Annotated in this window: 47 protein-coding genes, 1 tRNA gene and 2 pseudogenes (1 of these 50 cut by a window edge); 31 read left to right on the top strand and 19 right to left on the bottom strand. The window is 41.0% G+C overall.

The features are described 5' to 3' along the window. The 3 genes in view from M2R47_RS01940 to M2R47_RS01950 are tightly spaced (at most 16 nt apart) and all read left to right on the top strand, a layout consistent with a single transcriptional unit that may run on beyond the window. A protein-coding gene (locus M2R47_RS01940; RefSeq protein WP_249098086.1) for an ABC transporter permease crosses the window boundary here: on the top strand, positions 1 to 851 show its 3' portion. 79 nt of this gene lie to the left of the window's left edge; only the last 851 of its 930 coding nucleotides appear in the window; the start codon falls outside the window, past its left edge; its stop codon occupies positions 849 to 851. 16 nt (positions 852 to 867) lie between these two features. Beyond that, positions 868 to 1,662: an ABC transporter ATP-binding protein gene (locus M2R47_RS01945; protein WP_249098088.1), complete on the top strand. Its 795-nt coding sequence runs from the start codon at positions 868 to 870 to the stop codon at positions 1,660 to 1,662. Between the two features lie 10 nt (positions 1,663 to 1,672). Further along, the gene (locus M2R47_RS01950) at positions 1,673 to 1,951 is read left to right on the top strand and encodes a hypothetical protein (RefSeq protein WP_249098090.1); all 279 of its coding nucleotides are present in this window, start codon (positions 1,673 to 1,675) and stop codon (positions 1,949 to 1,951) included. A 50-nt stretch (positions 1,952 to 2,001) separates the two neighbouring features. Here M2R47_RS01950 and ubiM read toward each other — a convergent pair whose 3' ends face one another. The 7 genes from ubiM to M2R47_RS01985 all read right to left on the bottom strand — a co-directional run bounded on the left by ubiM (position 2,002) and on the right by M2R47_RS01985 (position 7,893). Beyond that, positions 2,002 to 3,195, bottom strand: coding sequence for a 5-demethoxyubiquinol-8 5-hydroxylase UbiM (gene ubiM, locus M2R47_RS01955; protein ID WP_249098091.1), 1,194 nt, complete (start codon positions 3,193 to 3,195; stop codon positions 2,002 to 2,004). 9 nt (positions 3,196 to 3,204) lie between these two features. After that, positions 3,205 to 3,672 carry a hypothetical protein gene (locus tag M2R47_RS01960; protein ID WP_249098093.1) on the bottom strand — a complete coding sequence of 156 codons (468 nt, stop codon included), beginning with the start codon at positions 3,670 to 3,672 and terminating at the stop codon, positions 3,205 to 3,207. 74 nt (positions 3,673 to 3,746) lie between these two features. Then, entirely contained in the window at positions 3,747 to 4,787 is a 1,041-nt protein-coding gene (locus M2R47_RS01965) for an FAD:protein FMN transferase (RefSeq protein ID WP_249098095.1), read from the bottom strand. 92 nt (positions 4,788 to 4,879) lie between these two features. Beyond that, a complete protein-coding gene (locus M2R47_RS01970; RefSeq protein ID WP_249098097.1) occupies positions 4,880 to 5,407 on the bottom strand; it encodes a dihydrofolate reductase in 528 nt (175 codons plus the stop codon). A 59-nt stretch (positions 5,408 to 5,466) separates the two neighbouring features. Beyond that, complete coding sequence (locus tag M2R47_RS01975) at positions 5,467 to 6,309, bottom strand: thymidylate synthase (protein WP_249098099.1); 843 nt, start codon at positions 6,307 to 6,309, stop codon at positions 5,467 to 5,469. Between the two features lie 72 nt (positions 6,310 to 6,381). After that, positions 6,382 to 7,251 (bottom strand): prolipoprotein diacylglyceryl transferase, encoded by an 870-nt coding sequence (gene lgt / locus M2R47_RS01980; RefSeq protein WP_249098102.1) that lies wholly within the window; start codon positions 7,249 to 7,251, stop codon positions 6,382 to 6,384. 138 nt (positions 7,252 to 7,389) lie between these two features. Then, positions 7,390 to 7,893 carry an RNA pyrophosphohydrolase gene (locus M2R47_RS01985; RefSeq protein WP_249098105.1) on the bottom strand — a complete coding sequence of 168 codons (504 nt, stop codon included), beginning with the start codon at positions 7,891 to 7,893 and terminating at the stop codon, positions 7,390 to 7,392. A gap of 265 nt (positions 7,894 to 8,158) precedes the next feature. On the opposite strand from M2R47_RS01985, the gene M2R47_RS01990 reads away from it, so the two are divergent. The 5 genes and pseudogenes from M2R47_RS01990 to tcuA all read left to right on the top strand — a co-directional run bounded on the left by M2R47_RS01990 (position 8,159) and on the right by tcuA (position 15,225). Beyond that, a complete protein-coding gene (locus tag M2R47_RS01990) occupies positions 8,159 to 11,083 on the top strand; it encodes a phosphatase PAP2 family protein (protein ID WP_249098108.1) in 2,925 nt (974 codons plus the stop codon). 259 nt (positions 11,084 to 11,342) lie between these two features. Continuing rightward, positions 11,343 to 11,780, top strand: coding sequence for an OsmC family protein (locus M2R47_RS01995; RefSeq protein ID WP_249098110.1), 438 nt, complete (start codon positions 11,343 to 11,345; stop codon positions 11,778 to 11,780). Beyond that, entirely contained in the window at positions 11,777 to 12,211 is a 435-nt protein-coding gene (locus M2R47_RS02000) for an MAPEG family protein (protein ID WP_407068590.1), read from the top strand. Before M2R47_RS01995 ends, M2R47_RS02000 begins: the two co-directional genes overlap by 4 nt. A 373-nt stretch (positions 12,212 to 12,584) precedes the next feature. Beyond that, entirely contained in the window at positions 12,585 to 13,778 is a 1,194-nt protein-coding gene (locus M2R47_RS02005; RefSeq protein ID WP_249098112.1) for an MFS transporter, read from the top strand. Continuing rightward, positions 13,756 to 15,225: pseudogene (gene tcuA, locus M2R47_RS02010) on the top strand (FAD-dependent tricarballylate dehydrogenase TcuA). Before M2R47_RS02005 ends, tcuA begins: the two are co-directional and overlap by 23 nt. Before the next feature lie 171 nt (positions 15,226 to 15,396). Here the strand turns inward: tcuA and M2R47_RS02015 are convergent. Next, complete coding sequence (locus M2R47_RS02015; protein WP_249098114.1) at positions 15,397 to 16,122, bottom strand: type III pantothenate kinase; 726 nt, start codon at positions 16,120 to 16,122, stop codon at positions 15,397 to 15,399. Positions 16,123 to 16,178: 56 nt separating this feature from the next. Further along, entirely contained in the window at positions 16,179 to 17,021 is an 843-nt protein-coding gene (locus M2R47_RS02020) for a biotin--[acetyl-CoA-carboxylase] ligase (RefSeq protein WP_249098116.1), read from the bottom strand. A 66-nt stretch (positions 17,022 to 17,087) separates the two neighbouring features. Here M2R47_RS02020 and M2R47_RS02025 point away from each other — a divergent pair, with 66 nt between their 5' ends. Further along, the gene (locus M2R47_RS02025; RefSeq protein ID WP_249098118.1) at positions 17,088 to 17,897 is read left to right on the top strand and encodes a sulfite exporter TauE/SafE family protein; all 810 of its coding nucleotides are present in this window, start codon (positions 17,088 to 17,090) and stop codon (positions 17,895 to 17,897) included. A gap of 202 nt (positions 17,898 to 18,099) precedes the next feature. Here the strand turns inward: M2R47_RS02025 and M2R47_RS02030 are convergent, their stop codons facing one another. Further along, positions 18,100 to 18,363, bottom strand: coding sequence for a hypothetical protein (locus M2R47_RS02030; RefSeq protein WP_249098120.1), 264 nt, complete (start codon positions 18,361 to 18,363; stop codon positions 18,100 to 18,102). A gap of 37 nt (positions 18,364 to 18,400) precedes the next feature. Here M2R47_RS02030 and M2R47_RS02035 point away from each other — a divergent pair, with 37 nt between their 5' ends. From M2R47_RS02035 to smc, 12 genes are all read left to right on the top strand, one after another. Beyond that, on the top strand, positions 18,401 to 18,661 hold the full coding sequence (locus M2R47_RS02035) for a hypothetical protein (RefSeq protein ID WP_249098123.1): 261 nt from the start codon (positions 18,401 to 18,403) through the stop codon (positions 18,659 to 18,661). Positions 18,662 to 18,915: 254 nt separating this feature from the next. Beyond that, positions 18,916 to 19,140, top strand: coding sequence for a hypothetical protein (locus M2R47_RS02040; protein ID WP_249098127.1), 225 nt, complete (start codon positions 18,916 to 18,918; stop codon positions 19,138 to 19,140). 82 nt (positions 19,141 to 19,222) lie between these two features. Beyond that, entirely contained in the window at positions 19,223 to 19,459 is a 237-nt protein-coding gene (locus tag M2R47_RS02045; protein ID WP_249098130.1) for a hypothetical protein, read from the top strand. Position 19,460: 1 nt separating this feature from the next. Further along, positions 19,461 to 19,910 (top strand): hypothetical protein, encoded by a 450-nt coding sequence (locus tag M2R47_RS02050; RefSeq protein ID WP_249098133.1) that lies wholly within the window; start codon positions 19,461 to 19,463, stop codon positions 19,908 to 19,910. A 15-nt stretch (positions 19,911 to 19,925) separates the two neighbouring features. Then, positions 19,926 to 20,345 (top strand): hypothetical protein, encoded by a 420-nt coding sequence (locus M2R47_RS02055; protein WP_249098135.1) that lies wholly within the window; start codon positions 19,926 to 19,928, stop codon positions 20,343 to 20,345. Positions 20,346 to 20,591: 246 nt separating this feature from the next. Continuing rightward, entirely contained in the window at positions 20,592 to 21,062 is a 471-nt protein-coding gene (locus tag M2R47_RS02060; protein ID WP_249098138.1) for a hypothetical protein, read from the top strand. A gap of 590 nt (positions 21,063 to 21,652) precedes the next feature. Continuing rightward, positions 21,653 to 22,156 carry a hypothetical protein gene (locus M2R47_RS02065; RefSeq protein ID WP_249098142.1) on the top strand — a complete coding sequence of 168 codons (504 nt, stop codon included), beginning with the start codon at positions 21,653 to 21,655 and terminating at the stop codon, positions 22,154 to 22,156. A 42-nt stretch (positions 22,157 to 22,198) separates the two neighbouring features. Continuing rightward, a complete protein-coding gene (locus tag M2R47_RS02070; RefSeq protein ID WP_249098144.1) occupies positions 22,199 to 22,561 on the top strand; it encodes a hypothetical protein in 363 nt (120 codons plus the stop codon). Between the two features lie 139 nt (positions 22,562 to 22,700). Then, positions 22,701 to 22,982, top strand: coding sequence for a hypothetical protein (locus M2R47_RS02075; protein ID WP_249098145.1), 282 nt, complete (start codon positions 22,701 to 22,703; stop codon positions 22,980 to 22,982). A gap of 9 nt (positions 22,983 to 22,991) precedes the next feature. Beyond that, positions 22,992 to 23,930 carry a transporter family protein gene (locus M2R47_RS02080; protein ID WP_249098147.1) on the top strand — a complete coding sequence of 313 codons (939 nt, stop codon included), beginning with the start codon at positions 22,992 to 22,994 and terminating at the stop codon, positions 23,928 to 23,930. 28 nt (positions 23,931 to 23,958) lie between these two features. After that, complete coding sequence (locus tag M2R47_RS02085) at positions 23,959 to 24,588, top strand: C39 family peptidase (RefSeq protein WP_249098150.1); 630 nt, start codon at positions 23,959 to 23,961, stop codon at positions 24,586 to 24,588. Positions 24,589 to 24,755: 167 nt separating this feature from the next. Beyond that, entirely contained in the window at positions 24,756 to 28,322 is a 3,567-nt protein-coding gene (gene smc / locus M2R47_RS02090; protein ID WP_418001175.1) for a chromosome segregation protein SMC, read from the top strand. A gap of 16 nt (positions 28,323 to 28,338) precedes the next feature. Here smc and msrA read toward each other — a convergent pair whose 3' ends face one another. Continuing rightward, positions 28,339 to 28,860 carry a peptide-methionine (S)-S-oxide reductase MsrA gene (gene msrA / locus M2R47_RS02095; RefSeq protein WP_249098158.1) on the bottom strand — a complete coding sequence of 174 codons (522 nt, stop codon included), beginning with the start codon at positions 28,858 to 28,860 and terminating at the stop codon, positions 28,339 to 28,341. A 75-nt stretch (positions 28,861 to 28,935) separates the two neighbouring features. Here msrA and cmoA point away from each other — a divergent pair, with 75 nt between their 5' ends. Beyond that, positions 28,936 to 29,682: a carboxy-S-adenosyl-L-methionine synthase CmoA gene (gene cmoA / locus M2R47_RS02100; RefSeq protein ID WP_249098181.1), complete on the top strand. Its 747-nt coding sequence runs from the start codon at positions 28,936 to 28,938 to the stop codon at positions 29,680 to 29,682. A gap of 90 nt (positions 29,683 to 29,772) precedes the next feature. After that, positions 29,773 to 30,783 (top strand): tRNA 5-methoxyuridine(34)/uridine 5-oxyacetic acid(34) synthase CmoB, encoded by a 1,011-nt coding sequence (gene cmoB / locus M2R47_RS02105; protein WP_249098184.1) that lies wholly within the window; start codon positions 29,773 to 29,775, stop codon positions 30,781 to 30,783. 157 nt (positions 30,784 to 30,940) lie between these two features. On the opposite strand, the gene M2R47_RS02110 is transcribed toward cmoB, so the two are convergent. Continuing rightward, entirely contained in the window at positions 30,941 to 31,162 is a 222-nt protein-coding gene (locus M2R47_RS02110) for a DUF2788 domain-containing protein (protein ID WP_249098189.1), read from the bottom strand. A gap of 185 nt (positions 31,163 to 31,347) precedes the next feature. On the opposite strand from M2R47_RS02110, the gene M2R47_RS02115 reads away from it, so the two are divergent. Further along, entirely contained in the window at positions 31,348 to 32,025 is a 678-nt protein-coding gene (locus M2R47_RS02115) for an SPOR domain-containing protein (RefSeq protein ID WP_249098192.1), read from the top strand. An 83-nt stretch (positions 32,026 to 32,108) separates the two neighbouring features. Here the strand turns inward: M2R47_RS02115 and efp are convergent, their stop codons facing one another. Further along, complete coding sequence (gene efp / locus M2R47_RS02120) at positions 32,109 to 32,678, bottom strand: elongation factor P (protein ID WP_249098195.1); 570 nt, start codon at positions 32,676 to 32,678, stop codon at positions 32,109 to 32,111. A gap of 120 nt (positions 32,679 to 32,798) precedes the next feature. Here efp and epmB point away from each other — a divergent pair, with 120 nt between their 5' ends. The 3 genes from epmB (at position 32,799) to lpxC (ending at position 35,056) form a co-directional block, all read left to right on the top strand. Then, positions 32,799 to 33,824 (top strand): EF-P beta-lysylation protein EpmB, encoded by a 1,026-nt coding sequence (gene epmB, locus M2R47_RS02125; protein ID WP_249098199.1) that lies wholly within the window; start codon positions 32,799 to 32,801, stop codon positions 33,822 to 33,824. A gap of 69 nt (positions 33,825 to 33,893) precedes the next feature. Next, positions 33,894 to 33,970, top strand: a tRNA-Val gene (locus M2R47_RS02130). Between the two features lie 180 nt (positions 33,971 to 34,150). After that, on the top strand, positions 34,151 to 35,056 hold the full coding sequence (gene lpxC / locus M2R47_RS02135) for a UDP-3-O-acyl-N-acetylglucosamine deacetylase (RefSeq protein ID WP_249098203.1): 906 nt from the start codon (positions 34,151 to 34,153) through the stop codon (positions 35,054 to 35,056). A gap of 360 nt (positions 35,057 to 35,416) precedes the next feature. Here the strand turns inward: lpxC and M2R47_RS02140 are convergent, their stop codons facing one another. Further along, entirely contained in the window at positions 35,417 to 35,935 is a 519-nt protein-coding gene (locus tag M2R47_RS02140) for a DciA family protein (protein ID WP_249098207.1), read from the bottom strand. A gap of 265 nt (positions 35,936 to 36,200) precedes the next feature. Here M2R47_RS02140 and M2R47_RS02145 point away from each other — a divergent pair, with 265 nt between their 5' ends. After that, complete coding sequence (locus M2R47_RS02145) at positions 36,201 to 36,893, top strand: CHAP domain-containing protein (RefSeq protein ID WP_249098211.1); 693 nt, start codon at positions 36,201 to 36,203, stop codon at positions 36,891 to 36,893. Between the two features lie 320 nt (positions 36,894 to 37,213). On the opposite strand, the gene M2R47_RS02150 is transcribed toward M2R47_RS02145, so the two are convergent. Together M2R47_RS02150 and M2R47_RS02155 are read right to left on the bottom strand one after the other, a co-directional pair. Continuing rightward, a complete protein-coding gene (locus M2R47_RS02150) occupies positions 37,214 to 37,798 on the bottom strand; it encodes a DOMON domain-containing protein (RefSeq protein ID WP_249098214.1) in 585 nt (194 codons plus the stop codon). Positions 37,799 to 37,804: 6 nt separating this feature from the next. Further along, positions 37,805 to 38,125 carry a YhbY family RNA-binding protein gene (locus tag M2R47_RS02155; protein ID WP_249098218.1) on the bottom strand — a complete coding sequence of 107 codons (321 nt, stop codon included), beginning with the start codon at positions 38,123 to 38,125 and terminating at the stop codon, positions 37,805 to 37,807. A 134-nt stretch (positions 38,126 to 38,259) separates the two neighbouring features. On the opposite strand from M2R47_RS02155, the gene M2R47_RS02160 reads away from it, so the two are divergent. From M2R47_RS02160 to M2R47_RS02170, 3 genes are all read left to right on the top strand, one after another. Then, the gene (locus tag M2R47_RS02160) at positions 38,260 to 38,892 is read left to right on the top strand and encodes an RlmE family RNA methyltransferase (RefSeq protein WP_249098221.1); all 633 of its coding nucleotides are present in this window, start codon (positions 38,260 to 38,262) and stop codon (positions 38,890 to 38,892) included. 120 nt (positions 38,893 to 39,012) lie between these two features. Further along, positions 39,013 to 40,902 carry an ATP-dependent zinc metalloprotease FtsH gene (gene ftsH / locus M2R47_RS02165; RefSeq protein ID WP_249098225.1) on the top strand — a complete coding sequence of 630 codons (1,890 nt, stop codon included), beginning with the start codon at positions 39,013 to 39,015 and terminating at the stop codon, positions 40,900 to 40,902. Positions 40,903 to 41,025: 123 nt separating this feature from the next. Next, positions 41,026 to 41,379 (top strand): hypothetical protein, encoded by a 354-nt coding sequence (locus M2R47_RS02170; RefSeq protein ID WP_249098227.1) that lies wholly within the window; start codon positions 41,026 to 41,028, stop codon positions 41,377 to 41,379. 790 nt (positions 41,380 to 42,169) lie between these two features. On the opposite strand, the gene M2R47_RS09460 is transcribed toward M2R47_RS02170, so the two are convergent. The 3 genes and pseudogenes from M2R47_RS09460 to M2R47_RS02180 all read right to left on the bottom strand — a co-directional run. After that, complete coding sequence (locus M2R47_RS09460) at positions 42,170 to 42,646, bottom strand: ShlB/FhaC/HecB family hemolysin secretion/activation protein (protein ID WP_335341974.1); 477 nt, start codon at positions 42,644 to 42,646, stop codon at positions 42,170 to 42,172. Between the two features lie 28 nt (positions 42,647 to 42,674). Continuing rightward, the gene (locus M2R47_RS09465) at positions 42,675 to 43,565 is read right to left on the bottom strand and encodes a ShlB/FhaC/HecB family hemolysin secretion/activation protein (protein ID WP_283162886.1); all 891 of its coding nucleotides are present in this window, start codon (positions 43,563 to 43,565) and stop codon (positions 42,675 to 42,677) included. A gap of 588 nt (positions 43,566 to 44,153) precedes the next feature. Next, positions 44,154 to 44,270: pseudogene (locus M2R47_RS02180) on the bottom strand (IS1595 family transposase); the annotation flags it as partial.

The following is a 44,270-nucleotide window of genomic DNA, read 5'->3' on the forward strand; positions in this document are numbered from 1 at the left end:
TTCGTATTTTGGATTTTCCAGATCTGACAGCAGATGGTAGTTTTCCGCTTGGTGGTGCGGTGGCAGCATTGGCGATTGTTTCAGGATTTGATCCTTGGTTGGCTTGTGTTTTTGGCATGATGGCAGGCATGATGGCAGGCATGGCAACGGCCTTGCTTAATGTTAAGCTGGGCATCTTGCATTTGTTGTCAGGCATTATTGTGATGACGGCACTTTCCTCCATCAATCTACGCATCATGGGGGCTCCTAATTTATCACTACTGGGTGAATCTACCGTATTTACTGCTTTTATTGAGGGTAATAACGGTGCATGGGTTCGTGTGGTGGTGGCGTGTGTCATGGTGATTGGGGTTAAGGTTTGTTTGGATTGGTTCTTTGCAACTCAGATGGGTCTTGCGATGCGTGCTACAGGTTCAAATTTAAAAATGGCACAAGCTCAAGGCATCAACACTTCTGCCATGATTGTGCTTGGCATGGCTATCAGTAATGGCTTGATTGCACTTGCTGGAGCGATTTTTGTACAGACTCAAGGTGGTGCAGATGTTTCGATTGGTATTGGTACGATTGTGATTGGCTTGGCAGCAGTCATCATTGGTGAGACGATATTGACCACCAAGCGTATTTTTTGGATGACGCTGTCGGTGGTTGTTGGTGCGGTGCTGTATAAGTTATTCATACAAATCGCCTTATCCAGCCAAAGCTTGCGTAACATTGGTTTTGGACCTCAAGATTTGAATTTGGTAACGGCACTGTTAGTCGTTGCCGTACTCATGCTGCCAAAATATCGCACTAAAATCTTATCTGCCCTTAAAGCTGATAAAAACAGCTTGCAGATGACCATTAAAAAGTAGGTCAAAGGAGGTGTGTATGATGACCATAAGCGATTTACGCTTGACTTTCAATAAAGGCACTCCGATGCAAAACCCTGCACTACAAGGCATTGATCTGACCGTTGCCAAAGGTGATTTTGTGACGGTGATAGGCACGAATGGTGCAGGTAAATCAACTTTTTTAAATGCCATTAGTGGGGCATTACGCCCTGATTCTGGCTCTGTGGTGATTGATGGTGTTGATGTAACGGCACTACCCACTCACAAACGCAGTCATTTGGTGGCAAGAGTATTCCAAGACCCCATGATTGGTACTTGCGAAGCATTGACCATTGAAGAGAACATGGCATTGGCATTAAGGCGTGGCAGGGCTCGTGGGTTATCATCAGCAGTCAATGCCGACAGCCGTGAGATATTTCGTGAAAAGCTGTCTGAGTTAAAACTGGGTCTGGAAAATCGATTGACTGATCGCATGGGAATGCTGTCTGGTGGTCAGCGTCAAGCGGTGAGTTTGTTGATGGCAAGTTTACAACCATCAAAGATTTTGTTGCTTGATGAACATACTGCCGCCTTAGACCCAAAAACAGCAACATTCGTACTGAACCTGACTGATAAAATTGTTCAGGAAAATGGGCTGACTGCCATGATGGTAACTCATTCTATGCCGCAAGCACTCGCACATGGCAATCGCACCATCATGCTGCACCAAGGTAGGGTGGTATTGGATGTTTTGGGGGAGGAGCGATATGGTATGACTGTCAATGACTTGCTTGAAATGTTTCAAAAAAATCATGGTGAAGCGGTTGTAGATGACTCACTGCTATTGGGCTGATGGGTTTGATATGAATAAAAAAGTTGCCAGCATGGTGTCTTTGTCTTTATTTTTTGTGGGTGTGATGGTGCTGGCGGTTACCATTGTTCAAAACAATGGTCATGCGTATCATGCGTTTGCTTTGTGTGCTATTTTATCGGTATTGGCGGATTTTTTAAGCATGAAAACTGGTAATAAAATGCCAACCGCCACACTGGGTCAAAAACAGTTTGTGCTGTTGTTTCAGAGCGTGGCATGGGCGATTGGCTTGGTCTTAATTCATCACTTTAAGCTGTTTCATGTCAGTTGATTTCACATTGACAACTTGATGCACAAAATGCACAGAGTCGTCTTGATGCTTCATGACTTTCCTGTTAGTTGGCTTGTGATCCAGCGTTTAACTGGTGGCAGGTTATTACTGATGCGTAAAGTGGCATCTCTTAGGATACGCATGGGGCGTGTTTGAGTGGTAAATAGTGATACCATCATGTTCGTACCGTGATAAAGTGGTCGTGTGTGAGCTTGGTGTTGCAAGTTGTATTTATGGAGCAGGGCGTCACTTGCAATGTCGAGGTCATCATGATAAGCCTTAATGATGAGCTGGCCCAGCGTATCAACACTCATCAGACCCAAGTTGTATCCATGTGCTGTAACAGGGTGCATTCCAACCGCTGCATCACCGATGAGTGCGGCACGCTTAGCGATGAAGGTATTTGCGTGTACACCCATCAGGGGATAATGATGCACTGTACCTGCAATCGTACAAGCACCGAGTTTATCGCCCATCATACGCTGAGCTTCTTTGGCAAGCTCATTGGGCGACTTGGAGAGGAGTTCCTTGGCTTGATGATTGTCCAAGGTAATGACGCAATTGGTCAAATCATCTTGCAATGGCAATAAGGCAAGAGTTCGCCCATCAAAAAAACATTCTTGGGCAGTGGCTTGATTTGACTGAGTGTGCCGAACACGAAACACAACCACAGTACGCCCAAAATCATTCATGTGTGCACCAATGCCAAGCGTGCGACGCACATATGACATTCTAGAATCAGCACCGATGATCAATTTTGTGGTCAATATGGTGCCATCATTGAGCGTTATTTTTGCCATTGTATCGTCAATGTGTATGCTGTTAACGCTGACGGCTGTCAATAGCTGAACATTCGGTAACTCTTTGACCTCATCATAGAGTGCTTTTTTTATGTTGTGATTGGAAATGAGATTGCCCAATCGGTCGATGGAGCTTAGTCGTTGTAAATCTTTTGGTACTGTAAAGTGTAAATCGTAGTCAAATCCGCCATTATAGACTTTGGCATCTTTGAGTGGATAAATTTCGTCATGACCAAAGCGTTGCCAAACCCCTAAGTCTTGTAAGATCTCCTTGGAATGGTGGGTCAGTGCAATCTCACGACCATCATAAGCAGGGTCTTGAATGTCAGTCAATTCTGCCTTATCTATCATGACGATCTTTAAGTCTGTGCCTTTAAAATATCTGGCAAAAGCAAGTCCAGCTGGGCCTGCACCGATGATGATGATGTCGCTTAAAAAGCTCATGATGCTCTCTTATTCAGCATTAACCAATGTTGACTGGTGATGTGGGGTGTTGCTTGTTTGATGACTGTTCAGCTCATTTTTAACCGCAGTGTCTACCCATGCTTTTAAATCTATAGAAAGTTGCGATAGGTGTTCGGTCAAAAAATCATCAAGCTGTGCAGATAGTTTGGCGATGATGCGAGATTCAATCTCTGCAAATTCCTTTTGATTAAAATTCTCTGCCTTGTCGGCAATCAAAGGCGTACTGTCAAAACTGTGTACCAGTTTGGCAGGGTTTTGAGTGTTTGAGTATGTGGTGAGTAATTCTGCGATGGCACTGCCAAAGTCTTGATTGGTGAACTGATAATTTGCGGCAGGAATGTCGCTGCCAAGCATATGAATGATGTCATCCATTTCTTGATGGAAAGCCTGCTTGACGACGCTTGGTGTGGCAAGCCAGCGTCTGGAAAACTGTGGGGTTGGAGAAAAAGTTGCCATAGAAATCTCGTAGTTGTGTTTGTCGCTGTGTTCATCATTGTAAAGCATGACATGCATAAAGTCAAAAACACAAATCAGTTTGGCGTTTGGTCATTCATGATGGCATTGGATTTGATAAGCTCAAAGCCTTTGCCATCTTTACTTTCAATGATGAATAATGCTTTAATGTGATGTTGATTTGCCATTACCAAAGCCTGATTATAAGAGGTGGCGGTCAAAGCAGTTGCCCAGCCATCAGCAAGTGCCGTACTGTCATGTAGGACGGTAACGCTTAGGGCAGGATTGGTAACAGGTTTGGCACTTTTGGGATTGATGGTATGGCTATAACGCATACCATCATACATCACAGAGTTGCGATAGCCTCCTGAGGTGGCCACATGTAGTGTTTGACCTGCTGGCTGGGTAATGGTGGTAAAAGTCTTGCGGTTTGACACTGAACTGTCTAACACAGGTGAGTCAATTGCAAGCTTCCAAGGTCTGCCTTTCTCGTTGTTGCCTTTAGTGGCGATTTCCCCACCAATCTCAACCATGTAATCATTGATGCCATACTTTGTAGATAAGACGCTTGCAATGACATCTACACCATATCCCTTGGCAATCGCTGAAAAATCCAGCCCCACGCCGTCATGTGTCTTGTGAATCTCATCTGCTTGTAGAACGACTTTATCTAGTCCAATTCTGTTTTTTAGGTTGTTGATTTCTTCATCGGTAGGGGGTGATTGCAAGCGTTCGACACTCATATGAGAGCCAAAGCCCCACAGCTCAACAAGTGGATACACCGTGGGGTCAAAACTGCCATTGCTGGCGATAAAGATGGTTTTGCTATCGCCTAAAACCTGCTTGAAGTCTTTATCTATCATCATGCTTTGGTGGCTTGGTAGGCGATTGAATTTAGAGATGGTGCTGTCTTCTATATAGGTAGACATGCTTTGATTGACTTCATGTAGGCGTGTGTCAATCATGGATTTGATGGCATTAACATCGTGCTTGTCTGCCTTAAAAGTGATGTGGTAGCTTGTACCCATCGTCTTGCCTTCGATACGCTCATAGTTGCTTTTCGGTGAGCAGGCACTGACAATAAGGGCGGTAGTAAAAATGATTGGCAAATAACGCATGATGATTTCTCAGTCTAAAATCCTGCGTCATTGTAACATTTTTTGGTGTCATTAAGTGAAAAATAACACCGTTTGTCTGGAGAAACCGATCATCATCTGGCATAGGTTTCAAAGGCAAAACCAATGTTTTGATCATGACTGACACCACTTTTACTGTCAATCAGCTTAAACATTTGTGGAATGGTGGGGTAAAATGCGTCGCCTTGTATGTCCAAGTCAACTCGGGTGATTTGTAACACATCGGCAATTGGTAGGGTTTGGCGATAGATTTCACCGCCACCGATGATGAACAGCTTGCCACAATCACAATCATCAGCTGCCATTTTTAAGGCATTTTCCAGATTGTGAGCAACTTTCACGCCATCGGCCGTCCAGTGTTCATCTCTTGTAATCACCCAGTTAATGCGATTTGGTAAAGGCCTGCCAATGCTTTCAAAAGTCTTGCGTCCCATCACTACCACGCCATTCGTGGTGAGCTGTTTAAAGTGTTTTAAATCTTCAGGAATGTGCCAAGCAAGAGTGTTGTCCTTGCCAATGCAATGATTGTTGTCAAAAGCGACCACATGAACCAAGGTGATGTTTTGGGCGTGTAAATGCTGGCTAATGTCTGATAGGGTCATAAAATCATCTGCATAAAAAGGGGTAAAAAAAGAAAATCAATTCGTTCTTTGTGTGTTCATCACACGGCAACTTCGGCCTTGATCCTGTCATGGGATTGATAATTGATGAAATTGATGTCATCAAACTCAAACGCAAACAGGTCTTTAACTTTTGGATTTAGGGTTAACTGGCATAATGGTAGTGGCTTGCGAGTTAATTGTAATTTTGCTTGTTTAAAATGATTGTGATACAAATGCGTATCTCCCCCAGTCCAAATAAAGTCACCTACTTGTAATTGACATACTTGGGCGACCAAATGAGTAAGTAAGGCATAGCTTGCAATATTAAACGGCACACCCAAAAACACATCTGCTGAGCGTTGGTAGAGTTGGCAAGATAATTTGCCATCAATCACAAAAAATTGAAACAATGTATGGCAAGGAGGTAGGGCAACCTGCCCAGCTTCTGATGGATTCCAGCCAGAAACAATCAACCGACGAGAATTGGGGTTGGTTTTGATTTCATGAATCAACCAAGACAGCTGATCAAAACCATCTTTATTATAACTGCCATCAGGATTTTTACTTGCTCCAAAATTACGCCACTGGTGTCCGTAAATCGGCCCTAGGTCGCCAGCCGACCTATCAAAAATGGCGGTTTTTTCGGCCGTTGCCCATTCGTCCCAAATCGTAACACCGTGGTCTTGCAGATAGTTGACATGAGTGTCACCCTTGATGAACCAAAGCAATTCATGAACGATGGATTTGATGTGTATTTTTTTTGTCGTCAACAATGGAAAACCATCTGTTAAGTCAAATCGCATTTGATGACCAAAAACGCAGCGAGTGCCTGTACCTGTGCGATCGCCTTTGTCGTTGCCATGAGTTAGAATGTGAGAGAGTAAATCAAGATACTGTTTCATGTGAATATGCCAATTAAATACTGCTTTTTAAATATTGCTTTTGGTTTGGATTGATGGCTGTTGCGTTCATGTTCATCGCCAATCATAAACCTGATCTTTATACGCCATGATGAATAAAATCACGCCCAAGATGATCATTGGCAAACTATACAGCTGACCCTTACTCATCCAACCAAAAATAAGATCATACCCCACATCAGGTTGGCGGAAGAACTCAGTAGTGAAACGAACAATGCCATACCCAAGCAAGAATAAAGCAGAAACAGCATGGCGTGGGCGAGGCTTGGCACTAAACCACCATAAAATAGCAAATAGCAACACACCTTCGGTAAATGCTTGATACAGTTGGCTTGGGTGGCGTGGTAACAGATAATGCCCATCAAATTTTGTGGCGATGCTGATCAAGCTTGGGTCCTTGTTGATCAGTTCATAATCGGCGGCGATGGCCTGTGGAAAATACATCAGGTACGCATAATCGCCATGCGACACACGCCCCCACAGTTCACCATTGATGAAATTGCCAATACGCCCAAACAGTAAGCCAAGTGGTACGCAGGGTGCGATGAAGTCTAGTATGGTAAAAGGGTGTTTTTTGTATTTTTTAGCAAAATAAAGCATTGCCAAGACCACGCCGATAAAGCCGCCATGAAAGCTCATGCCTCCTTCCCACACACGAAATAGATAAGCAGGATTGTCTAAAAATTCACCAAAATTATACAGCACCACATAACCAATACGACCTCCTAAAATGACGCCCAATGCCCCAAAGAATACCAAGTCTGATACCATTTCAGCATTGAAATCATGGCGTTTTTTGCTACGCCAAGTCGCCAAAAGATAGGCACATAAGAAAGCAAGTAGGTACATCAGACCATACCAATGTAACTCAATAAAACCCAGATTGAGGGCGACGGGGTCAAATTGTGGATGAAAGATTGCCATAGATTTGCCAATGAGTTAAAGTTTTGAAATCCATTATAGCAAATTTGCCCAAAATTTTCTTGGGTTTCTAGGGTCTTTAATGATGAAAAAGACCGAATCAATGATTCGGTCTTTGTGGTGATTGATGGTCAATGTTACTCATCGCCAAGCGTGTGATATCAATTCTTTTGTTAAGGGAAGTTCTCTTACCAGCTCTTGCAATGCTCGCTGATACACGCCACGCTTAAAGGCGACTACTTGGTTGAGTGGGTACCAATAGCTGACCCATTGCCACTCTTCAAATTCAGGCTTTGACGCATCAAAGCGAATGTGTTTCGTGTTGTCTTCATCTAAGCGAAGCAAAAACCATTTTTGTTTTTGCCCAATACACAGCGGTGCTTGATTGCTACGAACATAACGCTTTGGCAGTCGGTAACGCAACCAATCTTTCGTAACTGCAAGCAGTTCAACATGACTAGGAAGCAGGCCAACCTCTTCGTATAATTCACGATACATGGCATCCAATGGCGTCTCTCCATCGTCAATGCCCCCTTGGGGAAATTGCCAGCTGTCGTGTCCGATGCGTTTTGCCCAAAGCACTTGCCCTTGTGTATTTGCCAAGATGATGCCGACATTGGCTCGAAAGCCGTCCGAATCAATCATGACTAAACTCTATATAAAAATTTTTAACAAATTCTGCCATGTGTGATGACAGATGACTTGGTATTATTAAAACAAATTTTTCGTAAAAAGTGTAATGTTTTTTTGCATTAAAATGTTTCATGTTCGCTTGATTTTGTCGGTGTTGATGTGTCATTGATGATAAAAATGGCGATTTATTTCATACTTTTGTCACATAAGGTTACTAAAATGCAACAGCCAACATAGAAAATGGGTACTTATGTACAAAGATTTTGGAGAAATGCTCATGAAAAGCAAGTGTCTAAGACGAACACTGCTAACAATTGCGGTTGCCGGCATGATGTCGCACACGGATGCCAACTCTGCTGTTAATATGACCAATACCAATATATCTAAAGCAACAATCAATCAGTCTAAAGGCAACGCATTCGATTCTACCATAGGTCATCAAGTTTGGTTTGATTCACAAGACAGTAACAAGACAAGTATCAACCAGCATGGCTTCACCTCCCAGCCAAGTGTGCCGTCTTTAAAAGATGAACAAAAAAACACCGAAACTAAGTCTGCTGCACCCTCCAACACACAACCCAAACAAGAGCCATTTATTGTTTCGGACATTAATCGACATAGGCAGGCGTGGTTTGATCATCTGGCCGATAAAGTCGTGGTTGATTATCCAAAAAAGGACAGTTTGGAGGCTGAACTGGACAGACGCATCTCATGGGACAAACAACAAAATACCAGCCCAGAGCGTCGAGCATTGGCAGAGGAGGATAAAAGCCAGGATCGCACCCATGTTCGTCGCGAATTTGTCAAAAGTACGCTGGGTGACATGGCTGATGACATCAGTGATATTGAGCTTGAAGCACTGTTTGGTGGCACTGAATATTTGGCGAGTCTTGCAACAAGGTCTTTTGATAGTAATAAAAATCGTCCCAGGGCGTTTGATTTCATCTTAAAAGACAGGTATCTGCGTGGTCGCCCATATCAAGTGCTGGATGATGAAGGTAGCTACTTGCCAGATTATGACACCAAAACACATGATGAAAAAACAAAAAGAGCGTATTCTTCTTATCCAAGTGGACACACTTCTAACGGTTTTGGGCAGGCTGTTGCCATGTCTTTAATTTTTCCAGAGCGTGGCAAGGAGGCATTTGCCAGAGCGATAGAATATGGTGAGAGCCGTGTGATTGTCGGTGCTCATTTTCCCACAGATACCATGACTTCTAGGGCGGGCCGCTACTATTTTATGGCGAAAATGCTTGAGGATGATGTGCGTGCCAAAGAGCTGGCGAAGCTATCTGCATCAGTGCGTCATTTATTCGCTGATTTGTGTGGCGATGAATTGAGGTCTTGTTTAGAAAAGCTACCAAGTCAATCTTATGATGACCACAAAAAAGACAGTCACGCCATCGGATATTACCACACTTTAAAAAATGACAATCAGATTGAGCGTCTTGGTCTTGATGACTTGCCCAAAGAGGCTGGCCATCTTTTGAAATTACGCTATCCTTACCTTGATGATGATGCACACCGACAGGTGCTGGCATCTACCGCTTATCCAAAAAATAGCTTTGCTCAAATGGGCGATGTGAACAATCCAGACAACAACTGGGGTTTGATTAACTTACCATCTGCTTACGATGGCATGGGTCATCTGTATGGTGATTTGACGACAAAAACGCCAGATGCGACGCTTGATATCGCAGGGTTTGGAGAGTATGATGCTTGGAATAATGACATCACAGGCAAAGGTAGGCTTATCCAAAATCATTCAGGCAAGCTCATTTTGACGGGAAATAATCATTTTGGCGGTGTTAGCATCAAGCAAGGCGAGATGATCTTATCGGCCAACAATCAGATGTATGCCGACAGTGAGATATTTGCTGATGGTATTTTGAACATAGAGGGGGATTTTTTTGGAACGATTCTTAACCATCAAGGTGTGATCAATGTCCATGCCAATCAAAAAAATGTGACGATTGATGACATTGCGATGAATGATGGCATCTTAACCGTCAAAGGTGAGAGGGGGACTGCTCACATTAATCAATTGGATGGTCAAGGTCGGGTGCTGGTACAAGAAGGATCGGATTTTGGTAAGGTGGCGGGGTCGCTGGATTTTGTGATGGCCCCAAGTGATCAACCAGTCAGCATTCAACATCTTTTGGGCAAGCATCGCATTATGCCAACTAAGATCAATCAAGAAATTAAAGATCAGTATTTGTTGCAGGTTCAAAGTGGCGATGGCGTGCTTCATTTAAGTGATGGTCGTGGCGACATTGACAAGGTAGAACGAGGGGCATATGCGTATCGGTTGCGTCAAGTGGACAAGGCTTGGGTATTATCACATTTGAATGATAACAATAGACCCATGGCATCATCACTCACGACATCGGCGATGAATGCAGCCGTCATTACTCCTTATTCGATGATGGATATGATGAATGCACCCGTGCGGTCAGGAATTTGGGCTTTGCACCATCGCAATGACCGCACATTCCATCATGAGCAAGGCAGCTTTAATGATGTGAGTCAGCGTACGACACTGGGTGTGGGCATGACAGATGGGAATCTATTGATTGGTGCCTTGGCAAGCAAAAGTCATGGTACGGTCAAGACAGATGTTGATCGTGGGTATGTGACGACAGGTGTGTCAGCCTATGTCAACAAACAACTGGTGGGCGGAGCGACTGTCCTGGGTGCTTTGGCTCATCAATACACAAAACAAGCCATAGATAATGTGTCTGTGCAGAATGTGAAACATCGTGCTTGGGGTGCATCGCTGGGTATGACCAAATTGATGCCCATCAACGATTATCACATCAAGCCTTTTGTTGCCATCATTCATCTAAATGCTGATGGCAAAGACGCACAGGTGCAAGGCTCAACCATTGACTTTGAGCGTGCGACACTGACGGCAGTGAATGTTGGAGCCAGCATTTCCAAGTCCATGCGTATGATCAAACCTTATGCGACCATGCAATTAGGATATGTCCGTCAGAAAAATGACTTAATCATCAATGATGCCATCAATCAGCACAAATCACGCTGGTCAAGTGATTTGTCAGGTGTGGCAGGATTGGTAGCACTGGGGGTTGAGGCCAGTGCAAGTGAGTATTCTGGGTTGTCGCTGGAAGTGGCAAAAACATTCCATGAACACATTGATAACCCAGCCAGTGCCAAACTCATGCTTAATTATCGTTTTTAGTTTTAATGAACTGATTTTGAACATTTAATTAATTTGGTCAAATGATGACATGATTGATGAAAAGCTCGATGACATGTCGAGTTTTTTTAAACGAATTGGTACACCCAACAGAACATCAGGCATTTGTTCTATACAAAAAATGAATGGCTGCACAAAAATGCTCAGTACTTGCTTGAAAAATCCCTAAAAAATCGCCATACTAGTCAAAAATGTGTTTATTCTTTATCTTAAAATTCAAGGCGATAATAAGGATGATTTTATGGCAGATCTTAGTGTTGATATTTCTTGGTTAAAAAATGAGGCTATTAACTTCAAAGCGACCAGTGGTTCAGGGCATGAAGTCATGATGGACTCAGACCAAGTTTTAGGCTCAAAACCAATGGAGTTGATTTTGATGGGTTTGGGTGGCTGTGCCAGTTATGATGTCGTGAGTATTCTAAAAAAATCTCGCCAAGCGATTAAGGATGTCCGTTGTGAAGTATCTGCCAAGCGTGCTGATGCCACACCTGCAGTATTTACTGACATTCATCTACACTTTGTTGTCATTGGAACTGATATCAAAGAATCTCAGGTTGCCAGAGCGATTGAGTTATCTGCAACAAAGTACTGCTCTGCCTCAAAGATGCTCGCTGATGGTGGTGTGAATATCACTCATGATTATGAAATCATTGAAAGCGATAATGGCAAGGTGAAATGATGGATGCGATCATGATGTTTGTGGTGAATTTTTCTCCCAAAATTTCAGTGGCGATACAGGCGATGTTGGCGGCGTGTCTTTTGCCATTCGTCTTTGCATTGCTTGCAAAAATAACAGGGGGATTTCGCCTTGTGGACAATGCCAATCCACGGGAGTTTTTGGCAAAAACAACGGGCTTGGCAGCAAGGCTAAACTCTGCCCAAACCAACAGCTTTGAAGGCTTGCCGATGTTTTTGGCGGCCGTTTTGGTAGCGATGTATTGCTTTGTACCACAAAATGTCATTAATGCCTTAGCATGGTTGTATGTGTTTTTACGCATGGGTTATGGCATGGCGTATGCGTTTAATTTATCATTGCTACGCTCAGTATTGTGGTTTCTTGGAATGTCGTGTTGCTTGGCACTATTCTATTTTGCAATGGTCATGATCTGATGCCAAAAAGTTTGGTGGCTAATATTATTGTAAAAAATAATTTACACCCAAAGGGTAATGTTAAAAGCACTATTGATAGAATTCATACCTTGGTTGGTTCTGGTGCAATAAACAGAATCAATCACTTACAATCGAAATATTTGCACAATCATTTAATTGATTTTTTTTGACAAAGAGTTCTCGCTATATGATCTTCTTGACTTGCTGAATTTTCATGATGTTCAGGTGGTGCATATTAATGAGATGAGTGGATATCACTGTTATAGAGCAATCATCAATCAAGCATTAAGCAAAAACTTTGTGAGAGTAAATCCTTTTTATAATAAGATGACCCTAGATCCTTTTTGTTAATCAATAATAAGGCTTTAGAACTATGGATGGCAAATTTAATAAATCAGTGAATAATATCTGTGGCAGCATGTTGCTATCGAGTTTGGCATCTTCCCTCTATCTGGTTGTATTGCCACTATATGTTTATCATCTTACCAATAGTGCCATTTCTACAGCACTTCAGGTAACCATCTCTGCGGCAGGTAGTCTGCTCGCTTGTTTCTTTGTTAATAATTTTAATATATTTAAAAGTGATAAATTGCACATTGTGGCCATTAATGTTACTTTAAGTATTTTGTTATGCTTACCATATTTTTTTAATGATTCAGCCATGATTTATGCGTTGTATGCCATAAGTTTTGTTGGAACATTTTTATCAACTTGTTCAAGTGGCTATATTGAGAGTTTGATTTCATTTTTATCAGAATCAACACACAGTCTAAATAGACAAACCATCATAGGAAAAACAAAGGTTTTTGCAGGCATGGGTTCAGCGTTAGGGTTTTTTATAGGCGGTGCTATTTTAAGTGTTTTAAATCATCGTGTTGTATTTTTTATTGGCGGTGTTTTATTTGTCCTATCTGCTATTTTTATGTATTTGACTCCTATCGATGATATCAAACAAAGAAGTAATTCTATCAAAAAAGCGGTTTATAAAATTTTATTCTCAAAAAATATCTTCTATTTGAGTACAGCTCATGCCATATCCGCAGTCAGCTTATTTATTTATAACGGGACTTTTATATATGTATTAAAGGATATTTATAAGGTCGATGATATTTATGTTTCTTTTTATTTTTTTAGTCTGATGTTGGCAACGGTTTTTGGTTCGTTGCTTATGGTGAAAGTATCCAGACATAAAGAGTTGCCTGTCCGTATTGCCCCGCATCTGCGTATATTTTATGCTTTATTTTTCTTGGTAACCGCATTCTCTTCAGGATATTGGTATTTTTTAATATCTGTATTTGTTCTTAACTTTATTCATGCGTTTTCAATTCCGTTTTGGCAGGATTGCTTTCAAAAATATTCCCCTTCATCAGAATGGCGGGTAATCGGAACAAGCAGAAAAACATTGGTGGCTATTTCTGGCATCATTGGAAGCATGTTAGGTGGATATTTGATTGGAAAATACAATATTATGCTTACCTATACTGTTGCGGCATTGCTGTCTTTTGTATCTGGTGTTTTATTAATGGTTTTTATTAGACGGTCTCATGAAATTAAAAGAAGCGTATGATGTTGTTGTGGGTGCTGGCAATGCTGGTCTTTGTTCAGCCATATCAGCTGCCCAGAAAGGAAAGCGTGTTTTGGTCATTGAAAAAGCTCCAAGAATTTATAGAGGGGGTAATAGTTCATTAACAATGAATTTTAGATTTCCTCACAATAATTTTGAAGAGTTATTAAGCTTGATTGATGATGGTGATAGAAATTTAGAGGTAGAGAAGGTTTTAAGATAAAGCTACATGCCGTATACGAAGGATGATTTTCTTCATGACTTAAGATCCACTTCCAATAATCAAGGAGTTTTGGATCTTCAAGAAACACTTGTTGATAAATCTTTTGAAACTATTTTATGGATGAGAGACTTGGGGCATAAATGGACATATAAAGATTTTGGTAATATATTTAAAAGAAGCATACCTCTTAAGATTAAAGGTTCGGGTAAATCTTTACAAGAAAGAAACTTTAATATTGCCGAGAGTTTGAGTGTAGATGTAATGTATTGCACCTCTCTTTATGACTTTGTAATGGTTGATAATTGTGTTAAAGAGCTGATTTTAACTAAGGATAATGGAGAATCATTTGGCTTGCCTACTAATTCATTGATATTGGCACTGGGAGGTTATGAAGCTAATCCATATTTTAGGCAAAAATTTTTAGGAGAGTCCTGGGAAAATGTTGGCATCAGGGGTGTTCCTTTTAATACTGGAGATTGGTTTTTCCCTGCAATCAAAAACAATATTCAACTTTATGGGGATTATTCGGAATTTGGTTGCCATGCGACACCTCAAAGCTCATATCTTCCTGATTATTTATTGCCAGGAGAAAATATTAAAAGTCAAAACCAATCGAGGTATCAGTTTAATCTAGGAATAACAATTAATCATGATGGTAAGCGTTTTTTTGATGAGGGTGAGAGTATGCCAAACTTTTTATATACAAAAGTTGGGCGTATGATTAATAAGCAGATTAATAATATGGCTTTTCAGATATTTGATAGAAAAACCGTTGGTTTTTTATCCCAATCGTATTTTTCTGATGAGAATTTATTTAGTTCAAATTCATTGCGAGTTATTTGTGAAAAGTTTGGTATAAATCATCGCAATCTGCATGATACGATAGAAAGCTATAATCGCAATTGTGTCGACAATGTCATTTGTGATTTTAGTTACTTGGATGGTAATAAATCTGTGGATTGTTTTGGCGTCCCTAAATCTAACCGGGCCCAAAAAATTGATACTCCGCCTTACTACATTGCACCAGTGAAAGCAGGTGTGACATTTACTTATGGGGGTTTGAAAGTGAGGCCTGATGCAAGAGTATACAGAACAAATGGTGAATGTATTGATAATATGTTTGCTTGCGGTGAAATCGTGGGCGGTGTTCATTATGGAAATTATGCTGGTGGTACTGGATTGATGCTTGGTGCGGTATTTGGAAGGATAGCAGGAGAGAATGCTTAAGCTTTAATTAAAATGGTATTTGTTACTGCCTTGGTTGTATTGTTTTTAGCAGTGCATTTGATCTACCATTGCTACGCTCAGTATTGTGGTTTCTTGGAATGTCGTGTTGCTTGGCACTATTCTATTTTGCAATGGTCATGATCTGATGCCAAAAAGTATTGTTGGGTAATCTTAATTGTCGTGTTGAAAATATCGTTTAAGTCCTTTGAGTAATAACCCTGACTCCGTACTCAAGCTGTTGTTAAACTGTGCATTCAGCATGTCAGCACCACCTCCTGTTAGTGTGATGGTAAAATCAGGATGATCCACCATGATGGCACGCACCGCCCCAACGATACCAAATAGCACACCATGATTAACCGCATCAAAAGTAGTCTGTCCAAGCCTGGTACTATCAAATCGCCCAACTTTCACTGCAATCTGTTGAGTACCTGCATATAAAGCATGGCGTTGCATATAGACATTGGGCAATATATAACCACCCAAATGCACCCCATGCTCTATCAAGTCAATCGTCAAGGCTGTACCACAGCCAACCACACACTGTTTTTTAGTGTCGTCTACCACGCCAAGCATTTGTAGCCATCGATCCACACCAAGCTGTGCTGGATCGTAATGACTTTTGAGAAGTTGATGGTTGGCATTGACCTTAGCAAACTCAAACGGTACATCAAAGCTTTGTAGAGTTTGGGTGATGGTGGTGTTGATGTTATCGCCAAGCACGCTGGATATGCCGATAAACTCAGGCTTAAAACCAACCAGCGTGCCAAGCAGTCCGAGTAGTAGTTCATTGGGTGCTTTTAGATGTTCTTTGGCGTCATGGGCGATGATGGTGTCGTTGTTGACGATCCAGTATTTTAAGCGAGTATTTCCTAAGTCCAGCCAGAGCTTTTTCATAAATTTCCTTGATAAAAGATGGGTTTAAAACGATGAATGTGGCAAATCCTGAACAATCAATCCGCGACTTTTGCCATGCCTGCAAATATCGCCTGAACGCCATCGTCATCACTTAATAACAATTCACCTTGATGACCAATGCCAACACATTTGCCCTGTGCATTGATGTCGTTCATGTTATTTTGTATGAAGATGCGGACGATTTTACCAGTCAAAATGTGAGCGGTATTAAACTTATCAATAAACCTGTTTAAATATAAAGATTCTTGACAGCGATTGCAAATCTTAATCGCTTGAAAGAGTGCTTTTGCCATCGGAGTGTAGAGCTTTTCGGCAGAGATGTTTATATCGGATAATTCTTTTAAGCAAGTTGCTTGGTATAGACCATCTTTTATTGTGGGTGAATGAGTGACATTTAAGCCAACGCCGATGACCACGCCAACCAAGGTGTTCTTATCCAGCCTTTTAAAGACAGGTTCAATCAAGATGCCTGCCAATTTTTTAAATGACTTTAATTTTTCGTCATAAAAACCGATGTCGTTTGCCCACTTGACACCAATAGTGGGCAGATTATTTGTTTGACGATGCTGATTGATTGAGTGAATGACTGGTAAATTGGCAAGCTCAAATCCGACTGCAAGCGAAAGCAGTCCTGACAGTGTGTTTAGCTCGTATTTTCCTTGACCGATGGGTATGTACAGGCTTAAAAAGACATTGCCCATGCCGCTTACCCAAGTCCGACCATGTTGCCCGCGCCCTGCTGTTTGATGGTCGGCGGTATAAAGATGGGGGCTGGAGTGTTCTAGCTTACCTGTACTGACAGCCAAGATGAGCTGGGTGTTGGTACTGTCAGTTTCATCAAAATGTGTGTGGGTAAGGGGTGTGTTGAATTCGTGCATGGGTTTTTGGTTTTTAAAACAATAAAAATGGGCTATAATAGCATAATTTTAAATAGAGATTTTAAAATGATGTACTTATGGTTCGTGATTGCAGGGGCATTTGCTGGCGTGTGTGCAGGACTGTTTGGTGTGGGCGGTGGTTTGATCATCGTACCAGCGCTTGTATGGATTTTGGCTGCCTATGGTTTTCCATCTGAAATCATTCCTCATGTGTCGGTAGGGACGGCTTTGGCGACCATCATCATCACATCCATCAGTTCGTTAACAGCACACAATAAAAAAGGCGGTGTGCGTTGGGAGGTTTTTAAAAACTTAACCTATGGATTGGTGGTTGGTTCGTTGTTTGGGGCCTGGGTAGCAACACTCATACATGGACAGTATTTACAAGGGCTTATTGGGGCGTTTGCCATTGTGATGTCCATACAGATGTTCATGAAAAAAGCAGAAGAAAATATTAAGCCTTTGCCTAAGCCGATCAATCAAAGTTTGGCAGGTGGTGTGATTGGTATGGCGTCGGCGATTTTTGGAATTGGTGGTGGCAGTCTCAATGTCCCTTACTTAACCCATGCAGGTCTGCCAATTAAGCAAGCAGTAGGTACTTCGGCTGCCTGTGGTTTGCCGATTGCCATCGCTGGAGCATTGGGGTTCATGATTTTTGGGCGAGAGTATGTGGCAGGTCTTGATGGTTCTGTCAGTGGACTGATTGGTTTTGTGCATTTGCCTGCATTTGCTGCCATCAGTATGGCAAGCTTTATCACTGCTAAATTGGGGGCAAAAATTGCCCATAAACTGCCAGCAAACACGCTCAAAAAAGCCTTTGCTTGTCTTTTGATGGTGGTGGGGTGTCAGTTGGTTTGGAGTGGGGTAATGAGGTGAGTTTTGTACATTAAACAAATCCTATTTTTTGACAGATATTTAGGCTTTGGCCAGTCTGGTGGTGTGGTCAATGGTTTTGGTAATATAAAGGTTGATGATGATTTTTTTTGAGAAATAAAATCTTAGAAAAAGTTAGAAATTTGGTTAAACGCTTAACCAAATTTCATGCTTTTTTAATGATTTTAATTTTATGTTTATTTTTTTACCGCCCTTGCGATGATGCGTTCGCTTCTGTTTTTTTATTACCAGCATTATTATTGCTTTTGATCAATTCTTTTTTGATTAAAGGATATTTTAAAAAACCCATGTTTTTACCAATTCGTGCGTCTAATCCTATCGGAAATTTCATTATTAACAATTCTTTGGTGCTTGCCATGATCTTAGCGCCACTGATCAAATGGACAATCTTTAATGCAAATAATGGGTTGTGTTGATGTTTTAAAGCTAGATGGTAAAAAAATCGCATCGATATTACTCCTTGGAAGCGCTTTTAGGTAATACAAGTGTCATACACTTATTTAATCAATAGTTTGCGTGCTTATTTGGACGGTTGCCTTGAAGGGCGACCATTATTAGATGCGTGGAAAGATTGCCCATCTGAACTTTCAAACATTTATTACCAGCTAGTTCATTTGGTGAGCGATGAAGACATTCGTAAAAAAGACAGTGATTATGCCAGACATCAATTAGATTTGGTGGAAACTTTGATTGATTTATTAAAATCAAGTGATGTGCAAAAACTACAAAATTTCAGTTTGATTTAGAATCTTGCATTTTCTTACAAAAACCTTGATCATGTAAATCAATACTATAATAATACTGTAAAAAACCAATGCTATTAAAGCATCAATGCAGTATTTAAATGATGTTGTGTTGGTGCTAAATTTTTTCAATGCAATTCATTTGCAAAATTATGGATAAATATCTCAAGTCAATGAAGCAATCGGCTTATCCTTTGCTTTTGAGGATACCCGAAATTTACAAGCAGTCGCAATGACTGATAGTGAGATGCAGGGGGGTGCAGGGGGTGGCTGGTCCTTGGGGTGCTGTTATAGGCGGTGCGATTGGTGGCATTTCCGCCGCAACTGGCGGTAAGAACGCACAACAAATTGCTGCAGCTACTGCTGTTGGTGCTGCCTCTGGATTTTATGGAGGATGGGTTGGGCAGGTCGGCGAAAAGGCAGGCGCAGCTATTTTTGGTGCGACTAGCGTGAGCTTGGGTGTTATCTCTGGTAAATTCTAAGGGGCTAAATATCTACTGAAATTTTGTATGGTAGTTACCTAACAGAGTTTGTCTGCACTCTGTTAGGTCAAGAGGTTATATTGTGAATGTTGCCTTGGTTTTATTTTTTTCCATGATTTTGATGCCAAACTTATTGGTAAATGGTAAAAGATTTTTATTGCTGGTATCAACCATTGTATTGGTGGGATTTTTATATTATTATCATATCTTTTTGATATATAATAAAAATGCTTTAATTGTTGGTGTTGCTAAGGTAATGATGGGCTTTGCTATGGCTGTTTTTGGTGGTTACCTTTATTATGTTTTAGAAAAAAGATAGTTTGGACATTGCTTTTGCAGAAACAACTGTTTATCAAGCCATACCAAGTAATACACCAAGCGTAGAGTTATCTACCCAATTTAATGAAGCAACCGACCTATCTTTTGCTTTTGAGGATGCTCAAAACTTACAAGCTGTTGCTATGACTGATAGTCAGATGCAGGAGACGGAAGGGGCGGTTGCTCCATTGGTGGCAATAGGGGTGATTCATGGTGGGCGTTTTATAGCACAAAGATGGGTAACGCAGAGAGTTGCTGGTGCTGCTCTATCAAAAGGTGCGAATATCTACGCGAGAAACTCTCAACAAGCCAAAGCAATTGCAAATCAAGCATGGGGACGGCAAGATATTATTCGGCATGGAAAAAAGGAGTTGCACTCTAATTATTCGCATTACCAGCATACAAACCAAAAATACAGAGGTCATGCTTTTTATGGAAAACGACATAGATAAATTAAGATAAAGAAGATGTTTTTTGAAATTGCCTGTGCAAGGTCTAATAATAAACATTGCCTTTTAAGGGAGGCAAGATTTTTTTTACAATGTGAAAAAAATAATCATCTTTATTATAGAAAAACGGTCAATAATGAAGATGGTATAATACAGAAATGTTTTGTTATTGAAGACATGATTGTTACGCACTCATCGAATCCAAAACTTTTTAACAACTGCATAAAAATGGACTTAAGAAATAAATGTATTTATCCATCGATGTTTTTGTTATCAAACAGTATTATCAATATATTAAAAAAATTACAAGAAGATAAAACTTTTTTATCTTTTTCTTACTCTGAAGATTTTGCAAATATGCAAACTCATAAAATAGGAATGATAAATGAAAAAGCTATTTTTGTAGAGTTCAATAATTTATATATCGTTTGCGAATGAGCAAACTGGATGTCAACTTTGATATTGTAATCCGCCTAAATCATCAGCGACTGTGCAGCTTTGAGCGATAAGTTGATTCACCAAGAAATGATTGATATCATGGATTGGTTTAAAAGTACAAGCGTAGTATCAAACCTTTTGACAAAGCAAAAAAATTACTAATATCATGCAAGTCAGTACAACTGTACTTTAACAAGCCTTGCTGACGGCTAGGAATTGTATTTAAGGAAAAATATTGTAAAAAAATTGTCAATCTTAGCACTTAGTGCTACCGTAGCCATCGCCCCTGCTTTTGCAGAAACAACTGTTTATCAAACCATAACAAGCACCACACCAAGTGTAGAATTATCTACTCAACCAACCCAAACAACCGACCTATCTTTTGCTTTTGAGGATATCCAAAACCTGCAAACAGTTGTTATGACTGATAGTCAGATGCAGGAGACGGAGGGGGCTTGGGCTGCTAATGCTTTTGGTGGCATAATGGGTGGTATCGGTGGTCATTATGGCTATGTGGCGAGTTATGTTGCGAGCGGAACTTATAATAAAAGAGCACACCTTGCCGCCGTTGGTACTGGTGCCGCTATGGGTGCAATTAACCCTATTAGGGGTGCATCTACCATGCTAAATGGTATGCGTGCCACCGCTATGGGTACAGTTTCTGGTGCTATCAATGGTTACGCAAGTGCGACTGGTAAAAATATCAATATTCGTTAACTTTTCACAATGGGTAAAAAAGCATTGTCAGGTCTATTGACAATGCTTTGTGAGTTTATTATGTTACTAGTATATGTTATAGCGACATTAGGGTTGTTTATAGGATGGATGAAAAACATCTCTATTGTTGCAACTAGACCTTGGCTTGAAAGATTTTTTTTGTTAATATCAATGATGGTGTTGACTTGGTGTTCTCTGAGAGTTGTAAACCAAACAAATCGCCTTAGTGATAATTTGGCTTATATTTATTTGGCTTATTATTTTGGATATTTATTGTTGCTTAGCGTGGTTTTTTGCAATTTAGCGAATTTCTTATCAAAAAAATTTAAATGATATTTGTTGGATGTGCTTATTAAAGGTTTTTTAATATTTTGCTTGTTCAAAACTTTTATTTTCTTGCATCGACTACCTCTAATCGCCCAATTTTAACAAATAAACCAAATAAAAAATTATTAAAAACACTTGATAGCTAAAATTGTATCTGCTAGTATCATACACAGTAACCAACACCAAGATGGCATGGCTTGCTGCGGTTATTGACTATCGGTATTAAACTGGGGTTTTTATAATGTTGATAAAAGGAAAATTCTATGAAAAAACTATCAATCCTAGCACTTACTGCCACTATCGCCACCGCCCCTGCTTTTGCAGAAACAACTGTTTATCAAACCATACCAAGTACTGCCCCAAGTGTAGAATTATCTACCCAAACCACTGATTTGTCTTTTGCTTTTGATGATGTAGAAAATCTGCAAACAAAAGAGATGACCACCACCGAAATGCAAGAGACGGAAGGGGCGGTTGCTCCATTGGTGGCAATAGGGGTGATTCATGGTGGGCGTTTTATAGCACAAAGATGGGTAACGCAGAGAGTTGCTGTTCAAGTAGCTAGGAAAAGTGGGGATAAATTTATTCAGGCACATACAAGACAGCAGGCCAAACAGATCGCTCGTGCCGCTAGCAAAAATAATCCTAACGGTGTTCGTAAAGAATTCCACAACCCTAAACCATCCGCACCCACCCAGTATCACCATTTCCATCCATCAAAAACCAACGGAAATCATATTATTTATGGAAAGCCAAAGAGGTATTAATAAATGTCCTTTTGTTTTATGATACAGTCTAAAAGTGATGTGATGAAATATATAAAAGATTATTTTGCTACAAATTTTGATACAAAAAGAAGTTTTCATATAGGTTGTTATTGTTACACCATTAATAATAGTAATATGTATGTATTTTCTTACAGTTTTAGTAGCACTATGATAAAATCAGAAGCTGATAAGAGAAGTGTTAGTTTTTTCTTGTCAGATATTGCTGTCGATATATTTAAATCATTGATTGATAATAATATTGAATTTAACTTCTCTTTTATTGATTTAAGACACAAAGAAGATGAAGAAACGATTTTTAGAAATATTGTTAAAGACCTAGAAATAGAGTTTGAATTTAATAGTCCTTATTGTATAAAAGAAAGGCGATTATATCGCATAAGATAGTAATAAATATTTAAGGTGTGCTCATGATTATTAAAATCAAACCGCTTAATGGTCATGTTGTAGACACATCGTTTTTTGTAAATGGTCATTACTTGGCAAAAGACAAAAAAACAATGCTTTTGTTTGTGCTGCTACGGATTTGCTAAAACATGAATTAAAATCCATTTTTGGCGATGTGCTTAATTTGACTTGGCATAAAGCGATAAAAGAAATAAAAAAGGGTACTGCCTATTCTGAGTATACATTGAAGCAAGAAAGTGTGGCTTTGTTAAAAGATATCCATAGGTATTATGGAGCTTTTGAACTGACTTTTTTTGAAGAAAGTAAAAAGACACTAATTTATCAATCAAAAGAATTAAACATTAAGGATATTGATATGAATTATCCTATAAAGATGAATAGTGCAATTAGGATAGTTTGAGATGATATTATGAGATTGAAACTTTTATTGCTAACTTTAACCACCTTACCACTCATCGCCCACGCCGATCTACCCCTTACGGTTGATGACTTATTGGCGGATAAAAACCGCTTTAAATTGGATACCGAACTTAGCTATTTTAATCAACAAAAAACATCGGCGGTGGCACAAGGCTTTAACAGCGTAGACTTAGGTGGTGGACGAACCATTTATTTGCCTAATATTGGCGAGAGCAATACCAATACCGATAGCCTAATTGCATCTTTTGGAGTGCGTTATGGTGTGAGTGATAGACTAGAAATGGGTATTAAGGCTAACGGTGTCTATCGCAATGACCGTCATCAAAATGGTGCGGATTTATCAAAGTCAAGCGATACAAGCCTAAATGATGTGAGCCTAGCCACCCAATACCAAGTTATCAAAAACCATAAAACCTTGCCTGATAGCTTAATGTTTGGCGAATTATCGCTTTATGATAACACACAAGGGCTCAAAAATAAATTGGGCGGTTCGGCACTATTCGGTTTGAGTGTTGATACTGTCAATGATCCGATTGTGCTAAGTCTTACAGGTACTTACCAACATCAAACAAAGCGTGAATTACAAAATGGTGGTCATATTCATTTGGGCGACACAGCGATGCTAAACGGTACGGTAGGTTTTGCGGTCAATCCTGATATTACGCTGACAGGTGGTGTGAGTATTCGCCACAAATGGTCGGACAAAAACGACTTTGGCAACATAGAAAACAACCAAACACAAACCTCTTTAAATCTTGGTTTGGCTTATGCATTAAGTGCAAGAAGTAACTTGACTGCCAATGTTCGTACGCCAATTTCAGGAGCTAGCGGTAGTACGGTATCGGTTGGATTGACCACCAAGATTGGGGAGTTACCACCGCCTTTATCACAAAAATATCGCCAAGCTCAAAAACAAAATGCCAAATAAGACTTTAATGGCTAAGATTGTAATCGTAATGAAAAAAGCTCTTTTATTTATAGTTGCTTTTAGCATAAATTTGGCTTATGCAGATTGGCATACACCCAAAACACTTAGCACAAAGACCACTTACACCGATATTAAAAATAGCAAAGTTACCAAGCAAGATGTGGACTATTCTTGTGGTGCATCGTCATTATCCACCATTTTAACTTACTTTTACCAAAATCCCAAAACCGAAAGCGAGATTTTAGCTGACATGGCACTTGATGATGTCATGGCATCGTTTTTGGATTTGGCAAAGGTCAGTGAAAAATATGGTTTTACTGCTCGTGGCGTAATGATGGATTATGACACACTTGTCAAGCTTAAAATCCCTGCCATTGTTTATGTCAATCACAAACGAAGCGACCATTTTAGTGTGGTGCGTGCCATTGATGAGCACAATGTCTATTTGGCGGATAGTAGCTGGGGCAATCGCACCCTTACACGCCGTCAGTTTGAAAAGATGTGGCTTACCACCGACAAGCAAAGTAAGGGTAAGGTGTTGTTAATCTTACCCACCACCGACACCCAAAAAAATCTTGCCGATACCACTTTTACCGCCATTACCGATACCCAAAAACTACTCAAACAAACCCCTGCATTATTTTGGCGGTTTTTATGATCATCTTAATGGCTTAATGGCGTATGCCGGTAATGCCGACATCATTGGCTCTGTCTCTTCATAAGATGTTTGGTTCGTCTGCCAATTTGCTCAATAGAAACTTAGTTAAAATCTTGGTAAAATTTGCTATAATAACAGCCTTTTATTCTAAGATTTCATCATCAATCATGCGTCTAAAATCCCTAAAACTTGCTGGCTTTAAATCCTTTGCCAATCCCACCACTTTTACCTTTAAGCACGACATTACTGCCATCGTAGGCCCTAATGGTTGTGGTAAATCCAATGTGATTGATGCCATTCGCTGGGTACTCGGTGAAACTTCTGCCAAGCAGCTGCGTGGTGGAGCGATGAGTGATGTCATCTTTGCTGGTGTTGAGGGGCGAGCAGGGAAGTCGCTGGCAAGTGTGGAGCTGACTTTTGAACACACCCAAGATGAGACGAGTGGCATTCGACACGCTCTCAATCTTTATCAAGAGCTGACACTTCGTCGGCAGGTAACCAAAGATGGCAAATCGGATTACTACATCAATGGTCAAAAGGTGCGTCGTCGTGATGTGGTTGATGTTTTTTTAGGGACGGGTCTGGCTGCCAGAAGCTATGCGGTGATTGAGCAGGGCATGATAGGGCGTATTGTTGATAGTAGCCCCATGGAGCTGCGTGCATTCATTGAGGAGGGGGCGGGCGTGTCTCGCTATCAAGCTCGCCGTGATGAGACACAAAAAAAGCTTGATGAAGCCCGTGATAATTTAGAGCGACTGTCTGATTTGCAAGGTGAGCTAAAAAAACAGCAACGCACGCTATTGCGTCAAGCAGAGTCTGCTAAAAAATACCAAGAATTAACTACCGAACTTGATCAAATTAATAAAGAAGACTTGCTAAAACGCATTTTTGAAGCATGGCAGTATTTTGAAAATAAAAAACAAGAGCAGCAACTAAGTAATGAGACTCTGTCATCATTGGAGATGGTTGTCAATAAGGCAAAAGCAGAGCTTGATCGACTGTCTGCTAAGGTTGCTGAAAGTCAATGGCTCAAAGATGATGCTCGTGATAAATATCATGACGCACATATGGCAGAGCAGACGGCTCAGCATAATTTTTATACGATCAATCAAGAGCTTAGTCAAATTGATGAAAAAATAACTCGCTTAACCGCCATCAAGACCGAAGCGGCGAATGACATCAAGCATGCCACCGATGAATTGGAGCAAATCAATGAAGAGTTGGTAAGCATTAAGCCAAGTTTGTCAGATTTGGAAAAAAATCTGATTGCCAAAAAAGATGAATTGGTCATTGTGCAAGATCATTGGCAAAGCATGCGTGAAGAGTTAAGTGCTTTGCAAGCACAAAAAAACACCTTGGAAAACGCCCAAAAGCTTGCCGAGTCCCAAAAATCTCGCATACTCAGCAGCCGTGAAAAATGGATCAAAAAGCACAATGACTTGGTATTAAGCGTTCAATCGTTGAACATGGAGGATGGGGCGGATAGCGAGTCATTGAAGCGTCTTTCTGATGAAATTGACATGCTAAAATTGCGTCAAGAATCCCTAAGTGAGCATGATGATAAAGAGCAACTTGACAAGCTTGAAAGTATGGTGCGGTCTGCCCAACAAGAACACGCACAGCTAGAAAAACGCCATGCAGCACTGTCAAGTGAATATGATATTTTGCATAAAATGTTGCATTCAAAGCCTGTTGTGTGTGAGCAAGCGGAGAGTTATCAAGAAGTCGGCCTTTCATTGCCATACTTAAAAGATGTGGTTAAGCTAAGCCGCCAAGGTGAACGATTTGCAGGGGTGTTAGATGGTTTTTTAGGATTTTGGCTCAATGCACAGATTTCCCAAGATTTGGAGCTTAAAGCCACTTTGACATCGCCAAGTGTGAATGATAAGCACGCAGTACGCACCATTTTTAAGGTGGGTGGCGACCATGGTGCGAATGATGGCAGTTTATTGTCTTTTGGTGGGTTGTTTGAGACACCACGCTTGGCAATTTTTGATCATTGCTACTTGTTGGATGGCGATCTTAATGACGCCAACTTAAAACAGCTGCAACATTTGGCGTCTGAGGGTCGGCTAATTTTGACCAAGACAGGCTGGTTGGTCGGTGCTTTTGGGGTCATGCATACCAGCAGTTTTGGTGCAGATTCATCTGTGCTAAGCCAAAAAGCTGAACACAGTCAAAGACTGGCTGAGTTGGAAAATGAACTTGACGACATTGAAAAACTGCTTGATGACAGTGCCAGCACCCTCAAAGCCCATGTCACTCAGTTTGACAATCTCAAGATGATTCATGATGAGCGGACGGCTCAGATGAACGGATTGCTAAGTAGCTTGTATAAAGCACAGCAGGAGCATACCGCCTTGCAAGCGAAGATTCAGACCAAGGTCATACAGCAGGAGAATTTTATTAAAAATAAAGCGTTGCTAGATGAAGAAAAAGCAGAGATGAGTCGTGAATTAAAGTCATTAGATGATGAATTGACCAGCATCAATCAGCAACTCACTGAGCACTTGCCTCGCTTGCAGGCAGTCCAAAACGCTGTACTTGCCACCACCAAAAACATCGATGAGATGAGTTCGTTGGTTAAATCGCTTAATGATGACCATCAAGCATTGCAATTAAAACATGCCACACTCACTCAGTCCAAAACACACAGCCAAAGAATCCTTGAATCTGCCCAAAAAAAGGCTGAACAAGCAGACATTGACATACAAAAGACTCAAGATTCGATAGAGGTATTGACTGCAAAACTGCCCGTTCTTGAAACTGCTTTTAAGGAAGCAAAAGCTCAAAGTGCCATGCTAAAAATCACCAGTGAAGAACATGAGGCGGCCGCTAAGGCGTTGCAATTGATGCAAATCAAACTTCAAGAAAATCTTGATGAGGCACATACCAATTTTAATAATGCACAGACGCAGATCATGCAGATAGCAGCAGATAGGGCGGTGGGTGAGAGTCGATTGAATGATCTTGGTGAGGAGATGGTGCGTCTTGATGAAGCGTTCAACCTGCCTGCAACTTTGGCAGACTTTCGTGTGAAATCACCTAAATTTAAAGATAATGCCAAGCGGATTGATGAGATTCAGGCGGACATTGCCAAGCTGGGTGCGGTAAACTTGGCGGCAGCCAGTGAGCTTGCTGAACTAGAAGAGCGTGTGTCGCCAATGGACAGTCAGATCAACGACATCACTCAAAGCATGGAGAAATTAAAAGATGCCATTTGTGCTATTGATGAAAAGACGAAGTCGCTATTTTTAAACGCATTGACGGCAGTTAATCATGAATTAAATGCTTTATTTAGTAAGGTATTTGGGGGTGGGCAAGCAAGCCTAACCTTGCTTGATGATGACACTCTGTCTAAATCAGACAAATGGCGAGCAGGTCTTGTGCTTATGGCACAACCAAAAGGCAAAAAAAACTCACGACTTGCGGTACTCTCTGGTGGTGAGAAGACTTTGACGGCACTTAGCTTGATTTTTGCGATTTTCAAACAGCACCCAGCACCGTTTTGTGTGCTTGATGAGGTTGATGCACCTCTTGATGATGCCAATGTGGCACGATTTACCAGCTTGATTCATGAGTTGGCAGATGCTGTACAGTTTATTTTTATCAGTCATAACAAGCTTGCCATGCAGATTGCTGATGAGCTTAAAGGCATCACCATGCCGACTGCAGGCATTTCAAGTTTGGTGACGGTCAATCTCGAAGAGGCGGAAAAATATCTTGAAAGTTGATGTTTTTACTGCTCATTCATGATTTTAGATGGTCTGCAAACGCTGTACGCAATTTCATCAGCTTTGGCGGTATGGTGAAATTACAGTAACTTTGGGTGGGGTTTTTGGCATAAAAGTTTTGGTGATACTCTTCGGCAGGGTAGAAAGTCGGTGCGGGTGCTGATTGAGTAACGATGTCAATGCCTTGTGATTTAAGATGGTTGATTTTATTGGTGATGTGTTCAAGCTGGCTTTCTTGAGTGTAAAAAATCACAGAGGCATACTGAGAGCCTATGTCGTTACCTTGTCGATTTAAAGTGGTGGGATCGTGCGTGGCAAAGAAAATGTCCAAAATGACGGACAATCCAATCTCTCGTTCGTCAAATACAACTTTAACAACTTCCACATGCCCTGTATCACCCATGCAGACACTCTCATAGTTGGCGGTGTCAGCCAGACCGCCTGCATAGCCTGATATGACCGAATGCACGCCTTTGATGCTCGTAAAAACACTCTGGGTACACCAAAAGCAACCACCACCTAAAATGATTGACTGCATAAATCCTCCAAAAACTTTGCGATAAAATGCTATAATAACAAAATTGTAGACAAATCAAAACACCCATCATCAAACATGCACGATACCTTATTTACCACACCGCTTGACAAATCTGCTCGCTTTTCTTTTGATGAAGAAGTGGTTGCTTGTTTTCCAGATATGATTCGCCGCAGCGTGCCGGGCTATGGGCAGATGTTGGCAATGTTACCGATTTTGGCTCGTCGCCATTGTATGCACCGCCAGCTGGAAAATGGTCAAAAATTTAGTCGCATTTATGATTTGGGCTGTTCTTTGGGGGCGGTTAGTTTTGCTTTGGCGGATCATTTTATGCCTACGGAGTTAAAAATCAGTGCGGTGGACATTTCAGCCCCCATGATTGATGAAGCTCAAATGGTTTTGGGAGAGCATTACCCTGATCATCACATTGAGTTCATCTTAGGTGATGTGTGTGAAATGCAGTTAAAAGAATGTGATATGATTGTCCTAAATTTAACCTTGCAATTTTTACCATCCAATAAACGCCTAGATTTGCTAAAAAAATGCCATGCTGCTTTGGCGGATGGAGGGATTTTAATTCTGACCGAAAAAACACACAACCTTGATGAACAGCATGACGCATGGCTTGTGGAGCGTTATTATGATTTTAAGCGTGCCAATGGCTATTCTGAGTTGGAAATCAGCGGTAAAAGAAACGCCCTTGAAAATGTGCTGATTACTGATACTGAGCAGGCACACTTTGAGCGGTTGCATCAGTCGGGATTTGAACGCAGTTTGACTTGGTTTAAGTTTTTGAATTTTTTATCCATTGTGGCGTTCAAATGATGTATGAAAAACACGCTGTTGCCTCAATAGCATTGGAGGTGATGAGCTTGTACCTCAAACCCAATCATTTTGTTAATTTGAATCAAAATAATGAACAATACCATATTTAATGCCGAACAGGCTTTATATCTATATTTGATACAGCTGAGTAAATATCACCCAAGAGCGGATCAATGGCTTGCGTCTTTGCCGAGTTGGCTTTCTGCCATTAAAGATAAACGCCGTTACGCACATGCTCCATCTTATGCTGCTACCATAGATCGCCTGCCTGATGTTACCGCCATGCAAATTGAGTTGCGTGATAAGGTGGAGGCGATGCTTGATTGGGAGTTGGCAGACTTTAAAAAAACCCACAATCTATTGGCAAATCTAAAGCCGTGGCGTAAAGGCCCATTTTATTTGTCTTCAGGCAGTACGGACAGAAGCATTCATATTGATACTGAATGGCGAAGCGATTTTAAATGGGAGCGAGTACGCAAGCATTTGGATTTATACAAAAAACGCATTTTGGATGTGGGTGGTGGTTCGGGCTACCATGGATTTCGCATGCTGGGTGACGGTGCAAAATCGGTCATTGTCATTGATCCGTCCTGTTTGTTTTATCATCAGTTTATGGCAATTAAGCATTTTATGGGCGTGTCTTTACCCATTCATTATATTCCTGTGGCATTGGAAGAGTTGCCGCGGGATGCCGAACTGTTTGATGTGGTATTTAGCATGGGCGTGCTTTATCACCGCACTTCACCATTTGAACACTTGGATCAACTCAAAGGTCAGTTAAATCAAGGCGGTACTTTGGTATTAGAAACGCTCATCGTTGATGGTGATGAACAGACCGTACTTGTACCAGAGAGCAGATATGCTCAGATGAATAATGTGTATTTTTTGCCAAGTATTGCCGCTTTGACCAAATGGTTGGTAAAAGTCGGATTTAAAGATGTGCGTTGTGTGGATGTTGATGTAACAAGCACTGATGAACAACGAGCAACAGCATGGATGGATTATCACTCACTGGTGGACTTTTTAGACCCAAATGATGACAACAAAACCTTAGAAGGCTATCCACGGCCAAAGCGTGCGGTGATGTTGGCCACCAAATAAGATGCTTGGCAGATATTGATTTTGAATCTGGTGAGCGTCTGCATGTTTTATGTTCAATCAGATTGTTGGCATGGATTTGTTGATGCTGGTACTTAAAAATTACTCACCAAGTGCGTAGTTTAGATAGAGTTTTTAATGAAATTGGTCACATGACGCATCAGATGAACCACTTGCTGAGTACCCATTCAATCATCAGTTTGGCAAGAAAGCCAAAAAACCCCATCCCCAGTGCCACAAAAATCCAAAAAGTTCCTTGTTTGCCAGCTTTGGATTTTTTGGCGATGTCCCACATGATAAAGAATAAAAAAGCAATAAAAATCGGCAGTAGGACATACAGACCTGCGGCGGTGATTGTCTCTTCAGAGATGGCAAATTTCATGACAGGTTCTCTTTTTGAATGATTGTATCAGCAAATTATAACATAGTTTTAGCCATCCATTATTCAATGGTGAATAAAAACACCAGCTTGCACCATATTTTTTCCACAGTGTGGCAAAAACTTGATACAATAGACATTTGACCTAAATTTTGGAATATTCTTTTGATATTTTGAGTAGTATTAACATGGCAAGCAAAAAAAAATCATCTGCTGTTTATAAAGATGCCCGAGATAAGCAACATGCTGGATTGCTAAGCTTGTTATGGATGATTTTGGCAGTCGTGGTGGTGATGGTCTTGCTTGTGATGCTGTACTTTTCTCCCATGGCAGAGAGCTATCGCAATAGTACGAAGATTGTGATTGCGGAAGAAGAGCCAGTCAAGCCGATTGCTCAGACGAATACCATGCCATCACCTGGCTTTGATTTTTATGAGGTGTTGCCCAAGCAGGATTTTCGCAGTGTGCCTGAAGGGGTGAGTGTGCAAGAGACAGTCAATACAACCGCCAAAATGTTAGATGCTGATGCGGTGGTGTATTCAGATCTGCCTGATGAAACATGGCGGCATGAGAAAAGCGGTGTTGGTGATGCACAATCCGACAAGACCGATGCAAAAAATACCATCACTTATATTCTACAAATCAAGAGTTTTGCAGATGCCAAAGAGGCTGATGAGAAGCGTGCGGAGGTGATGTGGGCAGGCGTGGACGCAACTGTCGTTCGTCGCATGGACGCAAAGACGGGCGATGTTTCTTATCAAGTGATATCAATGCCAATGATCAGTCGTAGTGAAGCGAGCGAAGCTTTGTTTAGACTGAGAAATAACGGTATTGATGCAATGATGGTGGAGCAGCACCACAGGTAGATTCATCATGATGAATGAAATGACATCATAAAGACAATAAACCCCAGTTACGCAACTGGGGTTTTTTCTGATGATTGCATGAATCACACACGAGATAGGTATTCACCAGTACGAGTGTCAACCTTGACTATCTCATCTTGCTGTACAAATAAAGGCACACGAACGACAGCACCAGTTTCTAGGCGAGCAGGCTTACCGCCACCACCAGAAGTATCACCGCGTACGCCTGGATCTGTCTCAACAATTTGTAGCTCAACAAAATTTGGTGGGGTAACGCTAAGTGGAGCACCGTTGAATAGTGTGATGGTGCAAAGTGCGTTTGAGTTTTCTTTTAGCCACTGTGCTGCATCGCCCATGGCGTTTTTGTCTGCTTGCATCTGCTCAAAGGTTTCTGGGTGCATGAAGTGCCAAAACTCACCATCATTATATAGATAGTTCATCTCTGTGTCCAAGACATCAGCACCTTCTAAACTATCGCCTGATTTGAAAGTCTGCTCTAACACTTTACCAGTTCTTAGATTGCGAAGTTTTACACGGTTAAAGGCTTGCCCTTTGCCTGGTTTTACATATTCGTTTTCTAAGATGGTGCATGGATTGCCGTCAAGCATGACTTTCAAGCCAGCTTTAAAATCATTGGTAGAAAAACTTGCCATGATGATTACCTTTAAAAAATAAAATAAATTTGAGTAGAAATTGCGTTATAATAATGCCATTTCTCGTAATGTATTTAACAGCACATTATAGCCAGTTTTACCAAATATTGTCAAAAAATAATGCATAATCCTTCAAAAATTTCCACCAAAATATCATTACAAGCACCATCTGGTGATTCTTGGCAAGAAGAGCTGGCTGATGGTCTGTCTGATGTGCGTCAGCTGTGTGAGTATTTAGGGCTTGATTTGTCTCCTCATCATGAGCCAAAGAGTTTTAAACTTAAGGTGCCTAAAGCATTTGCTGATAAAATGAAAAAAGGCGATGTAAATGATCCGCTTTTATTGCAGGTGCTGCCAGACATTCAAGAGACGATGGTAACGGCAGGGTACACACACGACCCTTTGATAGAAAATGCACAAAACCCCATCAAAGGCTTACTTCATAAATACAAAAATAGAGTACTCATCACAACCACAGGGGCTTGTGCGGTTCATTGTCGTTATTGCTTTCGCCAACACTTTGATTATCAGTCTAACATGCCAAACACCCAGCAAATTGCCAAAATCGCTGAGTATGTTGCCAGTCATACAGAAGTGGATGAAGTGATTTTAAGCGGTGGCGATCCGCTTAGTTTGAGTCATAGAAGGCTTAGTATGTGGTTTGATGCCATCAGTGCAATGTCTAACATTAAGACCGTTCGTATTCATACACGATTACCCGTGGTTTTACCAAATAGAGTTGATGATCAGCTGATCCAACTGCTTAGTAACTGTCCAAAGAACATCATCATGGTGCTACACATCAATCATGCCAATGAGATTGATGAGCATCTAAGGCATAAATGCCAACAACTAAGACGGATTGGCGTTACTTTATTGAATCAAACCGTACTGCTAAAGACCATTAACGACGATGTTGACACGCTTTGCCAGTTGAGTCGTGCGTTATTCACAGCAGGAATACTGCCTTATTATTTGCATGTTTTAGATAAGGTGCAAGGGGCGGCACATTTTGACTTGCCAATCGCTCGTGCCATACAGATTTACTGGGGAATGCTTGAAAACTTATCAGGCTATCTTGTGCCAAAACTTGTTCAAGAGCTGCCAAATCAGCCCTATAAGACACCAGTCAACCTGTACCAATAAAAAATATACAAAAAAATAAGAAAAAAGCTTGCAAAATGTGAAAAATTTGCTAAAATACACTCACTTTTTAGGCGTATAGCTCAGTTGGTTAGAGCACCACCTTGACATGGTGGGGGTCGATGGTTCGAGTCCGTTTACGCCTACCACATTCAAACCCCTTGAAATGATTATGTTTCAAGGGGTTTTGCTTTGCGTACTCAGCTTTCTTACAAAATAAATCCATTCATTTTGGGCAAAAAATGCGTAAAATTCGTAAAAATTTACGCCAAGTTTTACGCCAAAATGATAAACTATGCACCACACATTTTGTAACATTTGGAATCATCATGAGTTATGAGCGTACGATTGCCCAAGAGATGACCGTGATAGGCGTGGGACTTCATAGTGGCAAGTCAGTTACCTTGACGCTGACACCTGCTGAAGTGGGTATGGGTATCATCTTTGAACGAACTGATTTGAACAATGCTCGCATTGCCATGCGTGCCAATTTGGTACAAGATACGATGATGTCGTCTAATTTGGTGCAAAATGATGTTCGTGTGGGTACGGTTGAACATCTGTTATCAGCGGTGGCGGCATGCGGCTTGGACAACTTAATCATTAAAGTTGATGCTCCTGAAATGCCCATCATGGACGGTTCGGCGGCACCATTCATGGCACTCATCAGCCAAGCAGGGATTAAAGAACAAAACGCACCCAAGAAGTTTTTGAAAATCATTAAGCCGATATGCGTGAATGATGGTGATAAGTGGGCGCGGCTTGAGCCTTATGAACAAGGATTTTTGATGGATTTTGAGATAGACTTTGCTCACGATGCCATCAAAGCAACCGAGCAGAAGATGACATTAGACTTTAATACGGTCAATTTTTATCACCAAGTAAGTGCGGCGCGTACTTTTGGTTTTTTAAAGGATTTGGAATATTTGCGTACGCATGGTTTGGCACTGGGTGGTAGTTTGGATAATGCAGTGGTGCTTGACGATGATGCCATCTTAAATGAAAGCGGTCTGCGTTATCCCAACGAATTTGTCCGCCATAAAGTGTTGGATGCGGTGGGCGACTTGTTTGTGATTGGGCATGCAATCTTGGGGCATTTTTCAGCATATAAATCAGGTCATGCACTCAATAATATGCTTATTCGTGCGGTGCTTGATGATGATTCTAGCCATGAAATTGTAACTTTTTGTAAAAAAGAGGATGTTCCAATAGAGTATTCTTTGCCAAAGATTTGAACAGGTCTTGCTTTTGAACGCAGGAGGCTTGTGTGATACTGCAAAGTCTTGGCAAACGAGGCGTAACCTTTAAAATTTGTACGGTACTCATGGCTGATTTGGAGAAAAAGATAATAAAACTTATTTGCAATCAGTGCGAATGGGTTTTGCCTTTTTATCTAAAGTCTTTTATTTGTGTGGTATTAGCAGGGCGGAGGTTGATTGAATTGGGTCATTATTTTTTGACTGATGAAATGATCGGATGTGATGGTTGTTGTAGATCATGATTCAAGGCCGTGCTTTTTTTAGTTACAAAACTTTACAATAATTACCAAAAGTCAATGAAATCATCACGGCTTAATAATGTGAACAATTATTCACTTACTCATCATTGACTAAGGCTAACAATGCCTGTTTTAGTCTTTCATGGGTGATGACAGTTGTGGCGGTTTGGGTTATAATCTGCTTTGTGTTTTCGCTTAAGGTTCTTTTGGGACTGGTTTGGCGATGTTCTGATTGTGTAGGTTTTGGACTGACGATGATGTCTAAAACTTGCAAATGACGAAATTGTTCATCTTGATTTCGTAGTGATTGTAAGCAACTGGCTGATAAATAACGCAAATGATTGGCGGCTGTGGCTGATGATAGTGATATCGTCAAGCGTTGTTGATCTATGTGGGCGACTTGACAATCGGTGAGCATCTCAGCGGGCAGTAGTGGTTTTAGAGCTTGCTGTAATAAATTGGTGCAGGATTTTAAGTGTGCGATGCGTTGTGTTAGATGACTAGGAAGTGTTGCACCAGCTGCTGCCTGCTTTTCTAGCGTGCTTGCCAAATGATTGGGTGCGTGATGTTTTAGGTGCAAATCGTCTACGAAATTGATTTTTTTTGAATCAGACATGGCTTACCTTTATCTTAAAAAGAGTTGTGGACATGGTGTCCAGTAGAGCAAGTTTATCAGCCTTATGAACGGATTGCCAGCAAAATCGCATATTTGCGATGGGCATTGAAGATGTTTCGTTGCTTATCATAACCATTTGTTTTGGTGGTTCTTGGCGTGCTTGGATGTATGCCGCTGATGACTGAGCTTTCAATCAAAACCCAATATACAATACAGAGCATCAAAACCAGACGGCAGAGTGGTTTTGATGATTTGAGGAATATCTATGAAAAGAGTGTTTTGGCTGATGTCAGTCGTTGGGCTGACTTTGGGACAATCTGGCATCGCTTATGCAAGCGTGCAATCAAATCAAGAGGGTGTCGTTGTTCATGATGGACTGACTCATGATAACATTGATGATGCCATCAACCGCTTGATTGCTAGGTCGCAAAATACCACCACAATCACATCACGCTTACAACAAGACCCCTTATCATCTGGCTTGACTACTCAAAGCAGTTATAGCAGTAACTATCAGTCTCCGTCCATCGTCGCACAACTTACCAAAGACAGTGCGCCAAGTATTGCTGCCGCTGCGGCATCTCGTGCGGCTCGTAGCAAAAGCATTGGTCGCTGTGCCTTATATGTACGCAAAGCATTACAGTCGGCAGGCTATGATTTTACGCCCAATGCTTCTGCATATCAATATGCACACGGCACTTTGGCAGGTGCAGGCTTCACCAAAATCAGCAATGATAACTACGAGCCACAAGTTGGTGATGTTGTGGTATTTAACCGTACCGCCAAGAATCCACATGGTCACATTCAAATTTACGACGGTAAGCAATGGATATCGGATTTTCGCCAACAAAAATTCAGTCCATACAGCCAGCATAATGGCTATACCGTATGGCGAGATACACGCTATTTAGATGCAAGTGCGAATACGGGCATCATGTTGGCGATGAACGAACAGTAATCCATGCTTCTTGATTAATAACCATCAAACCATGGATTTTAGTTGTAAAATCTATGATTTGATGGGGTTTCTGACCAAGCTTTTTTTGAAGTTGCTATTCAAACTTTTAAAAAAAGGCTTGGATTTTTTTGTATCATTTTGACCATCTTAATCAGCATGATATTTTGCCATTCTTGCTTTTCATGGATGATGGATGGCTGCTGAGGTATTAAGATTTTTTTATGCTTATTTCAATAATCTTGAATGTATTATTGAACCGAATAACTTTGCCATATCAAGCAGAATCTGCTGGGATATTTGAATTGAATGAGTGGCATGAGTTACACAGCCAGCCAATGTGATTTGGCATGGAAATCAGGTGGGCTGGCGTGATTGATGGCATAAAATATCGGTGTATTTTCTTGATATAAAATCACACAAGGGTTGATTTTGGTGATTTTTTGATTCTTTTGGGCAAAATCTATTGCCAGATGATAAATGTGGTGTGTTTTTAATATGCTAGAATGGTGAATGGTGATGTTTCCGTCTGCGTGCATGGGAGGCATGACATGAGGCATGCGGTAATCATGAAAATCATACATATTATAATGATATTGTTCTTGATGCGGACTGACATTCATCTCAATATAGCCCAATCCACTCTCGAATTCAAAAAAACACTCAATGCAATTACTTTCCCACAGGTAATCTTGGCGTATGCCACCTTTTGGTGTGGTCATATCGGGTAAGTCTAGCCATGAAGTGCGTTCAATAAGATAGCTTAAACACGCCAGTCTGTCTTTATTGCTGAATGCGACTTGAATTTTCGGTGCGTTCACAGCACTGGCCATCAGTTCATGAGTGTGAATTGTGGGCGATGTCTCACCATGAAAAACCGCCTGATGAATGGCACTGATACTTGACATTTTTATTTAGTAGCCAAAGCGAATGAGATTGGATAGCTTGGTATTTGGCTCAGGGTTTTTGCGAAGTAGTAGCACCATGCGTCCGATGTGATGAATGACATCGCTGTCGGTTGCTTGTGCGATGGCTTGAGCACATGCTTTTCTTTCATCAGCACTGCCTGCTGGAATTTTGATTTTGATGAGTTCATGATCATGCAGTGCTCGCCCAACCTCTTCAATCAAGGTGGGTGTCAGACCGCTGCCGCCGACGATGACCACAGGATTGAGACGATGACCAATGCCACGAAGTTCTTTAAGGTCTTGCGTTTTTAGCTTTTTATTGCTCATAATTCATTCCAAGGTAAAAAATTTGCTAAATTTGGCACATTATAGCAGAAATTATCCCAAATAAGGCGATAAAAATGGTAAACTAGTCGGCTATTGATTTTAGGTTTTTATCATTAGGCGGTGGTTAATATCTAATGGCAACTCGCATTACTAATAAAAAATTTTCAAAATCCAGCCGTGCTTGGATGAAAGAACATATTGATGATTTTTATGTACAAAAAGCCAAAAAAGAAGGTTATCGTGCGCGTGCAGCTTATAAACTGCTAGAAATCAATGAAAAAACAGGTCTTATAAAAAAAGGCATGACAGTCGTGGATTTGGGCTCCGCTCCTGGCAGTTGGTCTCAGGTGGCAGGGCAATTGGTGGGTGATGAGGGTGTGTTGATTGCATCGGATATTTTGCCGATGGATGCACTGGAAAATGTTACTTTTATCCAAGGAGATTTTCGTGAGCAAGAAGTATTTGATAAAATAATGGCTCAGGTAGGTGGTCGTCATGTTGATGTGGTTTTGTCTGACATGGCACCCAACACCTCTGGCATGTCTGCGGTAGATATGCCTCGCATGATGTACTTGTGTGAGTTGGCGGTGGATTTTGCATTATCTGTTTTGCCAGTAGGCGGTGCACTTATCATGAAAGTATTCCAAGGTGAGGGTTCGCCAGAGCTTCGTGCACAAATGCAAAAGCAGTTTAGTAAAATCAAAAGCATCAAGCCTGCTGCATCTCGACCACGCTCAAAGGAGATGTTTTGGGTAGCAATCAAATGATGCTCGCTTAGTGATTCATGGCTTGACTTTTTTAAAAAAGTCCACATATTAACCCAAACTGCACGCAGATGTAATAAATACCCCAGCAAACGCTTAAAATAGGACAAATTAGTGAACAACATGGTAAAAAATACCTTATTGTGGTTAGTGATTATTGGCGTGGTGGTTGCCATTTATGGCAATCTTGATCGTGCCAATAAAGATGTAGACCAGCTGAATTACTCGTCCTTTGTGACCGCTGTATCACAAGGTGAGATTAAGGATGTTAAAATTGATGGCGAAGAGATTTCTGGCACCAAAGTTAATGGCTCACATTTTGAGACGGTGCGTCCTGCCATTAATGATGATGGGCTGATGCCACTGCTCCGTGAGCATGATGTTGAGATTCAAGGCACAGTGCCTGAACGCCAAGGCATCGGCTCGCAGTTACTGATTGCGGCTTTCCCTATTTTACTCATGATTGGCTTGTTTTGGTTATTCATGCGTGGCATGAGTGGTGGTAGTTCTGGTGGCGGTATTGGTGGTCGCAATCCGATGGGTTTTGGCAAGTCCAAAGCTAAAATGCTGACCGAAGACCAAATTAAAGTAACCTTTGCTGATGTTGCTGGCTGTGAAGAATCCAAGCAGGAAGTTGTTGAGATTGTTGATTTTTTAAAAGACCCAGAAAAATTTACCAAACTAGGTGCAACCATTCCACGAGGTGTGTTAATGGTGGGTCCGCCTGGTACGGGTAAAACTTTGTTAGCAAAAGCAATCGCAGGAGAAGCAAAAGTACCATTTTTTAGCATCTCTGGATCTGATTTTGTTGAAATGTTTGTCGGTGTGGGTGCAAGCCGTGTTCGGGACATGTTTGAGCAAGCCAAGAAAAATGCACCCTGTATCATCTTTATTGATGAGATTGATGCTGTGGGCCGTCACCGTGGCTCTGGCATGGGCGGTGGGCATGATGAAAGAGAGCAGACCCTAAACCAGCTGTTGGTTGAGATGGATGGTTTTGAGGGTAATGATGGTGTGATTGTCATTGCTGCAACCAACCGTGTTGATGTGCTGGATAAAGCACTGCTTCGACCGGGTCGCTTTGACCGTCAAGTATCAGTTGGTTTGCCAGACATCAAAGGGCGTGAGCAAATCTTGAATGTGCATTTAAAAAAATTGCCCCAAACCATTGGTGTTGATGTCAATGCGTTGGCTCGTGGTACGCCAGGGTTTAGTGGTGCTCAGCTTGCCAACCTTGTTAATGAAGCGGCGCTTTTTGCTGCTCGTAGGAACAAGTCTCATGTTGACATGAACGATTTTGAAGATGCCAAAGATAAGCTTTATATGGGCCCTGAGCGTAAATCAATGGTGTTAAAAGAAGATGAGCGCCGTGCAACTGCCTATCATGAAGCAGGTCATGCATTGGTGGCACACCTGTTGCCAAAAACCGACCCCGTACACAAGGTAACCATCATGCCTCGTGGCTGGGCTTTGGGTGTGACATGGCAGCTACCAGAGCAGGATGCGGTCAGTAATTATAAAGATAAGATGCTCAATGAGCTTTCCATATTGTTTGGTGGTCGTATTGCTGAAGAGATTTTTGTGAATCGCCAATCTACTGGGGCAAGCAATGATTTTGAGAGAGCCACTAAGATGGCTCGTGCGATGGTTGCTAAGTATGGCATGAGTGATAACTTGGGCATCATGGTCTATGAGCCAGAAGAACATGGTGGATATATTGGTGGTTCGACTCGCACCATCTCTGAGGCAACTCAACAGAAAGTTGATGATGAGATTCGCCGTATTTTAGAAGAGCAATATGAAGTGGCATATCGATTGATTGATGACAATCATGACAAAATGCATGCCATGGTCGATGCTTTGATGAAATGGGAGACGATTGATCGTGAGCAATTTTTGCAAATCATGAGCGGTGAGATGCCTCGTGAGCCAAAGGAGTACCAGCATGAGGTGCCAAGTATCGCACCAGAGACCCCTTTTGATGAGTTGCCACCACCAATACCAAGTGCTTGACAAGTACTGTTAGAAAAATATCGCTTTTCAAATCTTACCCCAAAGGTCAATCTCAACCTTTGGGGTGTTTTCATGGAAAGGCACAATGCAGAGGCATCTTGGTAAAAAGATGCAAATTCAATCATGACAAGCATTACCAATCTTGATGGCTATCTCATCAATGCTTTTAAAAGTGATGAGGTCGACATTTGTGATGATAGAAAAATACAAGCCCACTACGAGAATCCACTAAGAATTCAAGGCTTGGCCACATTCAGGGCAAAAGCTGGAATGAAATCTAAAGGCTTGTCTTTACTTAAAGGACAAAATGCCAACCGCCCCAGAGAATGCCTCTTGATGACGATAATGCTTATAGCAAAAGGAGTAACGATCAGGATTTTATTGACACTCATTTTTCTGCTTTTCCCTAACATTTTGACATGTGTAGCCATCATATATTGTATTGGTAATGGTATCATTTGTACAACTGATCAATAATGACCAAGGTTTGTGGAGTTCTTACCATTCTTTCAGTCGCCGCAGACAAACCGAAACCATCCACAACTCTACCAAAACCTTCATTTTCTATTTTCGATGCTACTCTAATGTCCTTCCTGTTTAGGGTGGTGGAAAGTGAATTAAGAAGCTTCTTAAGTCTAAAAAAGTAGATTGGATTTGTGAGGCTGGAAATGGCAATTTCATTGGAATGGCTCAACTGATGATAAGACTGCAAAAGGTGAAACAAGAGCTATTCAGATTGATGATGTTCCAAAGGAGTTAAAAAGGTAAAATGCGAAAAAATAGAGAATCAAGAAATTTATCTTGAAATAATTTCAAGTGCACATTGTAATAATATGGCTAATTTCATTTTGGTTATGACAATATAACAGTAAATACACCAATGATAAAGATTGTCAGTATGAATAGATTTGTTAACTTTTTAAATGAGTTAAAATTATATTTCAAATAGTGAAGCTCATCAAGAAGTTAAAAATGATCTCAAATACCCACTCTTCAATCGTGCTGTACAGACCATATCTTCTTTATTAAGGGCATCGATAGGGTTGATTTGGTTGTGCTAGCCAAACCAATTTGCTCAACTGACAGCTTTGATGTCAACTTGCTTTTAAAGACTCATCCCCAAGCTGACACCACTCACCCAATCTTTATTTGAAAAAGCCTTTAGGCTGGCTGATTGCTTTTGAGGTGAAGATGTCGTAATTAAAACTTAGGTAGGGGTTATTTGTATTTGGTGTATATTGTCCTTTAATACCAATGACAGCACCTGCTAGATGTTGTCCAAGTAATGGCTCATTTGGCTCTTGTCGTGGTTGGTGGTATAGCCTGCGTCCAGTCCTAGATAGATGGCATGGTTTGATTGGCTGTTTTGTGAGTTGTTTTGGTTGGTTGAGGTGCTTTGGTTGGCTGTTTGTGATTGATTTAGAAAGCTTGGATAAAAACTGATATCTTGTCTTGCTAAGATGCTATTATCCGCTGATAATGAACGCTTGCCATCAAAACCTCTGACGGTGTATCTGCCACCAATGACCATCTTTAAATCTGGTGTTAGACTGTCTGTGGCGTATTGGGCTTTAAGTGTTGTACTATGGACAATGGGCAATGGTTTGTTGTTGATGCTTGGGTTGTATTTACTGGTAAGACTTGCATTTAATTGATAAATCCCCACTCTTGCTGAGCCTTCATCAAACAGCTCTTCTGGTGAAAGTAAGGCATTAAAAGCCGCTGTACCATGCTTATAAGAAATATCGGTGTTTGGGCTATGATTAGCTTGTTTACCAAAACGGTCTCATGGCTAATGCCAAATAAATAACCTGCAGTTTTACGGGTTTGTACATCGATGGTGTTACCATCAATATCACTTCTTGGGATTTGACATAGCCACCAGCATACACATGGCTTTTACTACGAGCATCTCTGTGTGCCAGATGAGACAGCTTGGCGTTGTACCCACTGGATTTACCGCCATAGACATAATCTTGGGTGCTATCTGCCACGGTTTGATGATAGGTATGGCGATTGGCATTTAGTTGTAAGAGGCTGCTTTTAATAGGAATCACATAACCAATACCATAGTTTTTAGAGCCTTTACTCATATTAGATGGATAATCTTTATCCTCATTCAGCTGATTACCCAAATCCCGTCCAAAGCTTAAATAGAGCAAATCTTTGTAATTGGCTAGATTATCCACACTCAAAGTAGCTACGCCTTGATATTTGCCTGTAGATTTAGAACCTGAATCATCCACAGAAAGACTGCCACGAAGACGGCGGTGCTGGGTGTAATCAATTAAAATATCACTAAAGCTAATGCCAATCGCTTGTAACTCATCAGATGGTGCAATCTTAAAACTGGCATCACTACTTGGCACGCGTTTAAAATTCTCTAAGGCGGTATCTAAGATGGCAGGATAAGCCATATTTGTCCGTTTGACATAGATAGGTGCTTTACTATCCACTGTATTCACCACTACCTGAGCGATTTTACCAGGGATTAGGGTTAATCTTAACTTCCCATCCGCCAAATTCTGATCAGAGACCATAATACGACTGGTAATATAGCCTTTGTCAATCAAGCGATTTTGTACACGAGTGGCGATGGCATGAATATCAGCGACTGTCATACACTTGCCTAAGACACTGTGATTACCCATGATTTCAGGCATGAGTGCAAAGCCAAGCTTGTCTGCAAAGACAATATCACCTTGCGATAGTACGGAATAACCCCTCTTGTGAATATCAAAACAAATGGCGTTATCTGATGTTGGTTGTTCTTGAGTTTGAGTGATGGTGTTGGAGAGATCGGTTGCCCATATCTGCTACCACGCTTGGATTTGGCACCAACTGCTCTAGCAGTGCCTGATTACGAGCATCTTGGGTTTGATTAGGGTTTGGTTGGTTGCATTGCCAATTAAGGAATCATCCGCCGCTTGTGCGGTATTGATTTGTGATATTAATCCCAAGGCAACCCAAGTTGCTTGAATTAAAGGTTTTAAATAAAAGTGTGTCATAGGCTTTTAACCGTCATTTTAAAGTTGCCTGATTGTAACTTATGAATTTAGTGACTACAAAGGTGGGGGGTTATTTAGTTTTTATCATCATTTGATTTATATTAGAAAATTCAAGAATTGTTAGATATTGTTTTTTATATTTAGATACTTAGCAAATATCAATATTTTCACAAATCTTAAAAATGATAAATCATTTAATCATAAATGGCATCTTTAAAAAAATGGGGCTGTAGCAGATAAGCCCTAAATCCCACACCATTTTCTCAATATCTTAAGCTGATTAGATGGTGTGCTGTAGTTAAATCTAAACTCACATTCTTTGATAAAAAGATGGAAGTTTTTCTTGGGGGTGTCATTGTA

This window comes from Moraxella oculi (genome assembly GCF_023336735.1).
In the GTDB taxonomy this organism is placed as follows: Bacteria; Pseudomonadota; Gammaproteobacteria; order Pseudomonadales; family Moraxellaceae; genus Moraxella; species Moraxella oculi.

Coding starts and splice junctions, on each gene's coding strand:
- M2R47_RS01945 (WP_249098088.1), top strand. CDS start 868: ATGATGACCATAAGCGATTTACGCTTGACTTTCAATAAAGGCACTCCG.
- M2R47_RS01950 (WP_249098090.1), top strand. CDS start 1,673: ATGAATAAAAAAGTTGCCAGCATGGTGTCTTTGTCTTTATTTTTTGTG.
- ubiM (WP_249098091.1), bottom strand. CDS start 3,195: ATGAGCTTTTTAAGCGACATCATCATCATCGGTGCAGGCCCAGCTGGA.
- M2R47_RS01960 (WP_249098093.1), bottom strand. CDS start 3,672: ATGGCAACTTTTTCTCCAACCCCACAGTTTTCCAGACGCTGGCTTGCC.
- M2R47_RS01965 (WP_249098095.1), bottom strand. CDS start 4,787: ATGCGTTATTTGCCAATCATTTTTACTACCGCCCTTATTGTCAGTGCC.
- M2R47_RS01970 (WP_249098097.1), bottom strand. CDS start 5,407: ATGACCCTATCAGACATTAGCCAGCATTTACACGCCCAAAACATCACC.
- M2R47_RS01975 (WP_249098099.1), bottom strand. CDS start 6,309: ATGAAACAGTATCTTGATTTACTCTCTCACATTCTAACTCATGGCAAC.
- lgt (WP_249098102.1), bottom strand. CDS start 7,251: ATGGCAATCTTTCATCCACAATTTGACCCCGTCGCCCTCAATCTGGGT.
- M2R47_RS01985 (WP_249098105.1), bottom strand. CDS start 7,893: ATGATTGATTCGGACGGCTTTCGAGCCAATGTCGGCATCATCTTGGCA.
- M2R47_RS01990 (WP_249098108.1), top strand. CDS start 8,159: ATGAAAAGCAAGTGTCTAAGACGAACACTGCTAACAATTGCGGTTGCC.
- M2R47_RS01995 (WP_249098110.1), top strand. CDS start 11,343: ATGGCAGATCTTAGTGTTGATATTTCTTGGTTAAAAAATGAGGCTATT.
- M2R47_RS02000 (WP_407068590.1), top strand. CDS start 11,777: ATGATGGATGCGATCATGATGTTTGTGGTGAATTTTTCTCCCAAAATT.
- M2R47_RS02005 (WP_249098112.1), top strand. CDS start 12,585: ATGGATGGCAAATTTAATAAATCAGTGAATAATATCTGTGGCAGCATG.
- M2R47_RS02015 (WP_249098114.1), bottom strand. CDS start 16,122: ATGAAAAAGCTCTGGCTGGACTTAGGAAATACTCGCTTAAAATACTGG.
- M2R47_RS02020 (WP_249098116.1), bottom strand. CDS start 17,021: ATGCACGAATTCAACACACCCCTTACCCACACACATTTTGATGAAACT.
- M2R47_RS02025 (WP_249098118.1), top strand. CDS start 17,088: ATGATGTACTTATGGTTCGTGATTGCAGGGGCATTTGCTGGCGTGTGT.
- M2R47_RS02030 (WP_249098120.1), bottom strand. CDS start 18,363: ATGCGATTTTTTTACCATCTAGCTTTAAAACATCAACACAACCCATTA.
- M2R47_RS02055 (WP_249098135.1), top strand. CDS start 19,926: ATGTTTTTTGAAATTGCCTGTGCAAGGTCTAATAATAAACATTGCCTT.
- M2R47_RS02065 (WP_249098142.1), top strand. CDS start 21,653: ATGAAAAAACTATCAATCCTAGCACTTACTGCCACTATCGCCACCGCC.
- M2R47_RS02070 (WP_249098144.1), top strand. CDS start 22,199: ATGAAATATATAAAAGATTATTTTGCTACAAATTTTGATACAAAAAGA.
- M2R47_RS02080 (WP_249098147.1), top strand. CDS start 22,992: ATGAGATTGAAACTTTTATTGCTAACTTTAACCACCTTACCACTCATC.
- M2R47_RS02085 (WP_249098150.1), top strand. CDS start 23,959: ATGAAAAAAGCTCTTTTATTTATAGTTGCTTTTAGCATAAATTTGGCT.
- smc (WP_418001175.1), top strand. CDS start 24,756: ATGCGTCTAAAATCCCTAAAACTTGCTGGCTTTAAATCCTTTGCCAAT.
- msrA (WP_249098158.1), bottom strand. CDS start 28,860: ATGCAGTCAATCATTTTAGGTGGTGGTTGCTTTTGGTGTACCCAGAGT.
- cmoA (WP_249098181.1), top strand. CDS start 28,936: ATGCACGATACCTTATTTACCACACCGCTTGACAAATCTGCTCGCTTT.
- cmoB (WP_249098184.1), top strand. CDS start 29,773: ATGAACAATACCATATTTAATGCCGAACAGGCTTTATATCTATATTTG.
- M2R47_RS02110 (WP_249098189.1), bottom strand. CDS start 31,162: ATGAAATTTGCCATCTCTGAAGAGACAATCACCGCCGCAGGTCTGTAT.
- M2R47_RS02115 (WP_249098192.1), top strand. CDS start 31,348: ATGGCAAGCAAAAAAAAATCATCTGCTGTTTATAAAGATGCCCGAGAT.
- efp (WP_249098195.1), bottom strand. CDS start 32,678: ATGGCAAGTTTTTCTACCAATGATTTTAAAGCTGGCTTGAAAGTCATG.
- epmB (WP_249098199.1), top strand. CDS start 32,799: ATGCATAATCCTTCAAAAATTTCCACCAAAATATCATTACAAGCACCA.
- lpxC (WP_249098203.1), top strand. CDS start 34,151: ATGAGTTATGAGCGTACGATTGCCCAAGAGATGACCGTGATAGGCGTG.
- M2R47_RS02140 (WP_249098207.1), bottom strand. CDS start 35,935: ATGTCTGATTCAAAAAAAATCAATTTCGTAGACGATTTGCACCTAAAA.
- M2R47_RS02145 (WP_249098211.1), top strand. CDS start 36,201: ATGAAAAGAGTGTTTTGGCTGATGTCAGTCGTTGGGCTGACTTTGGGA.
- M2R47_RS02150 (WP_249098214.1), bottom strand. CDS start 37,798: ATGTCAAGTATCAGTGCCATTCATCAGGCGGTTTTTCATGGTGAGACA.
- M2R47_RS02155 (WP_249098218.1), bottom strand. CDS start 38,125: ATGAGCAATAAAAAGCTAAAAACGCAAGACCTTAAAGAACTTCGTGGC.
- M2R47_RS02160 (WP_249098221.1), top strand. CDS start 38,260: ATGGCAACTCGCATTACTAATAAAAAATTTTCAAAATCCAGCCGTGCT.
- ftsH (WP_249098225.1), top strand. CDS start 39,013: ATGGTAAAAAATACCTTATTGTGGTTAGTGATTATTGGCGTGGTGGTT.
- M2R47_RS02170 (WP_249098227.1), top strand. CDS start 41,026: ATGACAAGCATTACCAATCTTGATGGCTATCTCATCAATGCTTTTAAA.
- M2R47_RS09465 (WP_283162886.1), bottom strand. CDS start 43,565: ATGCCTGAAATCATGGGTAATCACAGTGTCTTAGGCAAGTGTATGACA.